The organism is Streptomyces sp. MUM 203J, from assembly GCF_022414595.1.
In the GTDB taxonomy this organism is placed as follows: domain Bacteria; phylum Actinomycetota; class Actinomycetes; order Streptomycetales; family Streptomycetaceae; genus Streptomyces.
Window position 1 is genome coordinate 1 of record NZ_JADWYO010000048.1, and the last position, 49,380, is coordinate 49,380.

The 49,380-nt window shown below is 71.9% G+C and carries 32 protein-coding genes and 1 pseudogene; 15 read left to right on the plus strand and 18 right to left on the minus strand.

What is annotated here, in order from left to right; translation table 11 throughout:
• Window positions 1–338 precede the first annotated feature (338 nt).
• Window positions 339–578, minus strand: a complete 240-nt coding sequence (locus I3F58_RS21600; protein WP_240110318.1) for a hypothetical protein — start codon at window positions 576–578, stop codon at window positions 339–341.
• A 559-nt stretch (window positions 579–1,137) separates the two neighbouring features.
• Between I3F58_RS21600 and I3F58_RS21605 the strand changes: the two genes are divergently transcribed.
• The 4 genes from I3F58_RS21605 (at window position 1,138) to I3F58_RS21620 (ending at window position 7,510) form a co-directional block, all read left to right on the plus strand.
• Window positions 1,138–3,879: an AAA family ATPase gene (locus I3F58_RS21605; RefSeq protein ID WP_240110319.1), complete on the plus strand. Its 2,742-nt coding sequence runs from the start codon at window positions 1,138–1,140 to the stop codon at window positions 3,877–3,879.
• Between the two features lie 1,276 nt (window positions 3,880–5,155).
• On the plus strand, window positions 5,156–5,530 hold the full coding sequence (locus I3F58_RS21610; protein WP_240110320.1) for a hypothetical protein: 375 nt from the start codon (window positions 5,156–5,158) through the stop codon (window positions 5,528–5,530).
• Between the two features lie 201 nt (window positions 5,531–5,731).
• Window positions 5,732–6,103, plus strand: coding sequence for a metalloregulator ArsR/SmtB family transcription factor (locus tag I3F58_RS21615; protein ID WP_240110321.1), 372 nt, complete (start codon window positions 5,732–5,734; stop codon window positions 6,101–6,103).
• Window positions 6,104–6,682: 579 nt separating this feature from the next.
• Complete coding sequence (locus I3F58_RS21620) at window positions 6,683–7,510, plus strand: hypothetical protein (protein ID WP_240110322.1); 828 nt, start codon at window positions 6,683–6,685, stop codon at window positions 7,508–7,510.
• A 254-nt stretch (window positions 7,511–7,764) separates the two neighbouring features.
• Here I3F58_RS21620 and I3F58_RS21625 read toward each other — a convergent pair whose 3' ends face one another.
• Window positions 7,765–8,328, minus strand: coding sequence for a TetR/AcrR family transcriptional regulator (locus I3F58_RS21625; RefSeq protein WP_240110323.1), 564 nt, complete (start codon window positions 8,326–8,328; stop codon window positions 7,765–7,767).
• A complete protein-coding gene (locus tag I3F58_RS21630) occupies window positions 8,328–8,690 on the minus strand; it encodes a DUF1304 domain-containing protein (protein WP_240110324.1) in 363 nt (120 codons plus the stop codon). Before I3F58_RS21630 ends, I3F58_RS21625 begins: the two co-directional genes overlap by 1 nt.
• A 982-nt stretch (window positions 8,691–9,672) precedes the next feature.
• On the opposite strand from I3F58_RS21630, the gene I3F58_RS21635 reads away from it, so the two are divergent.
• The gene (locus tag I3F58_RS21635) at window positions 9,673–10,668 is read left to right on the plus strand and encodes a hypothetical protein (protein ID WP_240110325.1); all 996 of its coding nucleotides are present in this window, start codon (window positions 9,673–9,675) and stop codon (window positions 10,666–10,668) included.
• 462 nt (window positions 10,669–11,130) lie between these two features.
• Here the strand turns inward: I3F58_RS21635 and I3F58_RS21640 are convergent, their stop codons facing one another.
• Together I3F58_RS21640 and I3F58_RS21645 are read right to left on the minus strand one after the other, a co-directional pair.
• Window positions 11,131–12,012 (minus strand): alpha/beta fold hydrolase, encoded by an 882-nt coding sequence (locus I3F58_RS21640; protein WP_240110326.1) that lies wholly within the window; start codon window positions 12,010–12,012, stop codon window positions 11,131–11,133.
• Window positions 12,013–12,293: 281 nt separating this feature from the next.
• Complete coding sequence (locus tag I3F58_RS21645; RefSeq protein ID WP_240110327.1) at window positions 12,294–12,998, minus strand: hypothetical protein; 705 nt, start codon at window positions 12,996–12,998, stop codon at window positions 12,294–12,296.
• 486 nt (window positions 12,999–13,484) lie between these two features.
• On the opposite strand from I3F58_RS21645, the gene I3F58_RS21650 reads away from it, so the two are divergent.
• Entirely contained in the window at window positions 13,485–16,400 is a 2,916-nt protein-coding gene (locus tag I3F58_RS21650; protein ID WP_240110328.1) for a hypothetical protein, read from the plus strand.
• Window positions 16,397–20,368 (plus strand): hypothetical protein, encoded by a 3,972-nt coding sequence (locus I3F58_RS21655; protein WP_240110329.1) that lies wholly within the window; start codon window positions 16,397–16,399, stop codon window positions 20,366–20,368. Before I3F58_RS21650 ends, I3F58_RS21655 begins: the two co-directional genes overlap by 4 nt.
• 441 nt (window positions 20,369–20,809) lie before the next feature.
• Here I3F58_RS21655 and I3F58_RS21660 read toward each other — a convergent pair whose 3' ends face one another.
• Window positions 20,810–21,685, minus strand: a complete 876-nt coding sequence (locus I3F58_RS21660) for a hypothetical protein (RefSeq protein WP_240110330.1) — start codon at window positions 21,683–21,685, stop codon at window positions 20,810–20,812.
• A gap of 566 nt (window positions 21,686–22,251) precedes the next feature.
• Here I3F58_RS21660 and I3F58_RS21665 point away from each other — a divergent pair.
• The 3 genes from I3F58_RS21665 to I3F58_RS21675 all read left to right on the plus strand — a co-directional run bounded on the left by I3F58_RS21665 (window position 22,252) and on the right by I3F58_RS21675 (window position 24,928).
• Window positions 22,252–22,950: a BTAD domain-containing putative transcriptional regulator gene (locus I3F58_RS21665; RefSeq protein WP_240110331.1), complete on the plus strand. Its 699-nt coding sequence runs from the start codon at window positions 22,252–22,254 to the stop codon at window positions 22,948–22,950.
• A 67-nt stretch (window positions 22,951–23,017) separates the two neighbouring features.
• The gene (locus tag I3F58_RS21670; protein ID WP_240110332.1) at window positions 23,018–24,094 is read left to right on the plus strand and encodes a ferritin-like protein; all 1,077 of its coding nucleotides are present in this window, start codon (window positions 23,018–23,020) and stop codon (window positions 24,092–24,094) included.
• Window positions 24,095–24,121: 27 nt separating this feature from the next.
• Window positions 24,122–24,928, plus strand: a complete 807-nt coding sequence (locus I3F58_RS21675) for a BTAD domain-containing putative transcriptional regulator (protein WP_240110333.1) — start codon at window positions 24,122–24,124, stop codon at window positions 24,926–24,928.
• A gap of 614 nt (window positions 24,929–25,542) precedes the next feature.
• On the opposite strand, the gene I3F58_RS21680 is transcribed toward I3F58_RS21675, so the two are convergent.
• The 5 genes from I3F58_RS21680 to I3F58_RS21700 form a co-directional block, all read right to left on the minus strand.
• Window positions 25,543–26,325, minus strand: a complete 783-nt coding sequence (locus I3F58_RS21680) for a hypothetical protein (protein ID WP_240110334.1) — start codon at window positions 26,323–26,325, stop codon at window positions 25,543–25,545.
• 565 nt (window positions 26,326–26,890) lie between these two features.
• Window positions 26,891–27,514, minus strand: a complete 624-nt coding sequence (locus I3F58_RS21685; RefSeq protein WP_240110335.1) for a hypothetical protein — start codon at window positions 27,512–27,514, stop codon at window positions 26,891–26,893.
• 619 nt (window positions 27,515–28,133) lie between these two features.
• The gene (locus tag I3F58_RS21690; RefSeq protein WP_240110336.1) at window positions 28,134–33,578 is read right to left on the minus strand and encodes a tetratricopeptide repeat protein; all 5,445 of its coding nucleotides are present in this window, start codon (window positions 33,576–33,578) and stop codon (window positions 28,134–28,136) included.
• Window positions 33,562–35,034, minus strand: a complete 1,473-nt coding sequence (locus tag I3F58_RS21695) for a triacylglycerol lipase (protein WP_240110337.1) — start codon at window positions 35,032–35,034, stop codon at window positions 33,562–33,564. The genes I3F58_RS21690 and I3F58_RS21695 overlap by 17 nt, the downstream gene beginning before the upstream one ends.
• 523 nt (window positions 35,035–35,557) lie before the next feature.
• The gene (locus I3F58_RS21700) at window positions 35,558–36,505 is read right to left on the minus strand and encodes an NAD(P)/FAD-dependent oxidoreductase (protein WP_240110338.1); all 948 of its coding nucleotides are present in this window, start codon (window positions 36,503–36,505) and stop codon (window positions 35,558–35,560) included.
• 687 nt (window positions 36,506–37,192) lie between these two features.
• Between I3F58_RS21700 and I3F58_RS21705 the strand changes: the two genes are divergently transcribed.
• Complete coding sequence (locus tag I3F58_RS21705; protein WP_240110339.1) at window positions 37,193–37,897, plus strand: nitroreductase family protein; 705 nt, start codon at window positions 37,193–37,195, stop codon at window positions 37,895–37,897.
• A 374-nt stretch (window positions 37,898–38,271) separates the two neighbouring features.
• Here I3F58_RS21705 and I3F58_RS21710 read toward each other — a convergent pair whose 3' ends face one another.
• A complete protein-coding gene (locus I3F58_RS21710) occupies window positions 38,272–38,847 on the minus strand; it encodes a TetR/AcrR family transcriptional regulator (protein ID WP_240110340.1) in 576 nt (191 codons plus the stop codon).
• 110 nt (window positions 38,848–38,957) lie between these two features.
• Here I3F58_RS21710 and I3F58_RS21715 point away from each other — a divergent pair, with 110 nt between their 5' ends.
• The gene (locus I3F58_RS21715) at window positions 38,958–40,115 is read left to right on the plus strand and encodes an agmatine deiminase family protein (protein WP_240110341.1); all 1,158 of its coding nucleotides are present in this window, start codon (window positions 38,958–38,960) and stop codon (window positions 40,113–40,115) included.
• Window positions 40,116–40,637: 522 nt separating this feature from the next.
• Here the strand turns inward: I3F58_RS21715 and I3F58_RS21720 are convergent.
• From I3F58_RS21720 to I3F58_RS21745, 6 genes are all read right to left on the minus strand, one after another.
• Complete coding sequence (locus I3F58_RS21720; protein WP_240110342.1) at window positions 40,638–41,213, minus strand: hypothetical protein; 576 nt, start codon at window positions 41,211–41,213, stop codon at window positions 40,638–40,640.
• Between the two features lie 448 nt (window positions 41,214–41,661).
• Window positions 41,662–42,351, minus strand: coding sequence for an alpha/beta hydrolase (locus tag I3F58_RS21725; RefSeq protein WP_240110343.1), 690 nt, complete (start codon window positions 42,349–42,351; stop codon window positions 41,662–41,664).
• A complete protein-coding gene (locus I3F58_RS21730; RefSeq protein ID WP_240110344.1) occupies window positions 42,348–43,220 on the minus strand; it encodes a DUF1295 domain-containing protein in 873 nt (290 codons plus the stop codon). Before I3F58_RS21730 ends, I3F58_RS21725 begins: the two co-directional genes overlap by 4 nt.
• Window positions 43,221–43,521: 301 nt before the next feature.
• The gene (locus I3F58_RS21735; RefSeq protein ID WP_240110345.1) at window positions 43,522–44,982 is read right to left on the minus strand and encodes a cyclopropane-fatty-acyl-phospholipid synthase family protein; all 1,461 of its coding nucleotides are present in this window, start codon (window positions 44,980–44,982) and stop codon (window positions 43,522–43,524) included.
• The gene (locus tag I3F58_RS21740; protein WP_240110349.1) at window positions 44,979–45,761 is read right to left on the minus strand and encodes a DUF1365 domain-containing protein; all 783 of its coding nucleotides are present in this window, start codon (window positions 45,759–45,761) and stop codon (window positions 44,979–44,981) included. The genes I3F58_RS21735 and I3F58_RS21740 overlap by 4 nt, the downstream gene beginning before the upstream one ends.
• 8 nt (window positions 45,762–45,769) lie before the next feature.
• Window positions 45,770–47,074: an NAD(P)/FAD-dependent oxidoreductase gene (locus I3F58_RS21745; protein WP_240110346.1), complete on the minus strand. Its 1,305-nt coding sequence runs from the start codon at window positions 47,072–47,074 to the stop codon at window positions 45,770–45,772.
• Window positions 47,075–47,538: 464 nt separating this feature from the next.
• On the opposite strand from I3F58_RS21745, the gene I3F58_RS21750 reads away from it, so the two are divergent.
• The 3 genes and pseudogenes from I3F58_RS21750 to I3F58_RS21760 all read left to right on the plus strand — a co-directional run.
• Complete coding sequence (locus tag I3F58_RS21750) at window positions 47,539–48,132, plus strand: sigma-70 family RNA polymerase sigma factor (RefSeq protein ID WP_240110347.1); 594 nt, start codon at window positions 47,539–47,541, stop codon at window positions 48,130–48,132.
• Window positions 48,129–48,869 carry an anti-sigma factor domain-containing protein gene (locus I3F58_RS21755; RefSeq protein ID WP_240110348.1) on the plus strand — a complete coding sequence of 247 codons (741 nt, stop codon included), beginning with the start codon at window positions 48,129–48,131 and terminating at the stop codon, window positions 48,867–48,869. Before I3F58_RS21750 ends, I3F58_RS21755 begins: the two co-directional genes overlap by 4 nt.
• Window positions 48,870–49,054: 185 nt before the next feature.
• Window positions 49,055–49,380, plus strand: a pseudogene (locus I3F58_RS21760) (hypothetical protein); the annotation flags it as partial.

The window sequence follows — 49,380 nt, forward strand, 5'->3', positions numbered from 1 at the left end:
CGGAAGGCGGAGCGAACCGCCGCTCTTCCTTGAGGAGGTTGGCCAGGCTCTCGTTGCTCACGACATCGTCTCCAAGTGTGTTTCTTTCCGCGCCGGACCGGCGGGGCCGACGCGAGGGAACGGGTGCGCAGGGGCACCCGGTTGTTCCGGAACCCGGGCCAGCCGGTCCCGGTGAGGGCAGGTGTGTCCGGGCGGTTCTCCCTGTTCCGGAAACCGGTGAACGCGCGTCCTCCCGCGCGCAAGCCGGTGACGCCCTGGTTGTTCCGTCCTGCCTGTGCGGTGACCGCGAGGGCCGCCGCGCAGAAGACGCCGAACCGGGAGAGGACAGGGGTACGTCTTCAGCCCCGGACGGCGGCGGGGGCGGGGGCGGCCGAGCGTCCTGCGAGTCCCGCCGCCTCCGGCCCCGGTGCGGGGACCTTGAGCAGGGCGACGGCGAGTGAGGAGGAGGTCGGCCGGCAGATGAGCGGGACCGCGGCGGGGTGTTCCGCGGACGGCCGGTTCAGGAGGACGTACACCGTGCAGAGGCTGAGCAGCAGCGCGCAGGAGAGCACGACGAGCAGCACCGTCTGGACGCGCATCGTGTGCCCGGCTTCCGGCCCTCCGGTTTGCACGGGAGGAGGAGTGAGTGTTGAGCTCATGACTTCCATCGGTAGGCGGGCGGGACGGAGACCGGTGGTGGCAGGGCACGTACGGGCGCCCTGCCACCGTCGGATGTGCGCGCCTCGCGTGACCGCCCGGTTCGGCGACGTCTGCGGACCGCGGTCGGCGTGTTCGCGTGACGGGTGGCCGGTCCGGCACGGGATGCCCGGGAAGGCGGCTCCACCATGAGATCACCCGGCACCGCTGTCGACCACCGAAAGACCCGAACCTTTCGGTGGCCACGACGCCGTACCCGTTCCGGGCTGGGTAACGTGGTCGGCTGCGTCGCCGCGGTGGCCCGTCGGCAGCCCCGCACCGAAGACGCACGGTGCGCCGAGACGGCAGGGACCCCCGCACCGCCGCGGGAACGAGAAGCAGAACGAGACGAGAGCACATGGACCGGAAACACCACCGCTGGCCGTGGTCCTGGCCGCACGCATCCCACGACACCCGGTCGCCCGGCCGCCGTTGCGCGTCGGCCGCCGACGGACAGGACTCATGGTGATACCGGCTCTGATCGCAAGGGACCGCGAGCTGCGCCGGCTGCGCCGGCTCGTCGAGGAGCCGGGCCCCGCACGCGTACTCGTCAGCGGCGCCCCCGGCGCCGGCAAGACACCCCTGCTGCGGGAGATCCAGCGGTACGCCCGTGGCACCGGCCGCGACGTACTGACCGGCTGCTGCGACCCGGCGGACCACCGGTCCGCCCTGGAACTCGCGCGACAGCTCTCCCGATCCCCGGCCGGCCCGCCCGGCCGGCCGCGGTCCGCCGTCCGGGGAATGCTGTCCGCGCTGACGGACATCCGGCGCCCCCCGCCACCACCGCCCTCCGCGGACGACGTGCCGACTCTGATCGTGGTCGACGACCTGCAGTGGGCCGATCCCGCCTCCTTGCACGTGCTGCACGGATTGATGCGCGCCGCCGGGTCCCTGCCGCTCACGCTCGTCGCCGCACTGGGGCCGGGCGACCCGGCCGACGAGCGGGCACTCGGCAGCGTCCTGGAGCTCTTCGACGACCGGCTGCGCCTCGCGCCTCTCGGCGCCGGAGCCCTGCGGGACGAGCTGAGCCGGGCACTGGGACAGCCACCGGGGGAGGCGTTCCTGAGGGAGTGTCACGCGGCCACGGCCGGCAGCCACTACTTCTCCCGTGCACTCGTCCAGGCCGTCGCGAGCCGTCCGGCGCTCCACGAAGACGGAGCGCACGCCGTCATCGAGGCCGCCGCTCGGGACGCCTCCCCCGCCGCCCGCAGCCTGCTGCGACGGCTCGCACCGGGAACGTCCACGGTCGCCGACGCCATGGCGGTCCTCGACACGGCCCAACAGGCGGACCTCGTGGCCGCGGCGGCCGGTGTCCGGGAAGACATCGCCGCGGACGCCGTGAACGGCCTGGTCCGGGTAGGCCTCGCCCATGACACGGATGAGGGCGCGCGGCTTTCCTGCCCGCTGCTGGCCGCCTCCCTCGCCTGCTCCGTACTGCCCAGCCGGCGCCGTGAGTACCATGCCCGGGCAGCCCGGCTGCTGCTCGGCCGCTCCGTTCCCCCCGAGCAGGTGAGCCGTCATCTGCTGCTGGGCCCGCCCGGGATCAACGGTGCCACGGCGGCGCTGCGCAGGGCCGCGTCCACGGCCCTTGCCCGGGGCGACACCGCCGCGGCCCTGGCCTGTCTGCGGCGCACCCTCCTGGAGCCGCTCGACGACCGGGAGCGGTGCGAGGTGCTGGCCGAGATCGGCTACGCGGAGCTGGACCTCGACGTCCCCACGGCCGTCAGGGATCTCCGCAACAGCCTCGACCTGGCCGAGACGCCGGAAGCCCGCACCGTCGCCGCCCGCCATCTCGCCGCCGCGCTGTTCGCCGTGGAGCGGTACGACGACACCCTGAGCGTGCTCAGGAGTACGAGCCGGCGGGTCCGTCCCCAGGACCCGGACTACGCGTTCCGCCTGGAGATCGACTACCTGCTCGCCGCCCTGGGAGAAGAGACATCGGCAGCCCGGACGCGCCACCGGCTGAGGGAGCTCGATCTCTCCCATGCCCCGTCCCCCGCCACCGAGCGGCCGCTCGCGGCCCTCCTCAGCTTCCGTGGAGCCGTGACCGGACAGGGGGCCGAGCAGGTCGTCGAATGGGCACACACGGGACTCGCTCACGGCATGTCCCCCGAGGACGACGAGTCGCTCGTGTACTCCTGCGCCGTCCTCGCTCTGGGCGCGGCGGGACGCCCCGACCTGTCCCACGCCTACGCGGACACCGCCGCCGACCGGGCACGCGCCGACAGCTCGGTCCTCCAGTACGCCAAGGCGGTCGGCGCACGGGCCAACGCCAACTGCCGCATGGGGCGGTTCACCGACGCCCGCGCGGACGCCGAGGCGGGCCTCGCCGCACTCCTGGAGATCGGCGTCGACCACCGGCACAGCCACAGTGCCTTCGCCGTCGCCACCCTCGCGGAGACCCTCATCCGGCAAGGCCGGGCGGACGAGGCTGAGGCCCTGCTGGCCGACAGCGGCTTGGACGGCCCTCTCGGCGCGCACATGATCAACGACTACCCGCTGCTGGTGCGCGGCTGGCTGCACGCGGCACGCGGAAGGCCGGAGAAGGCGCTCGCGGACCTGACGCTGTGCGGCGACCGGAGCACGGCACGCGGGATGCCGGGGCCGGGACTCTACCCGTGGCGTTCCGAGGCGGCCCGGGTCCATCTCGTCCTGGGGAACCGCGCGCAGGCCCTGGCGCTGAGCCGGGAGGAGCTCGTCCTCGCCCGGGAGTGGAACGTCCCCGAGATGACCGCCGTCGCGCTGTGCGCCCTCGGTCAGGCGACCGGAGGCGAGGAGGGCCTGCGCATGCTCGATGAGGCGGCGGACCTGCTCGCCCCCACCCCGGCGCGCTTCCGCTACGCCCAGACGCAGGCGGACCGGGGGGTCCTGGCCGTGCGGTGCGGGCAGCTCACCGCGGCGCGTCCGCACCTCCGGGAAGCCATCAGCGTGGCCTACGAGTGCGGGGCCGAGACCGTGGCCGAACACGCCCTGGCCGCACTGCGGTCGCTCGGCGACCGGCCCCGTACACCCACGTTCCGAGGCCGGGGCGCCCTCACTCCGAGCGAGCGCCGGGCGGCAGAACTCGCCGCGCAGGGTATGACGAACACCGAGATCGCCGCCCGGCTCTTCGTCGGGCTGCGGACCGTGGAGACCCACCTCACCAGGGCCTACCGGAAACTCGGCATCGAGGGTCGTCACGCACTGCCGGACGCCCTCTCCTAGTCCCGGCCGGCGTCCCGTTCCTCTACGGGCTGGGCCGGTTTCTCCCATAGGTGACGCAGGCACATCGCTTTGTCGTGGGCCCGACTGCTCGTGCGGCATGGGTGTGCCGACCGGACCGGCCACCGCGCCGCCGCGCCGCCGCGCCGCCGCGCCGCCGAACGGCTCTCCGTACCCGGTACGAAGACACAGCGGTCTGACGACCTGTCGGAGGAGCCGTACCCCGAGTTGAACGTGCGGCGGTGCCACAGCCCGAGTGATGTTCCGCTCAAAGGACGGCAAGGTCACCGATCCCGAGACCGGGTGCCCGATCGGAGGGGACGGTCCGCGTTCTCGGGGCCGATCCGCAAGTCGGGCGGTTCACCCGCCCTTTCCTGACAGGGACGGTGCGCGAGGACGCCTCCACCGCCTGTGCCCAGGTCTCCTGCCGGGTGCCCCCGTCGGCGTTGGAGGAGACTCGCGGGCCGCGCTGCCGGACAGCGTGGAGCAGGCCCGTACGCAGGGGCTGACCGTCCAGGTGGGCGGCAGCGCCGTCACGGCGGCCCCGAGCGGCCACTCGTCGGAGGCCGTGGGCCCGGCGGCGGCCGCCGTGGTGCTGCCGGGCCCACGGTGGCCGCTGTCGGCGGTCGGCCTGCCGCTGCTGACCGCTGCGCTCGGGGTGGGCACCGGGACGTCGGCTATACGGGCACGGTCCGGGCCGCTCGGTCCGGGTTCTCCGTCGGTGTCCCGCACACCCGGCGGCAGGGCCGCATGGCCCCGGCCCTGACTCGCACCCCGGTCCCTCCCGACCGGTCGCGTCGGGCCTGCGGAGAAGCCACCGTTCACGCGCCGCTGCCACCGGCGCGTGCCCGCGTGAGATCCCGCCGTTCCGCGCCGCCGAGCTGCGCCGGAGGACGGGCGCGGTCGTGTCGGACGACCCTTCCGGGCTCTTCGCGCCCGAGTCCGGAGGGGACCTGCGGCACCGGAACCGGGCAGCGCGACGGCACAGCACGTCCACCCGCGGCCTCGGGCCACCGGGACGGACCGAGCCGGGTTGTCGTTATGCAGGACGCAGCCGGGCGGGAGCAGAGCGAACACAGCGCGGTGATCCATATGGACAGCCGCAGCCCGTCATATGCCGCATGCCAATGATCAGAATTATTCGCATCATGTGCTTTTTCGATACTCATCTGTCAGCCCTAGAACAACTGGACCGCTCGCCACACGCAGTGCCTATGGTCCTAGTCACGAACCGGGGCCGAGTCGCCTCGGACAGCAGCGACAAGGAGCGCACACCGATATGGCAAACGTGGAGATCTCGCTCAAGGAGACGATGACCTCGGTCGAGGGCGCGCTGGGCGTCGCCCTGGTCGACTACACGACCGGCATGGCGCTGGGCACCCTGGGGGGTGGCAAGGACCTCGATCTGGCAGTCGCCGCCGCCGGCAACACCGATGTGATCCGCGCCAAGACCCGCACCATGGACCACCTCGGCCTGAAGGACGACATCGAGGACGTGCTGATCACCCTCGGCAGCCAGTACCACCTGGTCCGGCTGCTGACGGGCCGGGGTGGCAACGGTCTGTTCCTCTACCTCGTGCTCGACAAGTCGAACTCCAATCTGGCGATGGCCCGCCACCAGCTCAAGCGCATCGAGGCAGAACTCGAGGTCTAGATAGCCCTTCCGTCCGGGTCTTCTCATGCCCATTGATTGAAGATTTCTTCATGTAGCCACATCCAGATCAGGCCAACCTCATGGGTGTGCGGGGCCCGGACCAGGGAAGATCGGGGTACAGGACACCGTTCGCGGTGGCCGATCACCGGTCGCCGCGCAGGACACAGCCCGTCAAACGCGGCAGGGAGCGAGCAATTCACCATGCAGGTGCCCCTCTACCAGGCCAAGGCCGAGTTCTTCCGCATGCTCGGACACCCGGTACGTATCCGGGTCCTGGAACTACTGCAGAACGGGCCCGTCCCCGTGCGCGACCTGCTGGATGACATCGAGATCGAACCCTCCAGCCTTTCGCAGCAGTTGGCCGTACTGCGCCGCTCCGGCATCGTCGTGTCCATCCGTGAGGGCTCCACGGTCAGTTACGCCTTGGCCGGAGGTGACGTCGCCGAACTCCTGCGCGCCGCCCGCCTGATTCTCACGGACCTGTTGGCGGGACAGACCGAACTGCTCGCCGAACTCCGGCAGGCGGAGGTCCAGCCGTCCCTGGCCTCGGGCGGCGCCGACCAGTCCTCGTGACCGCTCTCCCGTCGTTCCACCGCGCCGTCGGCCACGGCCGGGGCCCGCAGTACCCGGCAAGCGGTTCCGGGAGCCACGGACCGCAGGAAGACACCTGGAGGCGGGCACGCGGCGGCCTCTCCCGCGGGAGCCGTCGCGCGCCCGCCCTTCCGTTCGGGCCGTTCCTCACTCCTGCTCCTGGGGAACTGCGGGGAGCGAGAGCGCGCGTCACATGCCGGGGCAGTATCAGCCCGGCCGACACTGCGTCCTGACGGCCGGTCGAGGTGGCCGCCCGACTCGGCCGCCGCGCCGGGCGAAGTGGATCCGCCGCGGAGCCGACCGGGAATCCGGGTGCCTCCCGACCCGTGAACGGGTGGTGTCACGGCTCCATCCGACTCGCGAGTGAAGCCCTGCAGCAATGTCATCGGGCGCTGCCGGAGGAGGGAGGTGGACAGCCCTGGCCGCGCGCGACGGCCCGGAGCACGTGGACCCGCTGATGTCACGAATGTCATGACCGTGCACTGACCCGGCCCAGGCGGTGTCGGCTGCTGCAGCGCCTCAGTACGCTCCCCTCACCGACGTCGAGTTGGGGGAAATGCCGTGCGTACCAGAACCCGTCCCGCCCTGCGTACCGTACTCACCGCCGTGGTCGGCGGCCTGCTCGCTGCACTGGCCCTCGTACCGTCGGCCCGGGCCGACGGGCATGACCTGACCCCGCCCGAGATCCTCGCCGTCTCCGTCAACGGCGGCCGGCCTGTCGTCGTGGGACCCCGCCACTCGCTGACCTTCCCTGTCACCGTCGTCGCCCGGGCCGACGCCGGTATCCACCGCCACGGTGTCGAGGTCGTCCTCTGGGGTCCCGGCGACCGCGTGGGCTCCCCGAGACAAGAGCTGTTCGGGCTCGACGCCCCCGCGCCGGGGTGCTCCCCCACGAGCGCCACCACTGCGGTGTGCACCGAGTGGTTCCGCATCGACTCGGGCAGCGCCCGGGTGACCAACGACTGGGCCGGCAGTTGGACGGTGCGGGCTCTGGTGGCGAGCAACAACCTCCGTGAGCACCCGGAGCGCAGCATCACCATCGAACGGTTTCCCGACGCGTTCAACCTTCAGCGCAAGTCCAGGCTCACCTTCGTCGCCACGCCCAATCCCCTTCCTCTCGGACGCAGCCTCGGTCTGTTCGGCCGGCTGCTGGCGGCGGACTGGGAACTGAACCGCTACACGGGCCGCTCCGGCGAGACCGTCGAGCTCCAGTTCTGCGCCAGCCCCTGCCGCATGGTCGAGTCTGTGCGGTCGCTGGGTACCGGGGTGGCCGGGTTCACCGGCACCTCCTACCCTGCCACCCGCGATGGCTCGTGGTGGCTGAGATACCGGGGCGGTCCGATGTTCTCCCCCACCTCTTCACCCGGTGTCCGGGTCGACGTGGTGTAGCCGGCGGCTCCGTCGGCCCCGGTGCGGGGCCGACGGAGCTCAGGCCGCACAGCACCCCGCCCCTATTCGCTGCCCCTTCCCGTGAGGACCGGCCCGTGCCGTGGTGGCCGGTGCGGCGCCGAGACCGAAGTCCCGGTGCTCAGGGCGAAGGTGCGTGCCCGCCTCCGGGATACGGGGCCCCTCGCCCCGGCGTCCCGCACGCACGGCCATGGGGGCCGAGCAGGGCGGCGGTCGGGCGTCGACGCCGCGGCTCGTCAGGGCAGAGGGGTGCGGTGCAGCGTGACGAGCAGGCGCCAGACACGGTGCGTGATCTCGGCGGGGGTGGCCTCGATGAGGCCGTGCAGCCAGTCGGCGAGCACTCCGGTGAAGGTCGCAGCCACTGCCGTGGCCACCAGATCGGGCTCCGGCGCGCCGGCCAGGGTGCGTTCGGTACGGCTGCGTGCGCGCAGGTCCTGGTGGAGCACGTGTCCGAGCGGGCCGCCGCCGCCCGGCCTCAGCAGTTCCCGGTAGAGGCCGGCGTGCGGGGCGAGGCCTTCGAAGAAGGAGAACAGCGCCGGAGGCGGGACGGCGGGGTCGGGTGTCCCGCGCCAGGCATGCAGGGAGTCCACGGCGTCGCGGACCACATCGGCGCAGGCATCGACGGCCAGTGCCTCCAGGTCGGCGTAGTGGAGGTAGAACGTGGCACGGCCGACCCCGGCCCGGCGCACCAATGAGGTGACGCTGACCTCCGCCAGCGCGCGGCTGGTGCACTCCTCCAGCAGCGCCCGGCGCAGCTTGGCCCGGGTCCGTGCGGTACGGGGGTCCTGCTGCTGGGACATCACCGGGCCAGCAGAACGGCGACGAGCGTCACTGCCCCGGGCAGTGCTTGCGCGATCAGGATGCGCCGGTTCGCGGTGAGGCCGCCGTACAGACCGGCGACTACCACGCAGGCGAGGAAGAAGACCTGGGCCCGGAAGCCCGTCGGGTCCTCGGCGATCAGCCCCCAGACCAGTCCCGCGGCCAGGAATCCGTTGTAGAGGCCCTGGTTGGCCGCCAGCGTCGCTGTGGCACGAGCCATGGCCGCATCGAATCCGGAGAGTTCGCGGCCCGGCTTCTTCTCCCACAGGAACATCTCCAGAACCAGGATGTACGCGTGCAGGGCGGCCACCAGGCCGACCAGCACATTCGCAGTCGTCTCCATCGCTGTTCCCACTTCCCTCGGACTACCTGGACAGATGTCCAGAATACATGGACAGCTGTCCAGAAAGGTCGGGCGCGTACGAGAGGGGGTGTGCACGGAGTCACAGGCCGGCTGTCATCCGGCCGGCCGCACCCACCCCCCTCGCCGCCCGGCAGCACACCCCGCCGTCCGGGCACGGGCAACCAGATCGCGACAGGGTGATCGAGCACCTTCCCCTGCGCCTGGGCGCACTCCGGGTAAACCCTCCCCCGACGGGGCCGGACGGGCTTCTCGCACCCCGGAACCCGAACACCTCCACGGCTTCAGTCAAGAAAGCTTCCGAGATCCCCACGCTCCGGAAACGACCCTCCTGGCAAGGAACTCCGTACACCGACCAGCACACGAAGTACCTTCTTTCCGATGCGAGGAGGAACAGGCCCTCGTGGCCGTTCCCCTGTCGACTCGCCCCCCAGAGCAATCCAACCGGACACCCCGCCCAGGAGAACCTCTGATTCAATACCGAGTCGATATCCACCGGACAGAGCCCCGCCCCGCCCGCCTCGCCCGGATCCCTTCTCGACACCCTTGCCTGCCGTGCAGCACCGATGCCGCACCTCAGACCCGGCAATCCCAAGCGTCCGCCCGCACGTCACACCTGACGACAGCCCGGTCATGTCCGGCCCACCGGCCCTTCCATCCCCACGGCAAGCGAGGACCGGACCGGAAACAAGAGAGCGGAATCACGCGGCGGAAAGCAACTCGACAGGCCACGGACAGGCGGGACTACAACTCCTCACAAGAACTCATAAACCGGATTTCACGCATTCACATCCCGTCCCTGCGCTCTTCCTGTCACGACCTCCGAAAGCGCCCTCCAACCGGAGGGTTCGTAAATTCTCACGGAATCCTGGCGGCGCCTGAACCAGGCTACTTGGACTCCTGTCCTAGGTTTGTGCAGAGCGGGCCCGGAGGCCGTGCCCGCTCTGATGACGGGAGGAAAACGATGCGACGTCGGTTCATGACACGTCGTCTGCTGCCGACTGCCGCCGCGTTGGGCGTTCTGACACTCACTGCGGCCGGTGTCGATGCCTCCTCCGGCGCCCCGCCGACCGGCCGGGACGAGATCAGGGCGCCACGCGAGTTCAGCGGCATCGCCTGGCTCGTCACGGCGAGGAACGGCGAGGAGCCACAGGAGGTGTTCCTGGTCTGCCACGACGCAAGGGACAACGACGCCGAGCGTGACCTGCCTCGTCTGTCGATCGTGCGGACCCCCGTGAACACCGACGGGATCATCGTCCAGGATCTCGACACCGCGTTCCCCAGTGTGCCGAACGACCTCGAGAGCATCGCCAGGCTGCCCCACCGCAACGCGGCCCTCCTGGTGGAGAGCAACGCTGACGGCGACGACCCCGACCCCACCATCTATCTCGCCACGTGGGACAAGGACCTCAACGTCAAGATCGCGGGGTCGGTGCCGTGGCCGGAGACGCCTGAGCCACTCGTGAACGTCGAGGCGACGGCTGTCGCCACGGTCCACGGAAGGGACTACTTCGTATACGCCGAGCGAGCCCAGGGAAGCGACACCACCAACATCAACATGACCCGCCTGACAGTCGAGGAGAGCGGGGCGATCAAGTTCGGCAGGAAGTGGACATCGGTTTCCTTCACCGCGCCCGCGCCGCCGGACGCGCGCCCCGCCTCGGGCCTCGACATCGACAGGAGGGGCAACCTCTACATCTCGTCCGCATACGACCCCGGCGACCTCGGTCCCTTCGACAGCGCCGTGTACCGCGCGGCCAGGATCCGTCCGGGCGGGCCCCTCGGCGCGAAGCTGCAGCCGGTCAGGCCCCCGCAGGAACTCGCTCGCAGCTCGGGACTCAAGGTCGAGGGCGTCGCATTGGTCGCAGGTTCCTTTCCGATCTTCATCAGTGATGACGACGAGGACTACGGCGGCCTGCTTCGCCAGCTGCGTGTGACGTGGCCGGGCATGCGCCCTTGAAGTCCCGCCCACGGCGATCGGCGGTGCCGACGCGGCACATGGACAGGGCCTCTCCGTGCCCGGGGACGGCACGCCGGCCGTGGGCGGGCGGGTGAAAGTCGCTGACACCGAGGACTGCGCGACTCACCCTTCGAAAAGTGCGCCTGGACGCCGCGTTCTCGGGCGGGCTGCCCCTGCATGTGAGAGGTCATGCAGACAGACGTGTCCTGACGGCCGGCATTCGTGTGAACCAGGTCGTCGAACACGGCACCGGGCTGCGCATCGGCGTCGAGATCGCCGGACGGGACTCCGGCCACCGGGGATTCCTGCCAGGCCCTCGGTCACAGCCGCGCCGACTGAACTCTGCTGCGCGATCAGACAGTCATGGGGGCGGGGAGATCTGACACGAGTAGGGCGGCGCCCGGGCACCGGCAGCATCGCCCCGACCGGCGGCAGGGACGCCCGCCGGGGCGACGCCGCTGCTCAAACAGTGTGAGCCACGATGGCGTCGATGAGCTGAGGCCAGAGTTCGCGCGGGCGGTCGTGGCCCATGTCGGGAATCAGGAGGAGTTCGGCCCCGGGCACCAGTTCTGCAGTACGCTTCCCGCCGCTGGGGGCGATGAGCGTGTCGTCCAGGCCGTGGATCACCAGCGTGGGCACCCGTAGTCCGCGAAGTGCAGCCGCGCGTGAACCGCTGAGGATCATCGCACCGAGCTGTCGTCCGATTCCCTCGGGGTAGTAGGCGCGGTCGTAGCTTTCGGCGGCCAGTTCACGCAGCGCTGCGGGGTCGCCGTATCGCCTGGAGCCCCAGACCAGTTCCTTCGCGGCTGCCTCGACGTATCCGTCTCGGTCTGCGGGCCTCGGACTGAACAGCACGGCCTGGGCCTCTGGGCTGGGCTGACCGTAGTCAGGTTCTCCTGTCGAGGACATCATCGACGTCAGGGTCAGCACTCGCTGAGGGGCGGACAGCGCCATGGTCTGGGCGATCATTCCGCCCATCGAGGTGCCGACCACGTGGGCGCGCTCGATTCCGAGTGCGGTGAGCAGCCCGAGGCCGTCGTCGGCCATGTCGGTCATCCGGTAGGGGGCCATCGCGAGCGCGGCAGCGACGTCACCTGAGCTGACGGCGGCCATGAACCTGCCTATGTCGACGGGGTGTTCGTCGAACCTGGTGGACAGTCCGCAGTCGCGGTTGTCGTAGCGGATCACATAGCGGCCGCGGTCGGCCAGGGCCTGGCAGAAGTCCTCGTGCCAGGCGAGCATCTGCGCGCCGAAGCCCATCACGAGCAGGACCGGGGGATCCCCGGTGTCGCCGAAACCCTGGTACGCGATGGACACTTCGGGAGATACGTCAACGATCGGCATGCACGGAGCATGTCACAGCCGATCATGGAGCACATCCGGGTTCTGCGTGAACCCGCTCGTCCGATGAGTCGCCGGGATACGGCTTCCGGTCGCTCATTCCCGCCGACCGCACCATGGACCCGGGGTTCCGCCCCCACCCCACACCACCAGCCAGCCAGCCAGCCACGGAACGACCTGCAAGATCTGCATCTCAGATCGTCTCCACCACTGCCTGCGCCACGTCCGCGCTCGCTGCGCACGACGATGGTTCGGCCTCCGCGTACTCTTCGTGGCACGCGACGTCAGGCCTGGTTGATGCAGATGTATTGCGTCGTGCCGGCCATGGTGGCTCTGTCCAGGACGAACCTCCGGTTGAGATATCCGCTGCGCATGACGAGGACCGCGTAGCTCGTCCACATCCCGCCGATCACGGCGATGAACTGGGCATTGGCATCGAACCAGTACGTCACGCTCCAGTCGGTTATCCAGGACCAGGGCAGCAGTTCCCCGGTGGTGCAGTCGCTCAGGACAAGGGTGACGGCCCAGACCGACCTGCTGCCGCCGGCAGACGGATCGCCCCTCCCTGCCCCGAGCAGCGTGCCGTCGTCGAACACGCCGCTCCGGCGACTGGTGCCGGTGTCGGCCCTGTCGGCGAGGGAAGCCAAGCGTTTGTGGAGCGGCAAGGCAAGTCGTGCTGAGGAGCCGACACCCGCTCGGGCCTGTCGGAGGAAGGTGCGGACCGTGGCCGTGAGCTTGACCGCAAGATCAGCCTCGTCCCGGATCGGGAAGAGTTCGTCGGGAAGACACGGCGTGTCCGGTGTCGGCACCCGGAGGATCTCGGGAACGGGCTCGCCCTGCAGCTTGTCGGCGAGGTCGTCCCAGTCCGTGATGGGCAGGGGAAGGCTTCGCAGCCGGGAGGCCAGTTCGTGGATCAGCACTGTTTCGGGGTGGGCCTTGAGCAGCAGCGTCTCGAAGGATTCGGGGGTCTTGTCGGTGTGCTGGTTCACCGTCATCAACTCCTGGCGATATGGAATGTGTACAGGTGAGGGGGCCTGGGGCACGAGCACGCCGTCGGAGCGAACGGCTCGGGTCGCCTGAAGGGCCGGACGGAGTCACCGGGAAGGGGACGCCGGGTGGGACACGGTCGAGGCCGGTGTCCTGTGCGTACGCGAACAGTCTCAGTTCTGCTGCCGTGGCCCGCAACTGTGCCCTACCCGGTTGTCGTTCTCGGTGTCGAGGCGGCACTTTGGTGGCACGGCAGGAATGGTCCCGTCTGCTCACGGGCACCCGCCGTAACGGTGACGACGCGATGACGTCGGAGTGACGGGCGCCGTGCCACCACCGGACGAGCACCGCAGCCGAGCGGCTGTGCTGCGGGCCCGGGCGGTGGCTTTGATGGAGTGATGACGGTCCCCGCCTATCGTCCAAGGCATCCGTGGCGTGCGGCGCGCGTTCGCCGAGCCGTGCCTTCACGATCGTTGAGGGGAACGGACATGACCTTGTACAACGACCCCGATCTACCTCCGCCGGAGCCGGAACTCGGTGTGGGGCTCGGCGCGTCCGGGTTCCAGACGCTTGCGGAGTTCGACTCGGCCGCGCGCGCGGCCGACATGGACATGGACGGCATGATCGTCACGCTGCTGCGCCGGGAGGACATGCTTGTCCTCGAATTCCGCTTCCGGGGCCTGTTGCGCACCGGTTCGGGTGCCCAGCAGCGGCTGGTGACGAAGACCGCCACGAAACCGGGACACCTCCTGGTCCGCATGCCACCGCAGGCGATGCTTGAGGAGGCCACGCCCCTGGGGAGCCCGTCGACCGCTGTGAAGCGGGCGTGGTTCGCCGGCCCGAGCACCCTGTCGTTGCGTGTGGAGCCCGGTACGTCGGTCCCGCTCACCGTCGCGGGGCTGCTGGACTGGGCGGGGCTTTCGACCGCATCGGCGCGGCTGGAATGCGTCTGGGGCCTCGGGCTCGCTCCGGCGACCGTGTCGCAGGCGGCATGGCTGCACACGGCGGAACCGATCGCCGGCCCGTCCGGCGCGGTCGGGATCTGGCATACACGCCTCGTCCTCCCGCCCGACGGGTCCGCCCCACCCGGGACCCCGTCCCGGATGCCGGTACCGGTCAAACCCACGGAGGTCGTCAATGACACCGAGGGGTTCATGAGCTCCCTCTCGCCGGTGGACCGCCGCGGCATCGGAGCGGCGATGCTGCGGCGGCCTGCGCTGGCCGAGGACCTGACGCTCACCCCGATCGGCGCGAACGTCGGCCTCAGCGGCAACTGGCTAGGGCTGGGGAGCGTCAGCGTGCTCATGTACCGCCACGAGTCCGTCGGTGGCCGGGACACCACGGTGAACGTGCTCAAGTGCGGCTATCTGCTGCCCTTCGGGTTCCCCACACTGATCACCGCACAGACCGAGCGGCAGCTCGATCACGGTCTGGTCAAGTCGAGCATCCTGATCGTGCTGCAGCCCGACCTCACCTACCAAGACGCCGCCGCCCTCCCGAACGAGGGCCGGGGCTTCCCGTTCACTCGGGTACGACTCAACGGACCGCTGACGGTCGACGCCGTCGACGACTCGGACACCCTGTCGGACGTCGGCTTCTGGATACGGGGGCCGGGGGCGGCCGACGGGCGGCTGCGCTTCAGTCTGACGGCCGAGGACCAGCGCGGACACCCGGTCACCTTCACTGCGCCGTTGGTCTTCGTCAAGGGAGACAGGGCCCACGGCGACCTGACCGCGGCACTGCAGGCGTTCAACCGACAGGCGGCCGGCATCGACCTGCCTGCGTCCGGCCGCCTGGAACTGGCGCGTGCGACCGGAATCGACCCGGAATCGACCACAGTGGACGTCACGGCGCTGCGTATCGGAATGGTGAAGTCGGGGGCCTCCCAGAAAGCGCTGGAAGAGGCCGGTCGTCCGGCTGCGCTCCCCGAGTTGATCTCCGTGGACGCGCGTATCCCTGCCCTGGACGCCTTCGCCGCTCGGGGCTCTGCGGACGTGGACAGCGCGGTCGCACCGGCCGTCCAGACCGTGCTGCTGGAGCACAAGTACGTCAAGCACGGCCTGGCGGCCACGCGCCAGGTCTACGCCCGGCTGAAGAACAGGGTCACCGTCGCCCCGCCGGTCACCGCGTCCGGCGGTGTCGCCAAGCTGGACCTGCCGGTCTCGGGACTGTCCAGCGCCACCGGTCTGGTCGGTGGCGACCTGGACACATTCATGAACGGGACGTTCGCCCCGGCCTCCTTCTTCACCCCGCCCACACTCCCCTCCCCGCCCGACCGACCCTTGTTCCCGACCAGGCTGCTCGGTTTCGTCGACCTGACCAAGCTGGTGCCACCCGTCTCTGTGGCGCCGGCCGGCGCAGGCGACGGGACAGACGTCCCTCGCATGCTCACCAAGGTGCTGCGACAGTCCGGTCGGCCACCGCACGCGGTGGAGATCACTCTCACCTGGCATCCCCATCTGCCGCCCACCCAGGAAGGCCCGCTCCGGACGTCGGACAGGACACAGCTGGACCTGCGGTGCGTCACACTGACGAACCTCGACCGAAGCGGTCCCCCGGTCACGGAGGTGCGCGGCGAGCTGCGCCAGTTCACGCTGTCGTTCGCGGATGTGCTGGACGTGGAGTTCCAACGAATCGCGTTCACCAGCAAGTCCGGCACCACGACCTCGCTGGACGTCAAGGTCGGCAAGGTCGGGTTCTCCGGCCAGCTGAGTTTCCTCGACCGGCTGCGCGAGTACCTGCCGTCGGTGGCGAACCGTCCGAGGATCAACGTCGACACCGACGGGATCGATGTCGGGTACACCCTCGCCGTGCCCAGCGTGGGCCTCGGCGTGTTCCTCCTGCAGAATCTGGCGCTGTCGGCCTCGGTCCGTCTGCCCTTCGACGGCGACCCCGTGGAGGCGACGTTCCAGGTGTGTTCTCGCGAGCACCCCTTCCTAGCGACGGTCTCCTTGTTCGGCGGTGGCGGCTTCCTGGCCCTCACCGTCAGCACCGGCGAGGTCGTCAGGCTGGAGGGCCAGGTGGAGTTCGGGGCTGCCGTCGCGCTGAACCTCGGGGTCGCCAGCGGTGCCGTCAGCGTGACCGCCGGCGTGTACGTCGGGCTGGAGAAGGGCGTGTCGTCCGTCCGCGGCTTCCTGCGGGCCTACGGCGAACTCGATGTGCTCGGCATCGTCAACATCTCGGTCGAGTTCTACCTCGCCCTTGAGTTCCGCACGCCCAAGACGCTGTACGGCTGGGCGTCCGTGACTGTGCGGGTTCGCGTGGCCTTCTTCTCGCAGTCGGTGACGATGGGGCTGGAACGCAGCTTCTCCGGCGGCGACGATCCGTCGTTCGGCCAGGCGTTCCCCACCTCGCAGCCGTGGCGGGACCGTTGTGCCGCTTTCGCTCCGATGGAGGAGTCATGACCATGGAAACCGTGGTGTGGACCCTGCTGCCGGACCCGATGGCTCAGACCACCACCGACGGGCTGGCCCACCTCTCGCTCATGTTCGGCCTGCGGCTCTCCGGCACGCCGACTGGGGGAGCCAACGACCTCCTTCCCCTGACGGAGTTCCGGAACGTCAGGTCCTGGCCTGACTTCCCCTTCAGGCTGAGCGTCAGGTTCCGGCTCGACAATGGCGCCTCGACGACCTGCGAGGCCACCGTAGAGCCGGTGGCTCAGAACACGCTGTGGGGTGAGCTCTTCTCCGGGGCCAAGGCCAGACCTTTCGTCTTCGACCGCACGGTGGCGACGAAGCCGCTGGAGTCCTACCCCGCCCATCTCTTGTGGCGTTCCCTCCGCGAGGAGTACGCCCGCATGTTCGCCCCCTCGGACAGCCCGGACGCCGAGGTTCTGCCCGGGGTGTCCCTGGACGGGGAACCGCCGGGTGGTACGGACGGATGGACGTCCATCGACCGTCTCGTGCGTCTGGTCGGCGCGGACGCCCCGGCCAGGATGGCCGACGCCCGCTCGGCGTTGCTCCGGCAGGGGGTGCTGTCCGACGAGTTCGAGGACGACCCCTACGGCTGGGCGCGCCTGGCGGGTTTCCACCAACCGTTCGCCCTCCCCCACGACGACGAGGGCGAGGCGGCGGTCGGTCCGAAGCTCAAGACGCCCGAGCGGGACTTCCACGGTCTCCTGGCGGCACTGGCCGACCATCCCGGCCTGATGGAGCGGCTGGGGCTGGTGCGCCGCGTGACTGTGCCGCTGCCGCCGATATTGGAGGAGGGAAGGCCGACCGACATCCAGGCGGTGCCGCTGGATCATCCGTCTGTCATAGTAGATCAGCCCTTCACCCGGTGCGTCCTGCGGCGAGGCCGCCTCGTGCTGGCACGGAGCAACGGAACCGAGGCGGCGCTGTATCTGCCGCTCGACGACACCGACAGCTACGAGGTCGTCGACGTCGACCTCGACGCGGCCGCGCTCGGACTGCAGGCGTATGCCGTCATGCTGGCCGGCCTGCCGCGCGACCGGGAACCTCCCCGCCTGCTGGCACCCGCTCTGCGGTCCGACGGGATATCCGTGGTCGAGAACGACCGGCAGATCGCCTTCCGTGAGCACCTGAGGGAGGCCCTCGAGATGGACGAGGACCTGGAGCAGGCGAGCACGCCCGGCGAAGCGATCACCCTGCACGCGGACAACGTGCTCCAGGGGTATCGGGTGGACGTCTTCGACCAGAGCTCAGGCCGGTGGTACCCACTGTGCCGACGCACCGGCCGGTACAGCGTGCGGGGGCACGACGGAGCACTGCCCATCGACGACGAAGGCACCGTCTGCGACGCTCTGACCGAGGGCGTCGACGCCGACGGGAACGAGTTGCTGCGCCTGCACCAGTACCTGTTCCGCTGGAGCGGCTGGAGCCTGGTGGCCGAACTCACCGGCAAGATGATCGACACCTCGGAGCAGCTCCAGGATCCGGGCCCGGTACCCGACGCCGCCCTGCCGTTCTCCTCGACGGTGCAGCCCACGCCGGGCACTCTGCCGTCCCTGCGCTACGGACGTACGTACCGCTTCCGGGCCCGCCTGGTCGACCTCGCGGGCCACAGCGTGCCCTTCAGCACCCGGCCGACGTCCGGCGAGCCCGCCAGCCCTCCTTTGCGCTACTCGCGCTACGAACCGGTGCCCGCCCCCGTGCTCGTGCCCAGGCGTCCGGTCACCCCCGGGGAGTCCGTTGTGGTGCTCGTCGTCCGTACGGACAACTCGGACGCCGCTGCCCCCGCGCCCGGCCCCACCTGCGAACGGCACCTGCTGGCTCCCAAGGCCTCCGTGCAGTTGCTGGAACGCCACGGCGTCCTCGACGTGGCGGGCGAGAACCGGCTCGACCCGGCGGTGTACGACCTGCTCGAACGCCTCGATTCCGGAGTGGTCGAGGGTACGCCGGACGCGGGCGCCGGCGGAACCCCCTACAAGGACGCGGACAGCATGCAACTGCCGTGGCCGTGCGACCCCCTGTCGAGCGGAACGGCTCTGCACGGGCTGCCCGGAATGCTGGAACTCCTCGCCCCCTGGCCGCAGGGCAGCGGCTGGCACGAACGGTTCCCGCTGCGACTGGTCGTGGTTCCCGGGGCCGTCGGAGGCGCGGAGCAGATCCCCGTGGTTGACCTGGCCGCACGGGTGATCCGCGTGACGGTACCACCGGCCGCGACCCATACCGCCCTGCTGAGCAGCATGCTGAACCCGGGTGACGAGGACCTGCTGGCGCTGTGGCGGTGGTACACCGAGTCGGCAGGCCGAGCGGACGACGAGTTCGACGAGCTGCGCGCACGAGTCGCCGCCGGCCTGCTCGCCCAGCTCACGCCGAGGACGGAGCTGCGCCTGATCCACGCGGTCCGCTGCCCGGTCGTCGGCCCCGAGTTCGGGCGGGCGAGCGTGGAGCGCGGCCCCGGCGAGACCGCCTACGTCCTCGCCGACCCCGGGATGACCCTCCACGAGGCGTCCACGCTGTCCGTGCATACAGAGGCGGCGTGGACCGAGTACGTCGACGACCCGACGCAGGAGAAGCCGACCGAGACACCTGGGCGGGCTGTGCTGCGCCAGAACGAGGAGGCGGTGCGTGCCGACCGCTCCAACCGCCCCGTGCCGTACGACGAGGACGACGCCTCCGGCCGGGCGGGAACGGTGACCGCGCCCTTCGAGGCGCGCCACGACGTGGGGGACACACGCCACCGCGCAGTGCGCTTCACCCCGGTGGGCGTGTCGCGGTTTGTCTCGTACTTCACGCAGTCGCGCAAGGTGCGGCTTTCGGGCACGGAACCGGAACGTGTGGCCGCCGCGTTCGTTCCCGGCACAGTGGTCGTCCGGGCCTCCGTCGCCCCGGTCGCGTCCTCAGGCACGCCCGCCGATCCCGGGCCGACGTACACCTTCGGTCGGGACTTCGTCGTGGACGATGAGGACGGTACCGTCGCGCGCCGCGACGCCAGTGGGATACCCGACGGCGCGGAGGTCCTGGTCGAATTCACCGTTCCCCCCGTGACGCGGGCCGGGAGAACCATCACCCGCCACGTTCCGGCGTCCACGCGGCCGCCGGCGCCTGCGGTGCATTCGGTCGTGCCCGCCTTCCAATGGGAGCGTGGGACGGCCGGCTCGACGTTGACAAGTACGCGACTCGACGGCGTGGTCCGGGTCTATCTGCAACGGCCCTGGTGCGCCTCGGGCGAGGGAGAGCTGCTGGCCGTCCGCGTCCTCGGGCCGCACGAGCACGCGGACACGACGTCGGCGAAGTGGGCCACCATGTGGGGACGTGACCCCGTCCGGCATCCGGGCTCCGCGCCGGTGATGGGCTACCCCCGTCCGGCGGACCTGCTCGGCGCCGTCGACGAGACGGTGCCCCAGGGCCACGCCATGGGCTATCCCGTGAAGTACGACGAGCGCCGTCGGCTCTGGTACGCGGACGTGCGGTTCCAGGCCCAGAACGTCTACCAGCCTTTCGTGCGGCTTCGCGTGGCGCGCCTGCAGCGGCACGCGCTGCTCTCACCGCAGGACCTGCGACTGTCAGCCGGGGTGGACGCGGGATTCGTCCAGCTCCCGGCCCGCCGCCAGGCGTCGGTGTCCGTCGACGGCAAGGACGCGACCGTGACCGTCACCGGCCCGCTGCCTCCGGCGGGTGCGGTCGGCATGACCACGCGAATGACGGCCGGGGTCCAGATCCGGGGCCTCAGCTCGATCGACGACCCCGCACAGTGGTCCACCATCGACACCGCCGAGGCCACGGCGACGCTGGCCCTTGCCTCGGTGACCGGCCCCATCGCCCGGTGGGAGGGCACGCTGAGGCTGCCGCTCGCTCCGTCGGAGGGGCGTCCGCAACGGCTGCTGGTCCAGGAGGTGGAGGAGATCCCCAGCGGCGCGCGGGGGCTGATCCCGCGGGTGTCCTACCTCGACACGTTCACCCTGTGACACTCACGTTTCTGCCGTGCGCAGACGTGTACACGGGGAGGCCGGGCGGAGAGTCTCCGCCCGGCCTCCCCGTGTACCGCAGTCGTGTTTGCCGCGGTCAGCCGGGGCACGGGCCAGCGTTCCTCCAATCCGTCCAATCCGTGCTATCCATCCGCTCGTAATAGTCGAGTTGGCAGCGCTGGCGCACTCGGTTCACACCGTCGTCGCAAAACGATTGTTCGACGCAGCATGGGACGAAGAGGCACCTGTTCATACACTCCTCCTCGCACTCTCTGTTGCAGAGCGTCCGGTCCTGGGCTCCCTCGCACCGTCTCCAGCAAAGTGTTTCGCATTCCCTCGGGCAGAAGATCTCCGCCCAGCCGGAGGGCCGGTTCGCGCCACACTTCGGCAGGTCATAGCGGAAACCTGGAATCCTTTGTGTCACAGGCATGGGAAACTCCCTCAGTCGTGGTCGTAGAAGACTTTCAGCCCGGCGGTGCGGAACGGGAACTCGAAGCTGGTGTCAACCGGGACGAAGAACCTCTCCACCTCATCAGTCGTACGGCTGGCGTAGGTGAAGACGACGTCCATGATCCGCCTGGTACCTCCCAGATTGGACCGCCGGACATCGATCGACATGAGGGAGTAGTCGTCCATGAAACGTTCGAACGTCTTCCGGTAGATGGCGGGGTAGCGGACCATCAGATGGTTGAGCGCCCGGTGTTCGTCCGATGCGCCCACGTTCCCCGACACGTTCATGACCGTGTACAGCAGGTCCCCCGCCGACTTGTCGAACTGCTCCGCGTCCATGGACTCGGGTCTTTCGATGGCCTGCACGAGGTAGGAGACGGAGGCCGAGTACACCTGGTCGACAATGACGATCGGCAGCTGGAGCCCGCCGTACCGGCTCGGGGGTGCCTCGCTCCGTACCCCGATGACCACGTCGATGGCGTCGGCCTGGTGTGAGGGGCGGACGGCCTCGACCAGCAGGGCGAAATCGGCCGGGTCCCTTGGCACCAGAACGTAGGTGTCCAAACCCTGCACAGAGAGCACGTAGCGCAGTTGTCGCGTCAGATAGCGGTTCTCCGGCTGGCTGAGCACCTCGCACAGTGCCACTCGGTCCGTCATCAGCGCCGTATCGGTGTGCCTCATGGTCTGCGCCAGTTCCTTCTCTACACCGAGGTCGGGAAACTGGAAGTCGATCTGGCCGATCGCGTAGACGAAGGACGTCGTTGCGGGCGCAATTCGTGCGGGCGACCCTTCATGCTCGGCCTCGCAGCGGCATTGCCCCGCGGCCGCCGGCCCCTTAGTGGGATTCTTGATGTCCTCATCACTCATGAAGAAGCTCCTGTCCTCCGGCGGGCGGCCGTGGCGGAAGCGCGCACACGGCCCCCGGATGACTCAGCCCTTGCCGCCGACCCGCCGACCCGTGAGGGTCATCCAGTGGTTCAGCTGTCGGGCTCGTTCCTCGCACCCACCGCACGGCCTGATCCTCAGCATCTGGGTCGCGTGTTTCACCACCGTGCCGAGGCCGATCTCGCCGTCGACGAAACCGGGAAGCCTCATCCGATGGGTGGGTCTGCGGACTTCGTCCGGTCGCGGTGTCCGGTGGCGCGCCTCTCCGCTCACGGCCCATCGTCCTTTCCGGGCATCAGGAGGGGGATCCGAACCAGGTTCCCCTCCCTGTGAACCTCCCCGCTCCTCCTCACCATCGTGCTCTTCCCCGCCACAGTCTGCACGTCAATCTTCCTGCGGGCCGGCGGGCGGCCCCGGTCGCGACGACGGGCTTGCGCCAGGCCACCGCTCTATGATGTGGCGGTGGAAACCGAGACGGACGTCTCGTGAACGGCCCGTAGGGACGGCAGATGAATCTCTCTCCCTCACCTCCACGGCAGTCCACCTTGATGCTGCTCGACCGGTTCCGTGTGGAATCGCACGGCGAGCCCGTGCCGCTGTGCGGTAGCGCCCAGCGGCTCCTGGCCTTCGTCGGGCTTCGGCAGGAGGTTCCCCGTTGCGTCGTCGCGCGGACCCTGTGGCCGGAGGCGTCCGAAGCACATGCGCGGGGAAGCCTGCGGACAGCGCTGTGGAAGCTTCCGTGCCGTGCGCGGGAGCTCGTCCGCTGCACACAGGATTCGCTCGCCCTCGCCGACGGCGTCGGTGTGGATGCCGGTGCCCTGGCCCGGAGCGCGCTCGACGTCGTCCGGGGCTGCGAGGCACTGCAGGCCGAGCCCCTGCTGGTGAGGCTCCGGGACCAGGGCGATCTGCTGCCCGACTGGGACGACGATTGGGTCGTCCTCGAACGCGAATGGCTACACCGGCTGCGTCTGCACGCGCTTGACACGCTGTCGGACAGGTTCGCACGGCAGGGGCTGCCCGCACTGGCCCTGGAGGCCGCGCTGGCGAGCATCCGCATCGAACCGCTCCGTGAGGACCCGCACCGTTCGGTCGTCTCGACACACCTCGCCGAGGGCAATCTGATCGAAGCCCTCCGGCACTACGAGGCCTTCCGCCAGCTGCTGCGCGCCGAACTCGGAATCGAGCCGTCTCTCCAGTTCACGCGCATGATCTCACTTGAGCGCCGGTGCACGGCACCGCGGCCGTGACGATGCGGTGACGGCACACACCCATCATCGATGGCGGGGACTCGTCTCGTCCGGAAGGAGCGTGGCGGTGAACAGCGTCCAATACGCCCGGGGCAGCCGAATCGTCGAGTTGATGCGGCGACCGACCGCGCAGCGTGACACCGAGTGGGTGAGGGACGCGCTCCAGCAGGCGATCTTGTTGGAACTCGCCACCCTCCCGCCTTACCTGTGCGGCATGTGGTCGATCAACGCTACAAGCGGAGATCCGGTCTTCCGCACCCTGCGCGCGATCGTCTTCGACGAGATGTCGCACCTCGGTATCACCTGCAACTTGCTCACGGCCGTCGGGGGCACTCCCCGTATCGCCGACGAGGCGCTGGTCCCCACGTACCCGGGTCCGCTGCCCGGAGGCGTGCGGCCCGAACTGACAGTGTTCCTCAGCGGGCTCCAGGACTCGGTCCGGATGTACGCGGGCATCGAGAAACCCGACGCTCCGGTCACTCGGACGGCCCAGGCTTCCCACACCTCGATCGGCGCCTTCTACACCGCGGTCCAGGACGCCCTGTGCGCCGACTCGAAAATGATCACCGGTGACGAGCGGCGCCAGGTAACCCGGGACATGGAGCACCACGGCTCGGGGAACAGCCTCACACCCCTCACCACGCTCGACTCCGCCACATCGGCCGTCGCGATCATCAAGGAACAGGGTGAGGGAACATCGGCATCGCCCCAGAACCCGCACCCGGCGGCGTCGGGCGAGCTGGCCAACTACTACGCCTTCCTGGAGATCCTGCACAAGCACAAGCTGGTCGAACGACCAGGCCCTCCGGCCACATGGGCGTTCGAGGGCCCGCCGGTCCCGATGCCCCCCATCCTTCCCATGGGGGTCGTACCTGAGGGAGGCTGGCCGCGGAGCGGCCCCGCCTCACCGCCTCCCGACGTGATCACCCTCCTGGACAAGGCCAATCGCGCCTACAGCGACATGCTGCGGCTCCTCGAACAGGTCTGGCAGCAGGACGATCCGGACCAAGCCACGAGGCTCCTGGACGAAGCGGTGTGGAAGATGGCCGCGCTACGGGGACCGGCCCGGGAGCTGATGAAGCACGCCCTGCCCGACGGCAGCGGCAAGAACTACGGGCCGGAGTTCCGCTACACGGCTCTGTAAGGCGCCTCAGCCCTTGAGAGAGGAACGATGGATCGCTCGACACCACCATCCTCTCCCCACCTGCGACTGCTGGGCCAGTTCCGGTTGGCGTACGGCGCGGAGGCGGTGAACCTGTGTGGGAACGCGCAACGTCTGTTGGCTCTCGTGGGACTACGCTCGTGCGTCAGCCGGACGGTCCTCGCGGGAACCTTGTGGCCGGACGCCACCGAGGCGCACGCCCGAGGCAGTCTGCGCAGCACTCTCTGCAAGCTTCCCCATGGCGATCACGCGTTGGTCACCTGCTGCAGGAACACGGTGTCGCTCGTCGACTCCGTGACCGTGGACGCCCGCGTACTGGCCGATACGGCTCTGGGGGTACTGCGTCCATCCACAGTACCGATCCTGTCCTCCCCCGAACCGGTACCGGCGATCCTCTTCGGCGACGGGGAACTGCTGCCCGGCTGGGACGAGGACTGGGTGCTCCTCGAACGTGAACGGCTGCGGCAGCTGCGCCTGCACGCCCTCGACGCACTGGCCCACAGCCTGGTCCGGGAGGGACGGCACGCACTCGCTCTGGAGACCGCCCTGACGAGCGTACGGACAGAACCCTTGCGGGAGAGCGCGCACCGGGCCGTCGTCGCTGCGCATCTGGCGGAAGGAAACGTTCATGAGGCGGTCAGCCACTACGTCGCCTTCCAGCACCTGCTCGATGAGGAACTGGGCGTTCCGCCTTCTGCCCTGTTTGCTCGCCTGCTCCGGCCGGTCACCGAACGGCGACGCATGCCCTCTCCCTCCCGTGATGAGCGCGGCCGTACGCTGCAGCCCCGGCGTTCCTGCCCGGACCGTCGGAGCTGACGGGCCGAGGGCACCGTGAGGAAGGGGCGCGACCGGTCCTCCCCCGGAGGACTTCGTCGCCGAGCCGGTCCCAGCTCGCGGGAGCGCATGATGTCCGTGCAGCAGGACGGGCTGGACTGCACCACGGGACGCGGCCACCGCCCGTGCCTTCTTCCGCGAGGGCGGCGACCGCTACCGCGAGGCGGTTCGCTGACACAGCCTCGACAACGCCCCGCAGGAGGTACGGCGGTGCGAGGAGGCCATCACACCAGCCGCCACCGGCCACCCCCGCGAATTCGGCGCCCCCTGCCGAGCGGGAACGCGCGGACGGCCCGGGCAATCACGCACAACGAGCGTCGACTGAGGCGGAGCTGAACGGAGCGGCTTCCGCCCCGTTGCCGTTGCCTGTTGGCCGAGAGCTCGTCCGCGCAGTTCAGGCCGCACGCTGCTAGTTGCGAATGTGGGCTGTCGGGGTAGCCGCGTTGTCGCATGTCGAGACAGACGATCCTGCCCGGCCGGCGAACTGCAGGGGTACGAGCGCCAGGGCTGCCGACGGCGTCCTCCGTTCGGCAGCAGGTCACCTCGATGCCGGCCTCCCGTCAGCGCACTGGACTCTTCGTCCCTGAGTTCTGGGGTCAGGCGCCCGGCGCTGAAGTGGTCCTACGGCTGGGTCGCCGTTGCCCACGGTCGCGGCGCCTGCTGACCTTCAGCCGGTCCCAGCTCTGCGGTTCCCGTGAGGCCAGTTCGACGAGTGCCGGGTGCAGAGCCGTCCGGGCCGGACCTTCGGCGAGGAGCTCGCTCTCAGCGGGCCGAACATCCGGGCGGCCGAACTGGTTGATCCAGATGAACTGTGCGAGCAGGGCAAGGCCAGAGGCGATGGCCGCCGCCCACTGGAGCGGGCCACGCGGCGCGGCGTCGAGCAGCGCGGCGACGCTGAACGCCGTCTCCCCGACGAGCAGCAGCACCCAGGCAGCGGTGAGGCAGCCGCTGTCCGGGCCTGACCGGGGCAGGTCTGCCCTCCAGGCCGTGTGAAAGTCCTCTCTGGCCGCACCAAAAACCGTGTCACGGTGCGCGATTCTGCCGAGGGTGGCAGGCACGGTGCGTCGGCGCAGCGCGGTGAGAAGGGCATCGGGCAGCGGGTGCCCTGCGGTGCGTGCGGGGTCGGCGCCGGATGGAGTGAGGTGCAGATTGCCCCGGTCGTTGACGGTGGCGAGCCCGTCGAGCAGCAGACGGGCAGCGGCAGCCTGGGTGTCATCTTCCGTCCACCGGCGGTCGGCCGCCGCACGATACGGGTCCATGCCGAGCATGGTCGCGCGGCGCTCGGCCGCTGCCCGGCCACGCCGGTGGCGCAGGCCCCGCAGCGCGTAAAGCACGACTGCGAGTGGCACTTCGGCACAGGCGAGGGTGACGGGGTCCACGCGCCGAGCCTAACGGCCTTGGCAGCGACGTGTCCGGGGCGTCCCGGCCTGACGGATCGGCTGGTGGGTGATCAGGAGGCGGCCTGTCGGGCGAGCACGAGTCCGGTGCTGGGCTTGCGGTGGGTCACCCTGCGGGCGGAGCGTCGGAGACGCGCCCGGCGATGGCGATATGGGTCTCGGCGCAGGTCTCTCGCCGTCCGGTGAACCGCGCTGACGGGGCCGCCCCTGCTCGTTCGGCACTGGTGTGCTCCACGGAGATCCGCTCGGAGGGGCAGTGGCGGCACTGCCCACGCCAGGCGCGGTGCTCGCCGGGCGGACTGGGACGCCGTCGTCAGGGGCTTCACACTGCCCTGGAGCTCCGGCGCCGTCGAAGGCCAGGCGCACGCGTCAAGACGACTGAACGCCGGTCGTACGGGCGAGCATCCTTCGCTCTCCTGCGGACGCTGGTCCTCGCCCAGCCGCCGTGAGCGTCAGAACGGCGAACACCCTCGTGATCGTCAACTGCCTCGGACACGGCCGGCACGGCGGGCGTCCGAGCGCCACCGGTCAGAGCGGCCGGCCTGCTCTATGGCCGCTGCCCAGGCCCGATGACCGTGAGTCCCACCTGCCTGGCGAGCCACTGCGCGTACGGCTCCCTCATCTGGCGACCGTCGACGCTGTGGCTGCGGACATGGACGAGCACGGTGTGGTCATCGGCGGGCTCATCGAGTTCGCGGGTGCGCGTGTTGAGGAGGAGCGTCACCGCAGCGTGCTTGGACTCGCCGTGAAAGCCCACCTCGGGCGCGTCCGGCCAGCACAGCATCTCCCAGTTGACCTCTCCCATGTTCTCGCCGATCACCGCCGTGAATGCGTCCTCCATGCTGCCGACCGGCAGATCGAACAGCTCGCACTCCACCGGCACCCGCCCTTCGTACGCGGCCGGGTCGTCCGGCAGGTCCCGCCCCTGCACACCGACAACCAGCTCCTTCAGCGGCACCTCTTCGAACTCCTCGTGATCCGCCTGTCCTTGGAACCACAGCTCGGGCAGCTCCTTCGCCACGCGCCATACCTCGGCGACGGAACGGAACTCCGCATAGACGGAGACCTCGGAGTGCTCGCACCGCCCGAACTCCATGAGACGGCGCGCGGTGCTGAGCGCGAGTGCAAGGTCAGGAGTACGGAAGACGGGATAGGCGACGTCGTTGGACATGTGTGGAGTCTGCCACGGCCCGTCATCGCAGGTCATCGCGATTTGAGACGATCGTGTGCCGGTGCGTCCGCGGCCCGTCGGCATGGCCGCTCAACCTCGTCGGCCCGGACGCTCAGCCGTCAACTACCGTACGCAGTCTCATCGCTGCCGTCGCCTCGATCCGGACGGCACCGCGGCCTTCACGAAAGATCCGCCGCAGCCAGAGTCCGAGACCGCATCAGCGCTCGTACCGTTGCACGGCCGGGCCCTCGCGCCCTGGCGGAACGCGGTGCGGGGCGAGGGCGAGGGCGAGGGCGAGACGATGACGCCCGGCGGACAGCGCGTGGCCGGCTTCCGCCGCAGGGGCGGCCTCGGCAGAGCCCCGGACGGGCCGCCGTGCGTGCCGCGCAGCCGACGGGGACCGTCCCGGACCGGCGGCGTCGGGTGGCCTGTGGACCGGCGGCGGCACTTCCGGACGGTCACGGATCCGGGCGGCGCCGACGGCAGCCTGCCCGGCATCGTCGCAGCCGGCTTGCTGACGGGCGGCGACGGAATCGGGCGTTGGCTCCACGGGAAGAACGGCCGGCCGTTCGGGCGCGGCCGCCCACCGGGCAGCAGGGTCGGCTGACCGCGCCGGGCGTCAAGCCGCCCGAGGTGTGGTCTCCGGCGCCGCGGGCTCACGCACGGTCAGGGCCTCGGCCAGTTCCGCGGCCGACCGCGCCAGCGGCGGAGGGGTAACGGCAGCGGCCGCGAACCTGCGCAGTGAGACGAGACGGGCCCGGTGCCGCAGCTCTCCGGCACCGTTCTCCGCCTCTCCGCGGAGCGCCGCGACTGCCCGCTCCCGTTCCCCGTCGGCCAGGTGCAGGACGGCCCGCAGCAGGGGGCCGGCCCCCGGGGTGTCGAGCGCGTCCGGATTCGCCTCCGCCACCGTCCGCACCATGTGGGTCTCGCCTCGCTCCAGTGCGGCCAGGGCGTGATCGGCGGCGTGGTTGGCTCTGGTCACGATGGACTGTACGGCTGTCAGATGCGTGCCGTCCGCCAGCAGCCCGAGGATCGCGAGGTGCCGGGGGGCGGTGGGCTCGTCCGATTGCTCAAGGTACTCGGTGACGCCCGGTTCGAGCAGTTCCCGCAGGTTGCGGGCGAGGTAGGAGAAGGACTCCGTCCAGTCCGTCGCCCCGGTCCACTCCTCGGTCAGGGAGCGGCGGCGGTGCTGGTCGTCCAGTGCGGCCACCGTCTCCGCCAGACCGTCGCGTTCGACGCGGGACAGCAGGTCGGACAGCTCGGTGAGCGTGGTGTCGCCCGGATGGAGGGCCGCGAGCGTGCGCAGACCGGCGCGGAGTGTGCCTCCGGTGACGGCCGCGGCACTGTCGAGCAGGACGGCCCTGGCGCGCGGCCAGTCACCGGCGGTCCGCCAGGCGCGGACCAGCCGGGCGTCCTCCTCAAGAACGTCGGCCATCGCCCACGGCGGGAGCAGTGGGCGGGCGTGCGGGGGCAGGATCTCCAGGGCCGCCGAGCGCACCGCCCGCCGGGCCGCGGCCAGGGCCGTGTGTCCGGTCCCGTCGTCGGCGGCGGTCGCCTCGCATGCTTCGAGCAGGGCGCGGGTGGCAGCCGCGTACTGGCCCCGCCCGGCGTACCAGCGGGCTGCGGCCGCCCGTACCTCGGCGCGGTGCACCGGGTCGGGGACCGCCCGGGCGCTGCGCCACCAGGCCGCGGCGGCGAGGGGTCCCCGAACGGGGGCGGGACGCAGTCCGGCGAGCAGGTCGGTGGCGCGGGCCAGGTCGGCGGTGAACCGGTCGGGGCGGGCGGCGGCCAGCCAGCGGCCGACGCGGACGGCCTCGGCGGCGGCCCTGCGCGCACCACGCCGGTCGCCCGCCGCGGATCGCCGGCGGGCGGCGTTCCCCAGCGCCATCGCCAGGCTCGGGAGAAACGACTGCGGCTGCTCGCCGGCCAGTTGCCGGGCCAGCCCGAGCGTTTCCTCGGCCGCCTCCGCCGCTCCGGGGACGTCGCCCGTCTCCGCACGGACGCCCGACAGGCTGTTGAGCGCCGCCATCCGGTCGGACGCGCCGAGCGGCCCTTCCGGAGAGGTTGCCCGGTGGAGTGCCACGGCCTCCTCGGCGGCCGCCAGCGCTTCCGCCGACCGGCCTGCCCGGGCGGCGCAGACGGCGAGGGTGTTCAGTACGAGGGCCCGGAGGCCGGTCGCCGGGTTCCGGTCGGCCGGTGCCCGGAGAAGTTCCGCGGCCTCGCGGGCGGCGGCGAGCGCGCCGTGCGGATCGTCCGCCTCCAGCCGCAGTACGGCCATGTCGTTGAGGGTTCCGGCCAGTGCGCCGCTGTGTCCGTGACCGGTTGCGGTCCGCGCACGGCGCAGCTCCGTCGCCTCGGTGAGGGCGGACACGGCCGCCTTCAGGTCTCCGGTGGCCCGGTGGGCGGTGGCCAGGGTACCGAGTGCGGTGGCCAGTTCTGCGCGGTACGCGGCCGGGCCGCCGCCGGGCGGGTCCCGGAAGAGCCGCACCGCCTCGTGGGCGGGGGCCAGGGCTCCTGCTGCGTCGCCCGCTGTGAGCCGGGCGTCGGCCAGGTTGTTCAGTGTCCTGGCCAGGGTGTCGCCGTGCGCCGCCGCGTCCTGCTCGGCGAGGCTGCGGCGGATGCTGTGGGCCTGCTCGAAGGCGTTGAGCGCTTCCGCCGCATGGCCGCGGGCTCCCTCCGCGATCCCCAGGTTGTTCAGGGCCAGGGCCAGGTCGGCGGTATGGGCCTCGGGCTCCTCGGCGGCCAGCCGCCGGTACAGCTCCACCGCCTGTCCGGCGGCCGCCGACGCCCCGGCTGTGTCCTGCGCTGCCGAACGTGTTCCGGCCACGGTCACCAGGGCACCCGCGAGTCCGGGCCGGTGTGCGTCCGGGTCGGCGGCATACAGCCGTCGGCACAGGTCCAGTGCCTCCTGCGCGGCTGCCGACGCACCGCTCCCGTCCCCTGCCGTGGCGCGGGCGTTGGCCAGGCTGTTCAGCGCGGCGGCGAGGCCGTCGGTGAACGCGGCAGGCTCCTGGGCGGCGAGCGGTCGGTACAGTTCCACCGCCTCGTACGCGGCTGCCGACGCCCCTCCTCCGTCCCCCGCCGCGTCACAGACGCCGGACAGAGTCACCAGGGCACCGGCAAGGTCGGGGACGAACATGTCCGGGAGTTCCCCGGCGAGTGGCCGGCACAGCGCCACCGCCTCTTCGGCGGCTTCCAGGGAGGTCGGGAGGTCGCCGGCCTCCCGGGCCCGCAGGGCCAGCGTCCACAGCGCCCGGACGAGCCCGGGGACGAGGGCGCGGGGGTTCTGCGCCGTGAACCGCCTGCGCAGCCGTACCGCCTCGGCTGCCACGGCCGCGGCGCCCGCCGGGTCTCCCGCCCGGGACCGGACGATCGCCAGGTTGGCCAGTGCGTCGGCGGCCTCGGGGGCGAAGCCTGCCGGGCTGACGGCGGCCTCGTGACGGTAGAGGCCGGCCGATTCCTCGGCGGCCTCAAGGGCTGCGCCGCGCCGTCCCAGGTCGAGCCGGGCAGCGGCCAGATTGCCCAGGGCGCCGGCGAGGCCGGGCCGGTGCGCGTCCGGGTCGGCGGCGTACAGCCGCCGGTACAGTCCCACCGCCTCCTCCGCGGACTGCAGGGCCTGCCGGTGCAGGCCTGCCTCGGAGCTCCAGGCCGCCAGGCTGTTGAGGGCCGTGGCGAAGCGGTCGAGCGGCTCCCCGGCTTCGGGCTCCGCCTCCCGGTGGAGTCCGACTGCTTCGGCGGCCGCCCGGAGCGCACCGCGCCGGTCACCGGCCTGGGCATAGCGGACCGAGAGGTCGTTGAGCGCGGCGGCCAGCTCGTCCCGGCGCGCACGGGGGCCGGTGGCGGCCAGTGCCCGGTGCAGGCGCACCGCCCGTGCCATGGTCCTCAGAGCCGCTGGTACGTCCCCGTCGTCCGCCTGGCGCTGGCTGACCCGGGTCAGCAGCGCGGCTGTCTCCGCCGGACCGGCACCGTCGGACAGTGCCTCTCCGAGCCGCAGTTCGTCGATTTGCCGGGCCAGGGCGGTCAGGCCCAGGCGCAGCGGGGGCAGTTCGGCGGACAGCTCCTCCAGCGGGAGGGAGGTTCCGAGGTCCGGGACGACGGCCTCCAGGGCCTGTTTCACGGCACCTCCGGAGAGCGCGGCGACCTCGACGGCGGTCCGCCAGCGTTCCGGCCGGTGCAGGACCGCGGTGGCGATGAGGGCGGTGGCCGGTCCCGGCCGGTCCTGACCCGCACGGTTGAGGGTGCCCAGTGCGCCAGCGAGCCGCGGGCCGTCCGCGCGGCTCAGGGACCGCTCCAGCAGGGAGCCGTCCGGGCCGCTTCGGGCGGACAGATCGTGTTCGAGCACGGTGAGCATGAGGTGGTCCCCCACCGGGTCCGGGCGGACGGCCGTCCGCTCTCCGGGGCCGGGGTCGAGGCAGTGCAGCAGTGTCCGGGCGAGGCGGTCACGTTCGTGCGCACGGTCCGGCCCGTCGAGGCCGGGCACGGCGGCAAGGGTGTCCGGCGCTTCTTCTGGCGGGGGCGCCAGGAGGGTCAGGCAGGCTGCCGCTGTCTGCAGCAGCGGGCGCGGTGCCCGGGTCCCGAAAAGTTCGAGGTGGCTGTGCGACCAGTACTTCTGCTCGTGGCGCAGGATCTCGTCGTACAGGTCGGGGCGCAGGTCGGGGAGGTGGCCGGTGCCCCTGGCCGCCAGCAGGCCGAGGAGGACCAGGTCCAGCGTGGTCCAGGTGGTGCCCGGCGCGGGGTCGGGAGGGCCGGGCGGTGGCGGGGCGGTGTGGCCGCCCGGCGGAACCAGGCGCTCCACCGTGGCGGTGAAGACATCGGTGCCGCGCGGGTGCAGGTCCGGCAGTGCGAGCATCTCGGAGTGGAACGGGTGACGGTCCGCTATCAGGGAGTCGAACACGCGCTGCAGCCACTCCGCCGTCTCGCGTCCCCTGGCGGTGTCCTCGTGGCCGGTGCGGGAGGTGAGCAGGACCACCGCCGGAGGGCCCTGCCGGTCCTGCAGCACGCGCAGCAGTGCCGTGGTCTCCTCGACCCTGGCATCCGCGTAGTCCACGACCACCGCCAGCGGGGCCGTCACCTCCGCCAGCCAGGCCAGCGCGGTGGGGTCGGTCTGTGCCATCCCCTCGCGCAGCGGGCCCGCGTACCAGCCCCGGTTCTTCAGCCAGACGGCTGTCTCCAGCGCCAGCCGGGTCTTGCCCGCTCCTCCGGCGCCGTGCAGGACCACGATCCCGGTGCGGCTCCCCTCGGCGATCCGTTCGCACAGGTCGGTCAGCACGGTCAGTTCGTCGCGGGCCTGGAAGGGGGTGAGCCGGTACTCGGGGCGCACCAGGCGGAGCGGGGACTCGGCGGTCCCGGGATCGCGGTGGACGTCCCGCAGCGGCAGGACGTTGGGCAGCGGCGCCGGACGGTACCTGTCCCGGGCGGCGGCGACCGGCGCCCCGGTGCGCCACTGCCATTCCGGGGCGGTCAGGTAGCGCCAGCCGGACTCGGTGCCCTCCTCGACGGACGCCTCCGTCCCGGCGGTCCCGCCGGTGCCGAGGGAACGGGCGGGCCCGACGGGGTCCAGGACCACCACGGGCCGCTGCTGGGCGAGGGTCCGTCTGACGGCGGCGGCGGCGCCGGGCGGCTCCCCCGGCAGCGCCTCGTCCCAGCCGGCGGGCCATGTCCCGGCCAGCGCCACAGCGACCAGGGCGTGCCGCGCCGGCCGGGGCGCAACCCGCTCGACGACCACCACCGTCGACGGCAGCCCGGCATGCTCGCAGGCTGCGGCGAGTACCAGTGCCAGGTCCAGGCAGGTGCCGTTGCGCGGTGCCACGAGGACCTCGGCCGGCGGCCGGATGAGCTGACCCGCCTCGCCGGATCCGGCCGGCTCGTAGGCGTAGCCGATGTCCTGTTCGCTCAGCCGCTGCCACACCGCCCGCAGTCGTGTGACGGCGGACTCGCCGGACGGCCCGGGGATGCGCACATGGCGGGCGACGGTCCCGGGGAGCGCGTAGCGGGCCAGCTCCGCCGGGTCTTCCTCGGCGGGCCAGGGCGGCCAGTGGATCCGGCCGTCAGTCGGTGTCCGCATCGTCCAGGATCTCCACGGTGGCCACTGCGGCCAGGTCGCCGCCGCCCGGGACGGCCTCGGCGGTGACCTGGATGTCGTACAGGCCGGGCGTGAGACCGCGGAGCCGGCCGGTGAAGCGGCCCGTGGTGCTGTCGCGGTCGAGCGGCGTCTCGGCGTCCGGTTCGCGCGCGACCGGGCCGCCGCCCGCTGCCGCAGGTACGGCCACAGCCCACAGGGAGCCTTCGGCCGACGTCTGCGCGGCTCCGTTCACCGCCGCGGTCACCTCGATGTCCTCGCCCGCCACCTGGAGTTCGCCGACGTCCAGGCCGAGCGCCACTGGACGCTCCTCGCCGCGGACGGGCAGGTGCCGCGGGCGTCCCTCGAAGCTCTCGACCCAGTCGACCGCTTCCTGGGACTCCGAGATGGGGCCGTGCCGTTGGGGCACGAGCAGGCCGGGATGCTGCTGGGCGTCGGTCTCCAGCGGCTGGCCGCTGAACGCCGGGACGGTGCCGTCGCCCAGGTCGTCCGCCCAGCGCCCCAGTTCCGCGGCGGCCGGAGGGGCGGTGGTCATCCGCAGCCGGGAGCCGTCCCACGTCCCCGAGCGCAGGGTGGCGTGCCCGTAGCCGATGCGTGCGACCATCTGCGGACCTTCCCGGGGCAGGGCTTCCCAGTCCCGCTCGATCTCCCGGTGGAGGCGGTATGCGGCCCCGGCCGGGCCGGTGAGCCAGGGCAGGGGGAGTTCGTGCGGACGGTGAACGGCGGGCGTCCCGCCGGGGCCCGGCGGTGCGGTCAAGTCCTCTACGACCGGGAAGCGGGGCAGCAGTTCGGCCATGGACGGCCACGGCGAGAGCAGTGGCCGGAACCGGTTCCGCAGCGGGTGCACGCCCTTAACCGAGGGGCCGTTGACCAGAACGTCGAGGGCCTTGGGCGCACCGGCGTGCGGTGTGCCCAGCGTGATCAGGCCGCGGCAGCGGCGCCAGTTGCGTTCGTCCCTGCCCAGCCAGCGGCGGGCGACCAGGCCGCCCATCGAGTGGGCCACGATGATCAGCCGTCGGCTGTGCGACTCCCCGCCGGGCCACAGTCTCTCCAGCCGGAGGTCGACTTCGCTGTCCAGGCGGTCGGCGGCGTCCTCGGTGCCCAGCCGGAAGTCGTAGCCGAAGGCGACCACGTTCGCGTCCGGGTCGCGTCCGCCGGGGGTCCCGTCGTCCAGCACCGCGTCCGGCAGCGCCGAAAGGAGCCGCAGCAGGCCGTCATATCCGTGCACCGGTGTCCAGAACCTGAGCGCTTTGCGGGTCGGTACCAACCCGACGGGCAGCAGCCGCGGATGCTCCGCGAGGCTCAGCCGGCCGGGAGAGCGCAGCAGGCCGACGTCCCGCGGCGCCGCCGACCACACGGGCCGCTCCGGGTCGTCCGGGGGTGCCAGCAGCGTGCCCCCGATGCCCGGCAGTACCAGTACGAGATGTTCACGTCGTGGCATCGGCCGCTCCCCCCTCGTCCTCCCCCACGGAACACGTCCCTGCAGGGATCATGCGCTGGTGCGGCCGGGTTCAATCCCGTGCGGGGCGTCTTCCGGAGCGGTCCCGGCGTACGGCTGCCGCTGCACGGCGCGTCCCCGTGCCCGCGGCAGGCAGACGGTACGGCACGAGCGCGAGGCGCGGCGGGCGGCGGGCGGCGGGCGGCGGGCGGCGGGCGGCCCATGAGGGATGCGGCCGCCCGAGGCATGCCGGGTCGCCTCCGGCACGCCCCTGCACCCGCCTGGCCTCCTCCCGCGAGGATGCTGCCGCTGCAGGCGCCGCAGCGCCGGCAGCGGCAGGCAGGCTGACCTGGCACCGGCTGCGGCGTGGTGTTCCCGCGCCCGGTACGGGAGGGGTGCGGGGCGGCGCGGACGGCGTGAGTCCCAGCACCGGACCGATCTGACAGGCGGGACAGGCCATGCCCACGACTGGAGGTGCGCAGAAACCCGCCAAGGACGCCCTCCGCGTGACGGACGGTTGTTCCTTCTACGGACGTCCGGCGCGGTGCCGGGCGACCGCGTGTTCCACATCCTCCTGGAGAAGGCTGGTGTTGATCGCGAAGCCCGCCGTGGATCCCATGCCGACGGCTGCGGCCACCTGGGCACGGGGATCGACGACGTTGCCGGCGGCCCAGACACCCGGCACGCTGGTGCGTCCGGTGCGGTCGGTGACGGTCCAGCCGTTGTCGTCCTTCGCACACCCCAGAGCGGTCATCAGGGCGTCGTGCGGAACCGGTGAGGGGAAGACGAACGCCGCACTGCGGGGCACCACGCTGCCGTCGTCGAGTTCGATGCCGTGCAGTCCGCCGTCGGTGACCAGGCGCACCACGGTGCCCGTCACGATGCGCACACCGCGGGCCTCCAACTGCTCCCGGTCCTGCGGGGACAGGGCGAGGGTGTGCGCGAAGAAGAGGACGTCGCTGCTCCACTGGCGCAGAAGCAACGCCTGGTGCACGGCCCCGGAGTGGGTGCCGAGCACGGCCAGGGGCTGGTCCCGCACCTCGTAGGCGTGACAGTACGGGCAGTGCAGCAGGTCCTTTCCCCAGCGCTCGCGGACGCCGGGGATGCCGGGCAGTTCGTCTCGCAGGCCGGTGGCGCACAGCAGCCGACGGGCGTTCACGACTGCGCCTCCGTCCAGGCGCACCTGGAATCCGGGCTCGGCGTGCTCCACCTGACCGGTAATGAAGTCGACGCCGTAGCCTTCGGCTTCGCCGCGTCCCATCTCCAGAAGGGTGGCGGGTGGCAGGCCGTCGCGGGACAGGAGGCCGTGCATGTGGGCAGCCGGTGCGTTGCGAGGCCGGCCGGAGTCGATGACGACGACTCTGCGGCGGGCCCGGCCGAGCAGGATCGAGGCGCTCAGACCGGCGGCCCCACCGCCGATCACGGCCACGTCGTAGGTCAAGTCACCGGTGAGGGCCGTGTGGATGTCGTTCATGGGATTCGTCTCCTCGGTCTAGGCGTCCCTTTCGACCGCCCACGCTGCCCGCACTTCGCCGAGCGGGCCATTCGCGTTGCCGGTTCCGGGACGGGCCCTGCCGGATCGCCCGTAGGGGACGAGGTCCCCTGTCGACGCCGTGCCTCCACCGACCGGTTCACCGCCACGTTCCTCGCCCAGGACCACGAGGGCCCGCCCCGGATCGTGGAGTTCGCGCTGCGGCCATCGGCGCGGGGCGGACCAGCGACAACCGTCGGTCCACGCCAGTCCCCGTCGCCGGATGCCGTCTGAACCGGCCTGGTCGTCGTCGGATCCTGTCGTGTGGAGGCGCGCGTTGCCAGCTCGTGAAGCTGACCTTCCACCAGGCGAAATCGCTCACGCCCAGAGGCAGTTCCTTCGGGGTGTCCGGGAGCCCGTCGATCCGTCGCCGGAGGTGACATGCCCTCACCCGCCGTGGCACGGTCCCGCGCCGCAGACGCCACGGATCAGACGACAGGCGTGGGGAGGGAGGGCGGTCCGAGGACGGCGCCGGGCTCTGGGTGGCGGGGACACGACCGACGGAAGCGAGTCGACACGAGAAGGCACCAGGGGGCGCGACCGGACACAACGGGATGCGGAACCACGGGTGCCGCTTCCTGTCCGTTCCCGCTCTTGGAACTCGGGGCCGGGGACAGCAGACTCTCCCCCATGACAGCCACCACCGAAGAGCGCTGGGAGCCCACCCACGGCGATCCCTACCACCCGGTTCCCTACCGCCCGGAGCGTATGGAGGCCGCGGAGTCCCTCAGCCGCTCGGCGGAGCTGCGCGACCGGATGCAGCAGCGGCGCACGGTGCGCCGGTTCTCCTCCGACCCCGTGCCGGAGCAGGTCGTACGGGACGCCATCGCCTGCGCGGCCACGGCGCCCTCCGGTGCCCACCAGCAGCCCTGGACCTTCGTCCTGGTCCGGGATCCGGAGATCCGCAGGCTCATCCGCGAGGAAGCCGAGCGCGAGGAGCGGATCTCGTACGACGGCAGGCTCGGTGAGGAGTGGCTCGCCGCCCTGCGCCCGCTGGGCACGGACGCGGTGAAGACACACCTCACGGACGCCCCGGCGCTGATCGTGGTCTTCCAGCAGCGGTACTGGCTGGGTGAGGACGGTGCCAGACGGAAGCACTACTACGTGGACGAATCCGTGGGCATCGCGGTCGGCATGCTGTTGTCCGCCCTGCACCTGTCGGGACTGGCCGCGCTGATCCACACGCCGAGCCCGATGCGATTCCTCTCCCAGGTGCTGAGACGGCCCGAGAACGAGAAGGCCTTCGCGGTGATCCCGGTCGGCTACCCTGCGGAGGACTGCCAGGTGCCGGACCTGAAGCGGAAGGCGCTGGACCAGGTGATGGTGGAGGCCTGACGGACGCGCGCGGTACCCGTCCCTCCGGAACCACATGGCGGCGTCCTGCAGCAGAACCTCCGTGAGGTCTCCCCTCGAAGAGGCACACCGCATCGGTCGCTGTCGTGCGGGCGTGTGCGGTCACTCGCGTCGTCCGAGTAGGACTCCGGGCAAGGCGACCCGGGAGGCATCCGATCATGCCTCGGTTCCTCCGGTCGACCAGGACCAACGCGTTCAGCAGGGTTGGCGGTCTGCGCCGGTGACGACGGACCGCAGCCCGACGGCTCCGGGTGCGCGCCCTCCGTTCGGCGCGGGACACGCGTCGCGGGAAGGCGTGCGCCGGTTGATGCCCTGTTGCGGACGGGGCCGGGGCGAGGGCTGTGCCGGTGACCGGGTCATGAGCAGCCGAGTTCCGCCGCGATGGCGCCGCGGAGGAGGTGGCGGGCGCGGTCGAGGCTGAGGGTGTCGCTGAGCCAGCGTTTGCTGAGCCCCTCGACAAGGGAGGTGAGCCGGTCGGCGGCGTCGTCCGGTGAGATGTCGGGCGCGGCGCGGCCGGCCTGCTGGGCGCGGTGGATGAGGTCGCTGGTGTAGTCGTTCCAGCTGTCGGTGGCGGTGCGGAGCTGCTCGCGCAGCTCGGGCTGGAAGACGGCGGTGGAGCGCAGTTCGCCCCAGGCGGTGCTGTTCTCGACGACGGCGGGGGTGTCCTGGAGTTCGAGGAGCAGCATCTCTTCCAGGTGGCCGCGGGGGTCGGTGCCGGGATCGGCAGCGGGGTGGGTGTAGTGCTCGGCGCGGGTGTTGATGAAGTCGAGCGTGCGGGCGAGGAGGCCGGCCCGGTCGCGGAAGTGGTAGTAGATCAGTGAGGTCGACACTCCCGCCTCCTCGGCCAGCTCCTCGACTCGCAGGCCTCTGATGCCGCGCTGGGCGATGACCCGGGCGGCGGCTTCCAGGATGGCGGTACGACGGGCGGACACGGCGGCGGCTCCCTCGAAGCATTCGAAGCGGGGACGGAGGCAATGCTACCGTCTCGTTCTGACTGAAATTTCAGTCAGGAACTGTTTCCGTCCCGGATGGGAGCCCCGCCATGAGGAGACCGGACCGCCGAAGTGTGCTGAGGGGCGGGGTGACCGCCGTGCTGGCCGCCGCAGGGCTGACATGCTGCACCCGGGACCAGGAGAGGCAGACGGGCCGCCCGGCGGCCGGGACGAGGGAGACCGCAGTGGCCGGCCGGAAGCAGACCGAGTTGTTCATGCCGGCGGAGACCCGCGAACACGTCCGCACGTTCATGTCCTGGCCGCCGCTGGACTCGGTCTGGGAGGACATGGCCGGGGACGTCCAGCGCGACATCGCGGGCATCGCCCGTGCACTGGCCGAATTCGAGCCCGTGGTCATGCTGGCCGCCCCGGAGGAGACCAAGGCGGCCCGCCGCGCCTGCGGCTCCGGGGTCGACGTGATCGCCGTGCCCACCGACGACCTCTGGATGCGCGACAGCGGCCCGACCTTCGTCCAGGGCCCCGAGGGTCTCCAGGGCGTCGACCTGCACTTCAACGGCTGGGGCGGCAAGCAGGAACACGGACGCGACGCGGAGGTCGCCCGCTCCGTCCTGGAGTACGCGGGCATCCCCCGTATCGATGCGCCTCTGGTGGGAGAGGGCGGCTCACTGGAGGTGGACGGCCGCGGCACCCTCCTGGTCACCGAGAGTTCCCTGGTCAATGCCAACCGCAACCCGGACCTGGGCCGCGACGAGATCGAAACCGCCCTCAAGCACCTGGTCGGCGCCGACCAGGTGATCTGGTTCAAGGGTGTCGAGGGCCAGGACATCACCGACTACCACGTCGACTCGCTCGCCCGCTTCGCCGACGACGGAGTCGTCCTGCTCAGCCGCGCCTGGGAGGCAGACGGACCCGATGTGTGGACCCGCGCCTACGACCAGGCCCGCGGCGTGCTGGAGAACGCGACCGACGCCCGCGGAAGGAAGTTCGAGATCATCGACCTCCCCGAGCCCGACCCCGCCAGGCTCGGCCGCCGCGGTGAGGACTTCCTCGGCTCCTACGCCAACTACTACATCGCCAATGACGCCGTCCTCGTCCCCCGCTTCGGGGACCGCAAAGCCGACCAGCGGGCCGCCGCCGTCATCGGCGACCTCCACCCCGGGCGCGAGATCGTCCAGCTGGAGATCCACACCGTCGCCGAAGGGGGCGGCGGTATCCACTGCGCCACCCAACAGCAGCCGAAAGCCTGAGGAGAGCAGCAGTTTGAGACGGGTCGCCCCACCACGCACGCGTGCGTTCGACCCGTCGGCGTGATCAACGGAGCAAGCGGGGCCGCCGGCGGGCAGCAGCACCCTCCTGGCCTGTCCCCACGCCTCCCGGGAGGGGTTCGCAGAACCCGTCGTCGCCTCCGTCAGGCAGGCACCTGCCCGCGGTGCGCCCCGCCCGGCGACCCTCATACCCACCGTGCCGCAAGCGGACCGGACGGGGTGCGGGGCCTGTGCATGTGCTGCAGTGGTGAGGGGTTCCTCGTCACCGGGCCCGGGACGCGGTCCCCGGGAGCGGGTCGGAGGCCCACCGGGCGAACCGGCGGCAGGACGCTCCGGAGGCGGCGCTGCGGCGGAGCGACGGCCGCCGACTCGGCGCCGGGTGACACACCGCTCCGACGCGGACCCGATCGGCGGCGTCACTGCCCCGGCCACGCGGTCCGCCCGCCCCGACCAGCAGGGATCGGGCCCCCGCTCAGCGCACGCTCACGGTCCTCCGGGCAGTGCCTAGCTCGTCCAGCTGTGGGCCACGTCGACCACGACCCGGTCGTCCAACTGGAACACGCGGAACGGCAGTCGGGCGCGAACACCGAGACCGACCTGCGTCTGGCCTTCGAAGGTGCCGCCGAACCGGGTGTCCCGGAAGGTGCTGTATCCGCTGACGTCCACGCCGGGCAGGGGCTCGCCCGCCTCGCCGGGGTAGGTCGGCTCGCCGGCATCCAGGTCGTAGCTCCACGCGCCGACGCGGATGTCGAGGATCGCCCCGCCTGCGACCGGTATGTGCTCGTTTGAGGGATCGGCGTGGAACTGGTCCACGTACTGGACGTGGTAGCCGATCCGGTCGCCGCCCCCGGGCACGTCGAACACCATGCGGTCGAAGCACTCGTGCTGTCCGGTCCTGATGTCCTCCAGATGGTCGGCCCCCGTGGCCGCGCCGCCCTTGGCGAGGCTGCCCCAGCCCGTCGGGCAGGCCGCCGCCGCGAGTGATCCCCCCGCCGTGGCCGCGCCCGCGGTGCCCGCCGCCGTCCCCAGCGCGCCCCCCGCGAGCACGAGCACCGCCACTGCCGCTCCGATGCGTCGCATCTCGTTCCCTCCGGTCCCGTCTCGTCGCGTCACTTCCGATATCAGGTCAGACGACCTGTGGCGGCGGATAGTTGCACACCGGACAGGGACGAATGAGGAGTCCTGCCGTCCGCTCTCACCGGCTGATCCGCAGGGCGCTCGACGCGGCTCTTGTGCCCGGAAGGGGGGACCGCCTGCCATGCAGCGCGCACCGTCGGTCCCGGGGGGCGGAACCAGCCGGCGAGTCGACGAGGACGGATGTTCGCCACCGCCCCGACGGCGCCGTGGATGTCCGGGCCGACCGCGCCCTCAGGACCTCGGCCCGTGCGCGGCATGAGGGAGGCACCGGACACCGGGCGGGGCGCCGGGCCCGGTGGTCGCGGTCGTGACGACGGTGGTGAGACTTGATCTGCATGCGGGCGGACGGCCACGGGGGAGGTGGCGCACGCGGCGGGCCTCGCCCTCGGGGTCAGCCGCTGCGCGGCCTCGGAGGCAGGAGGAGGGGTGGCGGGCTGCCCGGCTCCGCGTCGAGGACTCCCGCCACCAGGGCAGCCGTCGTACGGTGCCAGGCTCGGGCACCGGCCAGCATGGCGTGGCCGCCGCCTGGCATGGGCAGTGCGTGGGCCAGGGCCCCCGCCTGTGTGGCCCGGCGGACGAACGCCCAGGTGGAGCGGGCCTCGATGACCCGGTCGGCCTCGTCGTGGAGCAGGAACAGCGGCTTGCCCACCAGGTGCGCCACCGGTTCGTCCGGCGGGCACCAGGGCGCGAGCGCCACCACGCCGCGCACCCGCGGGTCGCCGGCCACGCGGAGCGCCGCCCGCCCGCCCATGGAGTGCCCCACCAGCACCACGGGTACCGGACCGGCGAGCCCTTCCAGTTCGGCGAGGGCGCGTGCGGCGTCCTTGGCCGCGTCGGCGCGCGTGCCGTTCCACCCCCGGTGGCGGTAGCGCACGGCGCCGATCGCGACGCCGCTTCCCCTGGTCGCGCGCCTGATCGCGGCCGCGAACGGCAGCATCCGCAGCGCGGGCAGGTTGGCGCGGGGCGGCGGCGTCAGCGCGTTCGCCCGGCCTCCGTGCAGAAGCAGCACCACGGCCCGTGGGGCGGCGCCGTCCGGGCGGAGGGTGAGGGACGTGAGGTGCGGGGTCGGTGTGACGGTCATCGTGGTGGGTCCCAGGGGGTGCGCGGACGGGGCGGGCGTGGCAGGAAGCCGCTCGTACGGGCCCGGTACGCCGCGTATCCGGGCCGTTCCGCCATGTGCCGTTCGAGGAGCCGCTTCCCGCTGCCCCAGACGAGCAGGTACGACATGACGAGCGGGGAGACGAGGGAGACGGCCGCGCCCTGCCAGGTCGCGCAGGCGGTCAGGAACAGGCCCCACCAGACCAGGAAGTCACCGAAGTAGTTGGGGTGGCGGGTCCAGGACCACAGGCCCCGGTCCATGACGCGCCCGCGGTTCGCCGGGTCGGCCTTGAAGCGTGCCAGCTGCCCGTCCCCCACCGCCTCGAAGGCCACCCCCGCCGCCCACAGCGCGAGCCCCGCCCACAGGAACGGACCTGCCGGGACCGGCGCGTACTGCGCCACCTGCACCGGCAGCGACACCAGCCACACCAGTGCCCCCTGCGTCAGGTACACGACGCGCAGGGCGTACAGGGCGCGGTTGCCGGACGCCTTGTCCAGCATGCGCGCGTATCGAGGGTCCTCGCCGTGGCCACGGCCCCGCAGGGCGATGTGCACGGCGAGCCGCAGCCCCCAGCCGGCCGTGGCGAGGGTGACCAGGAGCCGCGTCGCCGGATCGCCGTGCCCGGCCGACAGGCCGAAGGTCACGAGGGCCACGGCCGTGAAGGCCAGGCCCCATGACACGTCCACGACCCGGTGGACGTTCTTCGTGACGCCCACGACGAAGGTCGCCAGCATCACGGCCAGCGCGGTGGCCGCCGTCGCCGCGGCGTTCACGCCCAGCTCGGGCCAGGGGAGCCCGGCCGCGAGCTGCGGTGCGGAACCGGCCGCGCTCGTGAGGTCCAGGGCGCTCATCGGGTGCCCCCCGGGTGGGCGGGGTGCGGCCGTACCGCTCTCCGGACGTGGAGCGGCCGCCGGAGCCCGCTCGGTGTGTCCGGCAGGTCGCCTCGGGCGTCACGCGTCGGGGCGGCACGGGCCGGGGCCGGTCGGCCGGGCCGCCGCGGCAGTCCGAGCAGGGCGCGCGGGTGCCGCCCGGGCGCGGTGTGCGGGGCCCGCGGCGGGCCGCACTCGCCGCCGTCCCGGGCCCGCTGCCTCAGGGGCGGCGGTACATGGCGGGTGAGCGGGGCGACCCGTCGTCGGGCGCTGCCGGTCCAGGTCATCGGGTCGCGGTTCCCTTCCGCTCGGTGGAGCCCCGGGTGCTGCCCGGGGCGGGCCGGGGGACGAGGAGGAGCTGCCTGACGTCCAGGTAGCGGGACTGGAAGCCGGCCTCGGAATAGGCCAGGTACAGCTCCCACATACGGCGGAACACCGTGTCGAAGCCGAGTGCGGCGACGTGGTCGGCGCGGGCGAGGAAGCGTTCGCGCCACAGCCGCAGGGTCTCCGCGTAGTGCTCGCCGTATCCGGTGTCCGAGACGACGCGGAGGCCGGCGGCGGCCGACTCGTCCGCGACGGCCTTGCGCGACGGGATGAGGCCGCCGGGGAAGACGTACGCGTTGATCCAGGTGTGTGTGCGGCGGGTGTTCAGCATCCGGTCGTGCGGCATGGTGATGGCCTGGAGCGCGATCCGGCCGCCGGGGGCGCACAGCCGGCGCAGCGCGCTGAAGTAGTCGGGCCAGTACTCGGCACCGACCGCCTCGATCATCTCGACGCTCATCACGGCGTCGTACGCGCCGTCGACGTCCCGGTAGTCGCACAGCCGCACGTGCACGCGGTCTTCGAACCGGGCTTCCGCGACGCGCTGTTCGGCCAGTCGGCGCTGCTCGTCCGAGAGGGTGACCGTGACGACCCGGGCACCCCGGGCGGCGGCGCGCAGCGCCAGTTCGCCCCAGCCGGTGCCGATCTCCAGCAGGCGGGTGCCCGGCCCGACGGCGGCCAGGTCCAGCAGCCGGTCGATCTTGCGGCGCTGGGCGGCGGCGAAGTCCTCCTCGCGCGCGGGCAGCCGGTCGAAGACGGCGGAGGAGTACGACAGCGTCGGGTCCAGGAACGCTGCGAACAGGTCGTTGGACAGGTCGTAGTGCCTGCGGACGTTCCGCCGCACCCCGTCAGGGGTGTTGCGCTGGGCGGCCGGTCTGCGCGACAGCCAGAGCCCGCGCAGGCGCCGCAGGGGCGACGGGACCAGGTCGTCGACGTGCGACGCCAGCACGGTGAGGGTGCCGACCAGGTCGTCGCTGTGCCACTCCCCGGCCATGTAGGACTCGCCGAAGCCGAGGAGGCCGCTGCGTCCGACCCGCCGGAAGAACACGTCGGGGTCCCGGATGTGCAGCAGCGGCCCGCTGGGCCCGCCCAGGCCTCCGCCGGTCGGTGGCCCGTCGCCCAGGCGTACCCGCAGCGGCAGGGTGCGCAGGGTGCGTTCCAGGAGCAGGCCGGCCGCGGCGCCGCGCCATCGGGACACGCGGTCGGCGGGAGGCCTGGCGACGTCCGGCCAGCGGGCGGGATCGACGTCGGACCGGGGGGCGGGCCGGTGGGCCTGCACGGGGTCCGGCGGGGCCGTCGGGCCGGTGAGCGGCCGGGTGGGGGCGATCCGGTCGCAGGTCCGGCCGTGTTCGTCACTGTCAGTCGTGTACGGGCCTTGGCCGTGGGCACGGCGGTCCGTGTCGCCTGTGTTCGGGAGGTTCATCGCAGCCCTTCCTGGGGACGGTGCGAAGGACGGGGCCGTACGGGGAGGCCGCGCAGCCGGAGCCGGATTCCGTGCCACCGGATGGCGGCCGACACCGCGGCCGTCGACCACGGATGGCGGATGGCGGCGCGGAGCAGGCCGCTGGGGGTCGCGGGCCGCCGACGGCCGCGGACGGCCGCGGTGAACGGCCTTCCGCCGTCCTCCGGCCGGTGCAGCCGTACGGTCAGCGCGAGCCGGTCACCGGGCGGCGGCAGGTACATGTCGTAGGAGCCGTCGACCGGGTGGAACGGAGAGACGTAGAACTCCTTGGGGACGTGCGCACGGCCGTCGTCGTCCGGCCGGAGAAGGTAGCAGTGGCGCTGCCCGTAGGTGTTGTGAACCTCGGCGACGACGCAGACCAGGGCGTCCGCGGGGTCGTGGCACCAGTACACGGTGAGCGGGTTGAACACGTACCCGAGCACGCGCGCGTGGGCCAGCATCACGACACGTCCGCCGTGGAGGTCGACACCGTGCGCGGCGAGGTAACGGTCCAGGCCCTCCCGCAGCGACGGAGCCGTACCGCCGAAGTGGTCGCGCGGGTCGAACCGGGCGAGGGCGCGCAGGTGCCGGGGCAGGTGCGGCATCCGGTCCAGGTCGACGTACCACAGGTAGGTGCGGTGGCGCAGCCCGTACCGCACGGGTGCACGCCGCGTGTGGACGATGACGCACTCGTACAGGGCAGGCGCCCGGTCGCCGTGGGCGGAACGGCCGCCCGTGCGCGCTCTGCCGCCGCCGGACACCGCGTTCCTCACCACGTCACCCCCAGTGCGGCGGCGGCCCGGGCCCCGGACCGGCAGCCGTCCTCGTGGAAGCCCCAGCCGTGGTACGCGCCCGCGAAGGCGGTCCGGTCCGTGTTCAGGGCGGGCAGGCGGCGCTGCGCGGCGAGGGACGTGGGTGTGTACACCGGGTGCTCGTAGGTCATCCGGGCCAGGACGTGGTCCGGGGAGACGTCCCCGCCGTCGTTGAGGGTGACCACGAAGTCGGCGCCTGCCGGGAGCCGTTGCAGGCGGTTCATGTCGTAGCTGATGCGGACCGCGTCCGGGGACGCCTCGCACGTCGGCAGGTGGTGGTTCCAGGAGGCCCGCGCCCCGGCGGAGCGGGGCAGCATCGAGGTGTCGGTGTGCAGCACGGCCGGGTTGCGGGAGTACCGGAACGCGCCCAGCACGTCGCGCTCCTCCGGCGTGGGGTCGGACAGCATCCGCAGCGCCTGGTCCGGGTGGACGGCGACGACCACAGAGGCGAATTCCTCCGTGTCGCCGTCCGCGGTCACCAGCCGCACCCTGTCCGAGAAGCGCCGCACGCCGCGCACCGGTGTGCCGAGGCGGACGTCCGCGAGGCGTTCGGCGGCCCGGTCCACATACGTGGCGGAACCCCCTGCGACCGTCCTCCACCGTGGCGAACCGCTCACCGACAGCAGGCCGTGATGGTCGAGGAACCGGAACAGGTACCGCGCCGGGTACGACATGGCCGTCTCCCCCGGGCACGACCACACGGCCGAGACGAGCGGTCCGACGAAATGGGCCACGAAGTACGCGGAGAATCCTCCGTCGGCCAGGAAACGGCCCAGCGTGTACGTATCGGGCCGACTGCCGGAACGCAGGACGCGCCGCGCGGCGCGGTGGAAGAGCGGCACCTCGGCCAGCATCCGCAGGTAGGGCGTGCGCAGGGTGCCGGGCCCGGAGAAGAGGCCCGCCGGTCCGCGGGCTCCGGCGTACTCCAGGCCGCAGCCGTCGCACCGCACCGACATGCTCATCTCGGAGTCCTGGCCGGACACGCCGAGTTCCCGGAAGAGCCGCAGCAGGTGGGGGTAGGTGCGCCCGTTGTGCACGATGAAGCCGGAGTCCACGCGCAGGGTGCCGCCGTCCGGTGCCTTCACGTCGTGCGTGTGTGCGTGGCCCCCGAGCCGGGTGTCGGCCTCGTACAGCACCACGTCGTGGGTCCGGCTCAGCACGTACGCGGCGGTCAGGCCGGCCACCCCGGACCCGACGACCGCCGTCCGCAGCCGTTTCACGTCGCTCCGCCTCCCTTCGCCGCCCGTGCGAGCGGCCCTCATCAGTGGTTCGGAGTCGGCGGCCCTCCGGATGGGTGACGGCACGGACGGCCTGACGAGCAGCAGACCCGTGCCCGGAACCGCCGGTCGTCCCGGCGGCGCTCCGGCCGCCGGGTGTGCGGACCGCCGCCCGGTCCGGGGGGTGGTACGACTGTGTCGCGCCCGGGATCTTCCGGGGCGGCCGCCGGGTGCGGTGCGGGAGGCACCCGGCTTCGGGGCCAGGACGCCGGTCGAGGGCCCGGCCGAAGGGGGTGCGGCGCACGAGGACGCCGTCCACCCATCCGTCCGCCCGAGGGCTCCGAACACCTGGTGAGAGGAGAACCGCTGGTCCCGCTGGTCCGCTGGTTCCGCAGGTTCGACTTGTTCTGCTTGTTCCATTGTTTCGCATGCTTCGTGGAAGGGTGACGTATGGGCGTCCATGGCACCCCCGCTCCTGCCGTGGGCGGGCACCGCGCCGGGGGTACGGGATGAAGGAGATCGCCCGCATCGGAGACGACGAGGGGGTGCCCGGGAGCGGGCCGGGCCTCGCCGCCGTGATGGCCCGGGTGGCCGACGGGGACCAGGAGGCCTTCGGAACCCTGTACGACGCCGTGGCCGGGCCGGTGTACGGCCTGGTCCTGAAGGTGCTGCGGGATCCGGCGCAGTCCGAGGAGGTGGCGCAGGAGGTGCTGCTGGAGGTGTGGCGCTCGGCGGCCCGCTACCGGCCCGACCGGGGTGGCGTCACGGCCTGGGTCATGACGATCGCGCACCGTCGTGCCGTCGACCGGGTCCGCGCGGAACAGGCGGCCACCGACCGCGAGCAGCGCACCGCGCACGCCGCCGGCACGCCTCCGTACGACCAGGTCAGCGAGGAGGTGACGGTCCGGCTGGAGAGCGAGCAGGTGCGCCGCTGCCTGCGGTCCCTGACCGAACTGCAGCGGCAGGCGGTGACCCTCGCCTACTACCGCGGCTTCACCTACCGAGAGGTCGCCGCGTCCCTCTCGGCGCCGCTGGGCACCGTCAAGACGCGGCTGCGGGACGGGCTGATCCGGCTCCGGGACTGCATGGGAGTGACCGCATGACCGAGGAACACCTGCATGCGCCCACCGGTGCCTACGCGCTGGACGCGCTCCCGGACGACGAGCGCGAGGCGTTCGAGCGGCATCTGCGCGACTGCCGGGCCTGCGCCCAGGAGGTGCGGGAGCTGACCGCCACGGCGGCCCGGCTGGGGCTGGCCGTCGCCGCGGTGCCGCCGCCCGCCATGAAGGAGAGCGTGATCGACCGGATCCGGACGGTGCGGCAGCTGCCGCCGGAGGTTCCGCCGTCCGGTCCGGACCGGACGGCGGGACGGGGCAGGCCGCTGTCCCGGCTGGTCCTGGCCGCGTGCCTGGCGGCTGCCGCCGCTCTCGGCGGAGTGGCCGTCTGGCAGCACCAGGAGGCGCTGCAGGCGGAGCAGCGTGCCGAGCGGACGCGCCAGCAGGTCGAGGAGATGGCCCGCGTTCTGGCGGCGCCCGACGCCCGCACGGCGACCGGGACGGTGGGCGCCGGCACTCACGCCACTGTGGTGGTGTCCCGTGCCGAGGACCGCGCCGTGTTCGTGGCGTCGGGCCTGCCCGAGCTCCCGGGCGGGCGCACGTACCAGCTGTGGTTCGCGGACGGCGACTCGATGCGTCCGGCCGGCCTGCTGCGTGACGACGGCGCCGTCGTCATGGACGGCGAGGTGGGCGCCGCCACAGGCATGGGCATCACCGTCGAACCGGTCGGCGGCTCACCTCAGCCGACCACGGACCCGCTGGCGGTCATGGACCTGCCGTCCTGACGGAACCTCACCGGACTCACTCTTCCGGGTGATCGGGCAAGCCGTCTGCCGCGGGGCTCCGAATGCGGGATGTGAGCAACGTTTCGAGGAGTTCCGGCCGTTCAGGCCCCTCCCCCGCCCTCCGGCCCGCGCGGGTCGTGGCGGGTGTGGTGGCCGGACTGGTTTCCGCCTACGGAGGCCTCGCGGTGGGCGAACTGGCCGCGGCGTGGGTGCGGCCGGAGTCCGGGCCCGTCACCGCGGTGGGCTCCGCGGCGATCGACCGGACGCCGCAGGCGGTGAAGAGCTGGGCCGTCCGTGCGTTCGGCGAGGACGACAAGCTGGTCCTGCAGGTCGGCATCGTCGCCACGCTGGCACTGTGCGCGGCGCTCGCCGGGCTGCTGGCGCTGCGTCACCGGTGGATCGCGGCGGCGGCCGCCGGCGGTTTCGGGCTGGTGGGCGCGGCGGCGACGGGGGGTGCTGTTCATGGTTATCGACTCCTGTTGACGGTTGTGCCTGTGGATGGGGTTGTGCG

Excerpts from the sequence above, each read along its gene's own strand:
- I3F58_RS21705 (WP_240110339.1), top strand. The coding sequence starts at position 37,193 with ATGACAGCCACCACCGAAGAGCGCTGGGAGCCCACCCACGGCGATCCC.
- I3F58_RS21630 (WP_240110324.1), bottom strand. The coding sequence starts at position 8,690 with ATGGAGACGACTGCGAATGTGCTGGTCGGCCTGGTGGCCGCCCTGCAC.
- I3F58_RS21750 (WP_240110347.1), top strand. The coding sequence starts at position 47,539 with ATGAAGGAGATCGCCCGCATCGGAGACGACGAGGGGGTGCCCGGGAGC.
- I3F58_RS21625 (WP_240110323.1), bottom strand. The coding sequence starts at position 8,328 with ATGTCCCAGCAGCAGGACCCCCGTACCGCACGGACCCGGGCCAAGCTG.
- I3F58_RS21700 (WP_240110338.1), bottom strand. The coding sequence starts at position 36,505 with ATGAACGACATCCACACGGCCCTCACCGGTGACTTGACCTACGACGTG.
- I3F58_RS21600 (WP_240110318.1), bottom strand. The coding sequence starts at position 578 with ATGCGCGTCCAGACGGTGCTGCTCGTCGTGCTCTCCTGCGCGCTGCTG.
- I3F58_RS21650 (WP_240110328.1), top strand. The coding sequence starts at position 13,485 with ATGACCTTGTACAACGACCCCGATCTACCTCCGCCGGAGCCGGAACTC.
- I3F58_RS21755 (WP_240110348.1), top strand. The coding sequence starts at position 48,129 with ATGACCGAGGAACACCTGCATGCGCCCACCGGTGCCTACGCGCTGGAC.
- I3F58_RS21690 (WP_240110336.1), bottom strand. The coding sequence starts at position 33,578 with ATGCGGACACCGACTGACGGCCGGATCCACTGGCCGCCCTGGCCCGCC.
- I3F58_RS21695 (WP_240110337.1), bottom strand. The coding sequence starts at position 35,034 with ATGCCACGACGTGAACATCTCGTACTGGTACTGCCGGGCATCGGGGGC.
- I3F58_RS21665 (WP_240110331.1), top strand. The coding sequence starts at position 22,252 with ATGCTGCTCGACCGGTTCCGTGTGGAATCGCACGGCGAGCCCGTGCCG.
- I3F58_RS21615 (WP_240110321.1), top strand. The coding sequence starts at position 5,732 with ATGCAGGTGCCCCTCTACCAGGCCAAGGCCGAGTTCTTCCGCATGCTC.
- I3F58_RS21735 (WP_240110345.1), bottom strand. The coding sequence starts at position 44,982 with ATGAACCTCCCGAACACAGGCGACACGGACCGCCGTGCCCACGGCCAA.
- I3F58_RS21685 (WP_240110335.1), bottom strand. The coding sequence starts at position 27,514 with ATGTCCAACGACGTCGCCTATCCCGTCTTCCGTACTCCTGACCTTGCA.
- I3F58_RS21725 (WP_240110343.1), bottom strand. The coding sequence starts at position 42,351 with ATGACCGTCACACCGACCCCGCACCTCACGTCCCTCACCCTCCGCCCG.
- I3F58_RS21660 (WP_240110330.1), bottom strand. The coding sequence starts at position 21,685 with ATGAGTGATGAGGACATCAAGAATCCCACTAAGGGGCCGGCGGCCGCG.
- I3F58_RS21720 (WP_240110342.1), bottom strand. The coding sequence starts at position 41,213 with ATGCGACGCATCGGAGCGGCAGTGGCGGTGCTCGTGCTCGCGGGGGGC.
- I3F58_RS21675 (WP_240110333.1), top strand. The coding sequence starts at position 24,122 with ATGGATCGCTCGACACCACCATCCTCTCCCCACCTGCGACTGCTGGGC.
- I3F58_RS21745 (WP_240110346.1), bottom strand. The coding sequence starts at position 47,074 with ATGAGGGCCGCTCGCACGGGCGGCGAAGGGAGGCGGAGCGACGTGAAA.
- I3F58_RS21605 (WP_240110319.1), top strand. The coding sequence starts at position 1,138 with ATGGTGATACCGGCTCTGATCGCAAGGGACCGCGAGCTGCGCCGGCTG.
- I3F58_RS21655 (WP_240110329.1), top strand. The coding sequence starts at position 16,397 with ATGACCATGGAAACCGTGGTGTGGACCCTGCTGCCGGACCCGATGGCT.
- I3F58_RS21610 (WP_240110320.1), top strand. The coding sequence starts at position 5,156 with ATGGCAAACGTGGAGATCTCGCTCAAGGAGACGATGACCTCGGTCGAG.
- I3F58_RS21635 (WP_240110325.1), top strand. The coding sequence starts at position 9,673 with ATGCGACGTCGGTTCATGACACGTCGTCTGCTGCCGACTGCCGCCGCG.
- I3F58_RS21640 (WP_240110326.1), bottom strand. The coding sequence starts at position 12,012 with ATGCCGATCGTTGACGTATCTCCCGAAGTGTCCATCGCGTACCAGGGT.
- I3F58_RS21730 (WP_240110344.1), bottom strand. The coding sequence starts at position 43,220 with ATGAGCGCCCTGGACCTCACGAGCGCGGCCGGTTCCGCACCGCAGCTC.
- I3F58_RS21715 (WP_240110341.1), top strand. The coding sequence starts at position 38,958 with ATGAGGAGACCGGACCGCCGAAGTGTGCTGAGGGGCGGGGTGACCGCC.